52 protein-coding genes, 3 pseudogenes and 1 riboswitch (1 of these 56 only partly in view) are annotated in these 55695 nt (G+C 72.8%); of the genes and pseudogenes, 33 read left to right on the forward strand and 22 right to left on the reverse strand.

Going from position 1 to position 55695, the window contains the following annotated elements:
• A pseudogene (locus AB0K17_RS06080) lies at nt 1-84 on the reverse strand (M23 family peptidase); the annotation flags it as partial.
• A 110-nt stretch (nt 85-194) separates the two neighbouring features.
• On the opposite strand from AB0K17_RS06080, the gene AB0K17_RS06085 reads away from it, so the two are divergent.
• The 10 genes from AB0K17_RS06085 (at nt 195) to AB0K17_RS06130 (ending at nt 10331) form a co-directional block, all read left to right on the forward strand.
• Nucleotides 195-785, forward strand: coding sequence for a CDP-alcohol phosphatidyltransferase family protein (locus AB0K17_RS06085; protein ID WP_365982244.1), 591 nt, complete (start codon nt 195-197; stop codon nt 783-785).
• A 97-nt stretch (nt 786-882) separates the two neighbouring features.
• Nucleotides 883-3378: a mannose-1-phosphate guanyltransferase gene (locus tag AB0K17_RS06090; RefSeq protein ID WP_365970226.1), complete on the forward strand. Its 2496-nt coding sequence runs from the start codon at nt 883-885 to the stop codon at nt 3376-3378.
• A gap of 90 nt (nt 3379-3468) precedes the next feature.
• Nucleotides 3469-4359, forward strand: a complete 891-nt coding sequence (locus tag AB0K17_RS06095) for a DUF881 domain-containing protein (RefSeq protein WP_365982245.1) — start codon at nt 3469-3471, stop codon at nt 4357-4359.
• Entirely contained in the window at nt 4356-4688 is a 333-nt protein-coding gene (locus tag AB0K17_RS06100; RefSeq protein WP_071964751.1) for a small basic family protein, read from the forward strand. The genes AB0K17_RS06095 and AB0K17_RS06100 overlap by 4 nt, the downstream gene beginning before the upstream one ends.
• 9 nt (nt 4689-4697) lie before the next feature.
• Nucleotides 4698-5627 carry a DUF881 domain-containing protein gene (locus tag AB0K17_RS06105; protein WP_365982246.1) on the forward strand — a complete coding sequence of 310 codons (930 nt, stop codon included), beginning with the start codon at nt 4698-4700 and terminating at the stop codon, nt 5625-5627.
• A gap of 130 nt (nt 5628-5757) precedes the next feature.
• A complete protein-coding gene (locus tag AB0K17_RS06110) occupies nt 5758-6603 on the forward strand; it encodes an FHA domain-containing protein (protein WP_365982247.1) in 846 nt (281 codons plus the stop codon).
• A gap of 35 nt (nt 6604-6638) precedes the next feature.
• Nucleotides 6639-7427: a MerR family transcriptional regulator gene (locus AB0K17_RS06115; RefSeq protein WP_365970222.1), complete on the forward strand. Its 789-nt coding sequence runs from the start codon at nt 6639-6641 to the stop codon at nt 7425-7427.
• A 51-nt stretch (nt 7428-7478) separates the two neighbouring features.
• Entirely contained in the window at nt 7479-7952 is a 474-nt protein-coding gene (locus AB0K17_RS06120; RefSeq protein ID WP_365970220.1) for a bifunctional nuclease family protein, read from the forward strand.
• Nucleotides 7953-8129: 177 nt separating this feature from the next.
• On the forward strand, nt 8130-8771 hold the full coding sequence (locus tag AB0K17_RS06125; RefSeq protein ID WP_365982248.1) for a MerR family transcriptional regulator: 642 nt from the start codon (nt 8130-8132) through the stop codon (nt 8769-8771).
• Nucleotides 8772-8837: 66 nt separating this feature from the next.
• The gene (locus AB0K17_RS06130) at nt 8838-10331 is read left to right on the forward strand and encodes a DNA polymerase IV (protein WP_365970218.1); all 1494 of its coding nucleotides are present in this window, start codon (nt 8838-8840) and stop codon (nt 10329-10331) included.
• Nucleotides 10332-10559: 228 nt separating this feature from the next.
• On the opposite strand, the gene AB0K17_RS06135 is transcribed toward AB0K17_RS06130, so the two are convergent.
• Nucleotides 10560-10946, reverse strand: a complete 387-nt coding sequence (locus tag AB0K17_RS06135) for a PRC-barrel domain-containing protein (protein ID WP_365970284.1) — start codon at nt 10944-10946, stop codon at nt 10560-10562.
• A 113-nt stretch (nt 10947-11059) separates the two neighbouring features.
• A riboswitch (glycine riboswitch) is annotated at nt 11060-11159 on the forward strand.
• A 188-nt stretch (nt 11160-11347) separates the two neighbouring features.
• On the opposite strand from AB0K17_RS06135, the gene gcvP reads away from it, so the two are divergent.
• Complete coding sequence (gene gcvP, locus AB0K17_RS06140; RefSeq protein ID WP_365970285.1) at nt 11348-14233, forward strand: aminomethyl-transferring glycine dehydrogenase; 2886 nt, start codon at nt 11348-11350, stop codon at nt 14231-14233.
• An 85-nt stretch (nt 14234-14318) separates the two neighbouring features.
• On the opposite strand, the gene AB0K17_RS06145 is transcribed toward gcvP, so the two are convergent.
• On the reverse strand, nt 14319-14516 hold the full coding sequence (locus AB0K17_RS06145; RefSeq protein ID WP_365968530.1) for a DUF5999 family protein: 198 nt from the start codon (nt 14514-14516) through the stop codon (nt 14319-14321).
• 317 nt (nt 14517-14833) lie between these two features.
• A complete protein-coding gene (locus tag AB0K17_RS06150; protein ID WP_365968534.1) occupies nt 14834-15421 on the reverse strand; it encodes a hypothetical protein in 588 nt (195 codons plus the stop codon).
• Nucleotides 15422-15904: 483 nt separating this feature from the next.
• Between AB0K17_RS06150 and AB0K17_RS06155 the strand changes: the two genes are divergently transcribed.
• From AB0K17_RS06155 to AB0K17_RS06190, 8 genes and pseudogenes are all read left to right on the forward strand, one after another.
• Nucleotides 15905-17407 carry a glutamate-cysteine ligase family protein gene (locus AB0K17_RS06155; RefSeq protein WP_365968529.1) on the forward strand — a complete coding sequence of 501 codons (1503 nt, stop codon included), beginning with the start codon at nt 15905-15907 and terminating at the stop codon, nt 17405-17407.
• 203 nt (nt 17408-17610) lie between these two features.
• On the forward strand, nt 17611-18336 hold the full coding sequence (locus AB0K17_RS06160; RefSeq protein ID WP_365982454.1) for a CPBP family intramembrane glutamic endopeptidase: 726 nt from the start codon (nt 17611-17613) through the stop codon (nt 18334-18336).
• A 42-nt stretch (nt 18337-18378) separates the two neighbouring features.
• Nucleotides 18379-19162 (forward strand): annotated as a pseudogene (locus AB0K17_RS06165) (Tn3 family transposase); the annotation flags it as partial.
• 176 nt (nt 19163-19338) lie between these two features.
• On the forward strand, nt 19339-20577 hold the full coding sequence (locus tag AB0K17_RS06170; protein WP_365982249.1) for a site-specific integrase: 1239 nt from the start codon (nt 19339-19341) through the stop codon (nt 20575-20577).
• A complete protein-coding gene (locus AB0K17_RS06175) occupies nt 20574-23015 on the forward strand; it encodes a site-specific integrase (protein WP_365982250.1) in 2442 nt (813 codons plus the stop codon). Before AB0K17_RS06170 ends, AB0K17_RS06175 begins: the two co-directional genes overlap by 4 nt.
• Before the next feature lie 16 nt (nt 23016-23031).
• Nucleotides 23032-23517: a hypothetical protein gene (locus AB0K17_RS06180; RefSeq protein ID WP_365982251.1), complete on the forward strand. Its 486-nt coding sequence runs from the start codon at nt 23032-23034 to the stop codon at nt 23515-23517.
• Between the two features lie 150 nt (nt 23518-23667).
• Nucleotides 23668-23793, forward strand: a pseudogene (locus AB0K17_RS06185) (Tn3 family transposase); the annotation flags it as partial.
• 169 nt (nt 23794-23962) lie between these two features.
• Nucleotides 23963-24898, forward strand: a complete 936-nt coding sequence (locus AB0K17_RS06190) for a DUF5996 family protein (protein WP_365982252.1) — start codon at nt 23963-23965, stop codon at nt 24896-24898.
• A gap of 33 nt (nt 24899-24931) precedes the next feature.
• Here AB0K17_RS06190 and AB0K17_RS06195 read toward each other — a convergent pair whose 3' ends face one another.
• The gene (locus AB0K17_RS06195; protein WP_365982253.1) at nt 24932-25405 is read right to left on the reverse strand and encodes a VOC family protein; all 474 of its coding nucleotides are present in this window, start codon (nt 25403-25405) and stop codon (nt 24932-24934) included.
• Between the two features lie 87 nt (nt 25406-25492).
• A complete protein-coding gene (locus AB0K17_RS06200; protein ID WP_365982254.1) occupies nt 25493-26311 on the reverse strand; it encodes a PhzF family phenazine biosynthesis protein in 819 nt (272 codons plus the stop codon).
• A 285-nt stretch (nt 26312-26596) separates the two neighbouring features.
• Here AB0K17_RS06200 and AB0K17_RS06205 point away from each other — a divergent pair, with 285 nt between their 5' ends.
• The 3 genes from AB0K17_RS06205 to AB0K17_RS06215 all read left to right on the forward strand — a co-directional run bounded on the left by AB0K17_RS06205 (nt 26597) and on the right by AB0K17_RS06215 (nt 29067).
• Nucleotides 26597-26842: a hypothetical protein gene (locus tag AB0K17_RS06205; RefSeq protein WP_365982255.1), complete on the forward strand. Its 246-nt coding sequence runs from the start codon at nt 26597-26599 to the stop codon at nt 26840-26842.
• Nucleotides 26843-26899: 57 nt separating this feature from the next.
• Nucleotides 26900-27904 (forward strand): EamA family transporter, encoded by a 1005-nt coding sequence (locus AB0K17_RS06210; RefSeq protein WP_365982256.1) that lies wholly within the window; start codon nt 26900-26902, stop codon nt 27902-27904.
• A gap of 203 nt (nt 27905-28107) precedes the next feature.
• Nucleotides 28108-29067: an EamA family transporter gene (locus tag AB0K17_RS06215; protein ID WP_365982258.1), complete on the forward strand. Its 960-nt coding sequence runs from the start codon at nt 28108-28110 to the stop codon at nt 29065-29067.
• Here AB0K17_RS06215 and AB0K17_RS06220 read toward each other — a convergent pair.
• A complete protein-coding gene (locus tag AB0K17_RS06220; protein ID WP_365982259.1) occupies nt 29054-29716 on the reverse strand; it encodes a pyridoxamine 5'-phosphate oxidase family protein in 663 nt (220 codons plus the stop codon). The genes AB0K17_RS06215 and AB0K17_RS06220 overlap by 14 nt on opposite strands.
• Before the next feature lie 35 nt (nt 29717-29751).
• Here AB0K17_RS06220 and AB0K17_RS06225 point away from each other — a divergent pair, with 35 nt between their 5' ends.
• A complete protein-coding gene (locus tag AB0K17_RS06225) occupies nt 29752-31083 on the forward strand; it encodes an aminotransferase class I/II-fold pyridoxal phosphate-dependent enzyme (protein ID WP_365982260.1) in 1332 nt (443 codons plus the stop codon).
• On the opposite strand, the gene AB0K17_RS06230 is transcribed toward AB0K17_RS06225, so the two are convergent.
• Nucleotides 31074-32141 (reverse strand): DMT family transporter, encoded by a 1068-nt coding sequence (locus tag AB0K17_RS06230; protein WP_365982261.1) that lies wholly within the window; start codon nt 32139-32141, stop codon nt 31074-31076. The two genes, AB0K17_RS06225 and AB0K17_RS06230, sit on opposite strands and share 10 nt — an antisense overlap.
• A 74-nt stretch (nt 32142-32215) precedes the next feature.
• On the opposite strand from AB0K17_RS06230, the gene AB0K17_RS06235 reads away from it, so the two are divergent.
• On the forward strand, nt 32216-33163 hold the full coding sequence (locus AB0K17_RS06235; protein WP_365968518.1) for a LysR family transcriptional regulator: 948 nt from the start codon (nt 32216-32218) through the stop codon (nt 33161-33163).
• Between the two features lie 111 nt (nt 33164-33274).
• On the opposite strand, the gene AB0K17_RS06240 is transcribed toward AB0K17_RS06235, so the two are convergent.
• Nucleotides 33275-33739 carry a pyridoxamine 5'-phosphate oxidase family protein gene (locus tag AB0K17_RS06240; RefSeq protein ID WP_365982262.1) on the reverse strand — a complete coding sequence of 155 codons (465 nt, stop codon included), beginning with the start codon at nt 33737-33739 and terminating at the stop codon, nt 33275-33277.
• An 82-nt stretch (nt 33740-33821) separates the two neighbouring features.
• Nucleotides 33822-34286: a Rieske (2Fe-2S) protein gene (locus AB0K17_RS06245; protein WP_365968516.1), complete on the reverse strand. Its 465-nt coding sequence runs from the start codon at nt 34284-34286 to the stop codon at nt 33822-33824.
• Between the two features lie 129 nt (nt 34287-34415).
• Here AB0K17_RS06245 and AB0K17_RS06250 point away from each other — a divergent pair, with 129 nt between their 5' ends.
• The 5 genes from AB0K17_RS06250 (at nt 34416) to AB0K17_RS06270 (ending at nt 38177) form a co-directional block, all read left to right on the forward strand.
• Nucleotides 34416-35240, forward strand: a complete 825-nt coding sequence (locus tag AB0K17_RS06250) for a HipA family kinase (RefSeq protein WP_365968515.1) — start codon at nt 34416-34418, stop codon at nt 35238-35240.
• Nucleotides 35237-35653: a DUF3037 domain-containing protein gene (locus tag AB0K17_RS06255; RefSeq protein ID WP_365968514.1), complete on the forward strand. Its 417-nt coding sequence runs from the start codon at nt 35237-35239 to the stop codon at nt 35651-35653. The genes AB0K17_RS06250 and AB0K17_RS06255 overlap by 4 nt, the downstream gene beginning before the upstream one ends.
• Before the next feature lie 147 nt (nt 35654-35800).
• Entirely contained in the window at nt 35801-36562 is a 762-nt protein-coding gene (gene fabG / locus AB0K17_RS06260) for a 3-oxoacyl-ACP reductase FabG (protein ID WP_365968513.1), read from the forward strand.
• Between the two features lie 65 nt (nt 36563-36627).
• The gene (locus AB0K17_RS06265) at nt 36628-37389 is read left to right on the forward strand and encodes an SDR family oxidoreductase (RefSeq protein ID WP_365982263.1); all 762 of its coding nucleotides are present in this window, start codon (nt 36628-36630) and stop codon (nt 37387-37389) included.
• A gap of 101 nt (nt 37390-37490) precedes the next feature.
• Nucleotides 37491-38177: a uracil-DNA glycosylase gene (locus AB0K17_RS06270; protein ID WP_365968511.1), complete on the forward strand. Its 687-nt coding sequence runs from the start codon at nt 37491-37493 to the stop codon at nt 38175-38177.
• Between the two features lie 46 nt (nt 38178-38223).
• Here AB0K17_RS06270 and AB0K17_RS06275 read toward each other — a convergent pair whose 3' ends face one another.
• The 3 genes from AB0K17_RS06275 to AB0K17_RS06285 form a co-directional block, all read right to left on the reverse strand.
• Nucleotides 38224-38880 carry a hypothetical protein gene (locus tag AB0K17_RS06275; RefSeq protein ID WP_365982264.1) on the reverse strand — a complete coding sequence of 219 codons (657 nt, stop codon included), beginning with the start codon at nt 38878-38880 and terminating at the stop codon, nt 38224-38226.
• Nucleotides 38881-38973: 93 nt separating this feature from the next.
• The gene (locus AB0K17_RS06280; RefSeq protein ID WP_365982455.1) at nt 38974-39486 is read right to left on the reverse strand and encodes a DinB family protein; all 513 of its coding nucleotides are present in this window, start codon (nt 39484-39486) and stop codon (nt 38974-38976) included.
• A 245-nt stretch (nt 39487-39731) separates the two neighbouring features.
• Entirely contained in the window at nt 39732-40370 is a 639-nt protein-coding gene (locus AB0K17_RS06285) for a TetR/AcrR family transcriptional regulator (protein WP_365982265.1), read from the reverse strand.
• A gap of 90 nt (nt 40371-40460) precedes the next feature.
• On the opposite strand from AB0K17_RS06285, the gene AB0K17_RS06290 reads away from it, so the two are divergent.
• Nucleotides 40461-41666: an FAD-dependent monooxygenase gene (locus AB0K17_RS06290; protein ID WP_365982266.1), complete on the forward strand. Its 1206-nt coding sequence runs from the start codon at nt 40461-40463 to the stop codon at nt 41664-41666.
• Between the two features lie 143 nt (nt 41667-41809).
• Here the strand turns inward: AB0K17_RS06290 and lnt are convergent, their stop codons facing one another.
• A complete protein-coding gene (gene lnt / locus AB0K17_RS06295) occupies nt 41810-43360 on the reverse strand; it encodes an apolipoprotein N-acyltransferase (RefSeq protein WP_365982267.1) in 1551 nt (516 codons plus the stop codon).
• 413 nt (nt 43361-43773) lie between these two features.
• Between lnt and AB0K17_RS06300 the strand changes: the two genes are divergently transcribed.
• Nucleotides 43774-44898, forward strand: coding sequence for a terpene synthase family protein (locus AB0K17_RS06300; protein WP_365968506.1), 1125 nt, complete (start codon nt 43774-43776; stop codon nt 44896-44898).
• Here the strand turns inward: AB0K17_RS06300 and AB0K17_RS06305 are convergent.
• Genes AB0K17_RS06305 through AB0K17_RS06325 form a run of 5 tightly spaced genes read right to left on the reverse strand, consistent with a single transcriptional unit; the run spans nt 44781 to nt 49118 of the window.
• Nucleotides 44781-46220 carry a cytochrome P450 gene (locus tag AB0K17_RS06305; RefSeq protein WP_365968505.1) on the reverse strand — a complete coding sequence of 480 codons (1440 nt, stop codon included), beginning with the start codon at nt 46218-46220 and terminating at the stop codon, nt 44781-44783. The genes AB0K17_RS06300 and AB0K17_RS06305 overlap by 118 nt on opposite strands.
• Nucleotides 46217-46840 carry an ATP/GTP-binding protein gene (locus AB0K17_RS06310; protein WP_344433323.1) on the reverse strand — a complete coding sequence of 208 codons (624 nt, stop codon included), beginning with the start codon at nt 46838-46840 and terminating at the stop codon, nt 46217-46219. The genes AB0K17_RS06305 and AB0K17_RS06310 overlap by 4 nt, the downstream gene beginning before the upstream one ends.
• A complete protein-coding gene (locus AB0K17_RS06315; RefSeq protein ID WP_365982268.1) occupies nt 46821-47195 on the reverse strand; it encodes a DUF742 domain-containing protein in 375 nt (124 codons plus the stop codon). The genes AB0K17_RS06310 and AB0K17_RS06315 overlap by 20 nt, the downstream gene beginning before the upstream one ends.
• A complete protein-coding gene (locus AB0K17_RS06320) occupies nt 47192-47578 on the reverse strand; it encodes a roadblock/LC7 domain-containing protein (RefSeq protein ID WP_344433665.1) in 387 nt (128 codons plus the stop codon). The genes AB0K17_RS06315 and AB0K17_RS06320 overlap by 4 nt, the downstream gene beginning before the upstream one ends.
• A 28-nt stretch (nt 47579-47606) precedes the next feature.
• Nucleotides 47607-49118 (reverse strand): ATP-binding protein, encoded by a 1512-nt coding sequence (locus AB0K17_RS06325; RefSeq protein WP_365982269.1) that lies wholly within the window; start codon nt 49116-49118, stop codon nt 47607-47609.
• Between the two features lie 422 nt (nt 49119-49540).
• On the opposite strand from AB0K17_RS06325, the gene AB0K17_RS06330 reads away from it, so the two are divergent.
• The gene (locus tag AB0K17_RS06330; RefSeq protein WP_365982270.1) at nt 49541-52258 is read left to right on the forward strand and encodes an AAA family ATPase; all 2718 of its coding nucleotides are present in this window, start codon (nt 49541-49543) and stop codon (nt 52256-52258) included.
• Between the two features lie 28 nt (nt 52259-52286).
• Here AB0K17_RS06330 and AB0K17_RS06335 read toward each other — a convergent pair whose 3' ends face one another.
• On the reverse strand, nt 52287-53309 hold the full coding sequence (locus AB0K17_RS06335; protein ID WP_365982271.1) for a Ku protein: 1023 nt from the start codon (nt 53307-53309) through the stop codon (nt 52287-52289).
• A 32-nt stretch (nt 53310-53341) separates the two neighbouring features.
• On the opposite strand from AB0K17_RS06335, the gene ligD (AB0K17_RS06340) reads away from it, so the two are divergent.
• Nucleotides 53342-54256 (forward strand): non-homologous end-joining DNA ligase, encoded by a 915-nt coding sequence (gene ligD / locus AB0K17_RS06340; RefSeq protein ID WP_365968500.1) that lies wholly within the window; start codon nt 53342-53344, stop codon nt 54254-54256.
• A gap of 40 nt (nt 54257-54296) precedes the next feature.
• On the opposite strand, the gene ligD (AB0K17_RS06345) is transcribed toward ligD (AB0K17_RS06340), so the two are convergent.
• Entirely contained in the window at nt 54297-55223 is a 927-nt protein-coding gene (gene ligD / locus AB0K17_RS06345) for a non-homologous end-joining DNA ligase (RefSeq protein ID WP_365982456.1), read from the reverse strand.
• A 35-nt stretch (nt 55224-55258) separates the two neighbouring features.
• Nucleotides 55259-55695, reverse strand: partial view of a PHP domain-containing protein gene (locus AB0K17_RS06350; protein ID WP_365982272.1) — the 3' portion only. It continues 577 nt past the right edge of the window; only the last 437 of its 1014 coding nucleotides appear in the window; its start codon lies beyond the right edge, outside the window; its stop codon occupies nt 55259-55261.

Consider the following 55695-nt stretch of genomic DNA (forward strand, 5'->3'; position numbering starts at 1 on the left):
GGTCTCGGCGTGGAAGTCGATGCCGGTGTGGCTGCCGGAGGACCACAGGCCACTGGAGGCCTTGTAGGAGGTCGAGACGTAGGAGCTGTCGAGCGTGTCGGCCCCTTCCACCCCTCCGTCCGGAGGTCGGACGATGGGGGGTAAAGTCGTGGGACATCACATCGTTGGTACATATCCCCACAGGAGGCCCCCGGGTGGAGGTACAGGAGACGCGCGTGCAGACCGACCGCGTCCTCACCATCCCGAACATCCTCAGCATGGCGCGTCTGGTCGGCGTTCCGCTCTTCCTGTGGCTGATTCTCACGAAGCACGACGGCTGGGCGCTGCTCGTGCTGGCGCTCAGCGGCGTCAGTGACTACCTGGACGGAAAGCTCGCCCGGCGCTGGAACCAGATCAGCAGCCTCGGCCGGCTGCTCGACCCGGCCGCCGACCGGCTCTACGTGCTCTCCACCCTCTTCGGTCTGACGTGGCGTGAGATCCTTCCGCTCTGGCTGACCGTGGCGCTGCTGGCGCGGGAAGCGATGCTGCTGGTCATGGTGGGGATCCTCCGGCGCCACGGCTATCCGCCGCCGCAGGTGAACTTCCTGGGCAAGGCGGCGACCTTCAACCTGATGTATGCCTTCCCGTTGCTGCTTCTCAGTGACGGTTCGGGCTGGGTTGCGTCGCTCGCCGCGATTTTCGGATGGGCGTTCGCCGGATGGGGTACAACCCTCTATTGGTGGGCAGGGATCCTCTACGTGGTGCAGGTCCGCCGACTGGTCAAGGCGGACGCCACGGCCGACTGATTGCGCCGCCCCCAGGCGGCCCCTGTCCCGAGCCTTACCAGGCGTGAAGGGCGTGAAGTCGGCATGACCGTCGTCTCGCAAGGAGGACGCTTCCGACATGAAGGCCGTCGTGATGGCCGGCGGTGAAGGCACCCGCCTTCGCCCGATGACCTCGAGCATGCCCAAGCCGCTCCTACCGGTGGCCAACCGGCCGATCATGGAGCATGTGCTCCGTCTGCTCAAACGGCACGGGCTGACCGAGACCGTGGTGACCGTACAGTTCCTCGCCTCGCTGGTGCGCAATTACTTCGGTGACGGCGAGGAACTGGGCATGGAGCTCACCTATGCCAACGAGGAGAAGCCCCTCGGCACGGCGGGCAGCGTCAAGAACGCGGAGGAGGCGCTCAAGGACGACGCCTTCCTCGTCATCTCCGGTGATGCCCTCACCGATTTCGACCTGACGGACCTCATTCGGTTCCACAAGGAAAAGGGCGCGCTGGTGACGGTGTGCCTGACGCGGGTGCCCAATCCGCTGGAGTTCGGCATCACCATTGTCGACGAGGCGGGCCGGGTCGAGCGCTTCCTGGAGAAGCCGACCTGGGGCCAGGTCTTCTCCGACACCGTCAACACCGGCATCTACGTGATGGAGCCGGAGGTCTTCGACTACGTCCAGCCCGATGTCCCGGTGGACTGGTCGGGCGACGTCTTCCCGAAGCTCATGAAGGAGGGCAAGCCCATCTACGGCTATGTCGCCGAGGGCTACTGGGAGGACGTCGGCACGCACGAGAGCTATGTCAAGGCCCAGGCCGACGTGCTCGAAGGGAAGGTCGACGTCGACCTCGACGGCTTCGAGATCTCGCCGGGCGTGTGGGTGGCGGAAGGCGCCGACGTGCATCCGGACGCCGTGCTGCGCGGGCCGCTGTACATCGGCGACTACGCGAAGGTGGAAGCCGGCGCCGAGATTCGCGAGCACACGGTGGTCGGCTCGAACGTCGTGGTGAAGTCGGGCGCCTTCCTGCACAGGGCCGTGGTGCACGACAACGTGTACGTCGGGCAGCAGAGCAATCTGCGCGGCTGTGTCGTGGGAAAGAACACCGACATCATGCGCGCGGCCCGGATCGAGGACGGCGCCGTCATCGGCGACGAGTGCCTCATCGGCGAGGAATCGATTATCCAGGGCAACGTCCGCGTCTATCCCTTCAAGACCATCGAGGCGGGTGCCTTCGTCAACACCTCGGTGATCTGGGAGTCGCGGGGGCAGGCCCATCTCTTCGGCGCCCGGGGCGTCTCCGGCATCCTGAACGTGGAGATCACCCCGGAGGTCGCGGTGCGGCTGGCCGGTGCGTACGCCACGACGCTGAAGAAGGGCGCGACCGTCACCACGGCCCGTGACCACTCCCGGGGCGCGCGGGCACTGAAGCGTGCGGTGATCTCCGCCCTGCAGGCCAGCGCCATCGACGTACGGGACCTGGAGAACGTGCCGTTGCCGGTGGCGCGGCAGCAGACGGCGCGGGGCAGCGCGGGCGGCATCATGATCCGTACGTCGCCGGGCGTGCCGGACTCGGTGGACATCATGTTCCTCGACGAGCGGGGTGCGGATCTGTCGCAGGCCGGCCAGCGCAAGCTGGACCGGGTCTACGCCCGCCAGGAGTACCGCAGGGCCTTCCCCGGGGAGATCGGCGACCTGTCCTTCCCCTCCAGCGTCTACGACTCCTACACCGGCTCGCTGCTGCGGTCGGTCGACACCACCGGGGTCGCCGAGGCTGGTCTGAAGGTGGTCGTGGACGCCTCCAACGGCAGCGCCGGTCTCGTTCTGCCGAGCCTCCTGGGCCGGCTCGGCGTGGACGCGCTGACCATCAATCCGGGCCTGGACGAGGCGCGTCCGACGGAGACCGCGGACGCCCGGCGCTCCGGGCTGGTGCGGCTGGGGGAGATGGTGGCCTCGGCGCGGGCGGCGTTCGGCGTGCGGTTCGACCCGGTGGGCGAGCGGATCTCGCTGGTGGACGAGCGCGGGCGCATCGTGGAGGACGACCGGGCGCTGCTGGTGCTGCTGGACCTGGTCGCCGCCGAGCGGCGCAGCGGCCGGGTCGCGCTGCCGGTGACCACGACCCGTATCGCCGAGCAGGTGGCGGCGTACCACGGCACGCAGGTGGAGTGGACGACGACGTCGCCGGACGACCTGACGAGGGTCGGCCGGCAGGAGTCGACCATCTTCGGCGGTGACGGGCGCGGCGGCTTCATCGTGCCGGAGTTCAGCAGTGTCTTCGACGGCACGGCCGCCTTCGTCCGCCTGATCGGCCTGGTGGCGCGGACGCAGCTCACGCTCAGCCAGATAGACGCGCGCATCCCGCGGGCGCACGTCCTGCGGCGTGACCTGGCCACGCCGTGGGCCGTCAAGGGCCTGGTGATGCGGCGTGTGGTGGAGGCCGCCGGGGATCGTTCGGTGGACACCACCGACGGCGTGCGGGTGGTGGAGGCGGACGGGCGCTGGATCATGGTGCTGCCCGATCCGGCCGAGGCCGTGACCCACCTGTGGGCGGAGGGCCCGGACGACGCCTCCGCGCAGGCCCTGCTCGACGAGTGGTCGACGGTGGTGGAGAGCGCCGGGCGCTGACGCCTCGGCAACCTTCCGGGCGCCGTCTCCCGGGTTCCTGTCCGGCACGCCGGTGGGGCCATTGGGAGACGGCGCCCCCGACGTGCGACGATGTGCGGCATGTCGCAGCAGCCCCCCGTTCGGAGCACCTCGTCGCCGCCTCCGCGCCCCGACGCCTCCATGTCGCTGCTGACCAATGTGACGGACCACGCCCTGGACGACGGTTACGCCGAGGCGGCGGCCCGCCGGACCGCGGGTGGCACGGGCCTGCCCGGCCGGCTGCGCGCCAGGCTGGGGCTGGCCGGGGCCCTGTTGCTGTCCGCCGCCGTGGTCACCCTGGGGGCGGTCCAGGCGCAGATATCGGCACCGACGCTCGCCAAGGAGCGCGAGCAGCTCATCAACCGCATCCAGAGCGAGACGGCGGCCGCCGACAAGCTCCAGGAGAGCGTCGACGCGCTGCGCGACTCGGTGGGCAGCACGCAGCGCGAGGCGCTGCGGAAACAGGGCGGGGACCGGGCCGAGTTGGTCTCGCTGCTGGCCGGTGCCACGCCCGTGCAGGGCCCCGGGGTCAAGATCGTGATCGACGATGCCAAGCAGGCTCGCACCAGTGGGGGCGGGCCGCGGGAGAGCAGCGGGTTCTCCGACACGGGCCGGGTGCGCGACCGTGACATGCAGCGGGTCGTCAACGGGCTGTGGCAGTCCGGGGCGGAGGCCGTCGCCATCAACGGTCAGCGGCTGACCTCGTTGTCGGCGATCAGGGCGGCGGGTGACGCCATACTGGTCGACAACAAACCGCTGGCGCCGCCGTACACGGTGCTGGCGGTCGGGGACGGTCAGCGGCTGAGCACCGCTTTCCAGGACAGTGCCGACGGACAGTACCTGCACGTGCTGCAGCAGAACTACGGGGTCCGCGCGAGCATTTCCGCCCAGGACGAGGTCCGGCTGCCGGCCGCCCCGAGTCTGATCGTACGAACCGCAAAGCCAGGGAAGGGCACATCGTGATCGCCGTATTGGGCCTCATCGTGGGAGTCGTGGTCGGGCTCGTCGTCCGCCCCGTGGTGCCGACGGCGGTCGAGCCCTACCTGCCCATCGCCGTGGTGGCGGCGCTGGACGCGGTGTTCGGCGGCCTGCGGGCGATGCTCGACGGCATCTTCGACGACAAGGTCTTCGTGGTGTCGTTCCTGTCCAACGTCGTGGTGGCGGCGCTGATCGTGTTCCTGGGCGACAAGCTCGGCGTGGGCGCGCAGTTGTCCACCGGCGTCGTGGTCGTCCTCGGCATCCGCATCTTCTCCAACGCCGCCGCCATCCGGCGGCACATCTTCCGGGCGTGAGGCACAGCCATGAGCACTGAGGACACGCCGGACAAGCCGGAGAAGGAAGAAAAGCCCGACAAGCCGGAAAAGCCGGAAGGGCCCGGGAAGCCGGCGGAGCCGACCGCGCCGAAGGCGGAGCCCGGACCGCAGCCCGGACCGGAGCCCGGACCGGGGGTGGATGCGGAGCCGGAGCCGGAGTCCGTACCGCCTGCGGAAGAGCCCGGACGACCTGCTCCGTTGACGGGGCGTCAACGGTTGCTGAGCGGACTGTGGCCGCCGCGGTTGACGCGGGCCCAGCTGACCGTGGCGCTGCTGCTGTGCGTGCTCGGGCTCGGCCTGGCCATCCAGGTGCGCTCCACCAGCGACACCAGCGCCCTGCGCGGGGCCCGGCAGGAGGACCTCGTACGCATCCTGGACGAGCTGGACAACCGCACCAAGCGGCTGGACGACGAGAAGCGGCGGCTGGAGAACCAGAAGGCGCAGCTGGAGAGCAGCTCGAACCAGGCGGCCGAGGCGCGCAAGCAGACCGAGCAGAAGGAGGAGCAGCTCGGGGTGCTGGCGGGCACGGTGTCGGCCGAGGGGCCGGGCATCGAACTCACGGTGAGCGACCCCAAGGGCGCGGTGGAGGCCGACAAGCTGCTGGACGCCATCCAGGAGTTGAGGGCGGCCGGCGCCGAGGCGATCCAGATCAACGACGTGCGCATCGTGGCGGACACGTACTTCTCCGGTTCCGCGGGGAAGGTGGAGATCGATGGCAAGAAGGTCTCGCAGCCCTATAAGTTCAAGGTCATCGGCAAGCCCCAGGACCTCGAGCCGGCACTCAACATCCCTGGTGGTGTGGTGCAGACTCTGGAGAAGGAGCAGGCCGTCGTGACCGTCTCCCGGTCTGAGAAGATCGTTGTGGACGCCTTGCGCCCGGCGAAGCGGCCTGACTACGCTCGGTCGTCATCGCAGTGAGGCGGGCGTTTCGACGGGGCCCGTGGGAGGGGCGGAAGGTTGCGGGGGGTCGGCGCACCGGGCTCGGTGCGCGTGGTGGAAACTGTCTGGTGACCGCGGACGTTGTTCGGATGTCCAGGTCGGACGGTGTGTGCAGCAAGGGTTCGTCCTGCCCCACGGGCGGGTCTGTTTCGGTCAAGGGGAATCGCCCGTGAAGTTGTTTGCGAAGTTGTTCGGCAAGAGCGCACGCCAGGAGGGCGGCACCGCCCGGCATCGCGCGGGGCGTCCCGCGGACGCCGGCGAGGGGACCCAGGAGGGTCGCCCGCTGTTCCGGGACCAGGACGTCCCGGGGGCGCACGGAAGTGACATTCCGGGTGGTCCGGGCGCGTCCTCTGTTGACCCTGCCCAGGCGGGGCGCATAGGTTTCGGGGCACCAGCGACCTCAAGTGCGGGTGGAGGGTTTGCCTTGCCGGTATGTACGAGGTGTGGCCACCGGAACGCCGAAGCCAGCCGGTTCTGCTCCAACTGCGGTGCGCCGCTGCGGCCCGGTGCCGTGGCCGAGCGCGCCTCGGAGACGACCTCGACCATCTCCATCTCCGGTCTGGAGGCGTACGACTCGGAGACCACCGGTCAGACGCCGATCCCGGCCCTCTCGCCCGAGGCCCAGGCCGCGGTCGAGGCGCTGCCGATGGGCTCGGCGCTGCTGGTGGTGCGCCGCGGGCCGAACTCGGGCAGCCGCTTCCTGCTGGACGCCGACGTCACCACCGCCGGCCGCCACCCGCAGAGCGACATCTTCCTCGACGACGTCACGGTCTCCCGCCGGCACGTGGAGTTCCGTCGGCAGCCGGACGGCGGCTTCACCGTCACCGACGTCGGCAGCCTCAACGGCACGTACGTCAACCGTGAGCAGATCGAGTCCGTTCAGCTGTCGAACGGCGACGAGGTGCAGATCGGCAAGTACCGTCTGGTCTTCTTCGGCAGCCAGCGGGGCTACTGACAGCGGGCAGCGGACGACCCGCGAGGGGAAGGGCCATGCTGCGAACACCGTCGGGCGGTACCGGTTCGGCCGGTGCCGCCGGTGCGGAGGGCCGGCTGGTGAGCATCGGCACGGTGCTCAACCTGCTGCGCGAGGAGTTCCCCGAGGTCACCATCTCCAAGATCCGTTTCCTGGAGGCGGAGGGCCTGGTGGAGCCGCAGCGCACCCCCTCGGGCTACCGCAAGTTCAGCACGCAGGACGTGGAGCGCCTCGCCCTCGTGCTGCGCATGCAGCGTGATCACTACCTGCCCCTGAAGGTCATCCGGGAGCACCTGGAGGCCCTGGCCCGCGGCGAGCGGGTCCAGCTGCCCGCCCCCGCCCAGCCGCGCGACGCGCTGGACCTCGCCGGCGATCCGGAGGTCGACGAGGCCACCGTCGCCGGTGCGGCGGCCCCGGGCGGCCCCGAGGGCGCTCCCGCCGCCAGGATCGGCCGTGGGGAGCTGCTGGCGGGTGCCGGAGTCACCGAGGCCGAGCTGGTGGAGTGGGAGTCCTACGGGCTGCTCGTGCCCCACCCGGACGGCGGATTCGACGCCGACGCCGTCACCATCGCCAAGCTCGTCGCCGACCTGGGCCGCTACGGACTGGAGCCGAGGCACCTGCGGTCCGTGAAGGCCGCCGCCGACCGCGAGGCGGGCCTGGTCGAACAGGTGGTCGCACCCCTGCGCAGGCACCGCAACCCCCAGACCAGGGCGCACGCCGAGGCCACGGCCCGGGAGCTGGCCGCCCTGTCCGTACGGCTGCACGCCGCCCTCGTACGGGCCGCGCTGCAGCCCAGGAGCCGGTGACGGCGGGTGCCCGACTACCCAAACCTGCCGACCACGGCCTAGGGTTGCTGTGTGAACGAGCTCGATGTCGTGGGTGTCCGGGTGGAAATGCCCTCAAACCAGCCGATCGTGCTCCTGCGGGAAGTGGGCGGCGACCGGTACCTGCCGATCTGGATCGGCCCCGGCGAGGCGACCGCCATCGCCTTCGCCCAGCAGGGCATGACGCCGGCCCGGCCGCTGACCCATGACCTCTTCAAGGACGTCCTGGAGGCGGTGGGGCAGCAGCTCGCCGAGGTCCGCATCACCGACCTGCGCGAAGGCGTGTTCTACGCGGAGCTGGTCTTCGCCAGCGGGGTGGAGGTCAGCGCCCGGCCGTCCGACGCCATAGCGCTGGCCCTGCGCACCGGAACGCCGATCTACGGCAGCGACGGGGTGCTGGACGACGCGGGAATCGCCATCCCGGACGAGCAGGAGGACGAGGTGGAGAAGTTCCGCGAGTTCCTCGACCAGATCTCGCCCGAGGACTTCGGCAGCAGCAACCAGTAGGCACCGCCGGGGCGCAGCATCTGGGCGGATTGCCGCATTCGAGCAGTTTTCCCGCTGACCGGACACGTGAAACCACTCTCAAGGTGATTATCACTCGGCGTGCCGAGTGTGGCGATCGTTGACGCACCCCGGGCGACTGCCTACCGTCGAGAAGGCAGGTCAAGGACGGAGGTCGGCGTGAGAAGCACGGGCGACGGTACGGCGGTCGGCGGTCCGTATCCGCTGCGTGGGGGAACGGTCGAACCAGTGCCCCGCTATTCAGCCACGACAGCGGTCACCACGCCGCGGGGGAGCGACACCGGCTCCGGCACCTCCCGCGGCACCGACGACATCGGATACCGCGGGCCCACGGCGTGCGCCGCCGCGGGCATCACCTATCGCCAGCTGGACTACTGGGCGCGCACCGGGCTCGTCGAGCCCAGCGTGCGGCCCGCGTACGGCTCGGGCAGCCAGCGGCTCTACAGCTTCCGGGACGTCGTCGTCCTGAAGATCGTCAAACGGCTGCTGGACACCGGGGTCTCGCTGCAGAACATCCGCACCGCGGTGCAGCACCTGCGGGAGCGCGGCGTGGCCGACCTGGCGCAGATGACGCTCATGAGCGACGGCGCCACGGTCTACGAGTGCACCTCGCCCGACGAGGTCGTCGACCTCCTCCAGGGCGGCCAGGGCGTCTTCGGCATCGCCGTCGGCGTCGTCTGGCGCGACGTGGAGAATGCGCTGGCCCAGCTGCACGGGGAGCGCGTGGACACCGGCGAGACCCTCGTCGGCCACCACCCCGGTGACGAGCTGGCCCGGCGCCGCAGCAACCGGGCGGGCTGAGCGACCGGGTGCCACGGGCACCCGGTCCCGGCCCATTGTCAGTGGCATGCGGCAGCATCTACTCCTGTGAGGGGTGCGCCGACGATCCTGCATCTGGACATGGATGCCTTCTACGCCTCGGTGGAGCAGGCGTCCAAACCGAGCCTGCGCGGAAAGCCGGTGGTCGTGGGCGGCATCGGGCCGCGCGGCGTCGTCGCCACCGCCTCCTACGAGGCGCGGGTCTTCGGCGTCCGCTCCGCCATGGCCACCGCCCAGGCGCGCCGGCTGTGCCCCAACGCCGCCTACCTCACCCCGCGCTTCGGCCTCTACCAGGAGGTCAGCCGGACGGTCATGCGGCTGCTGGGCGAGCTGTCGCCGCTGGTCGAGCCGCTCAGCCTGGACGAGGCCTTCGTCGACCTGGAAGCCGGCGGCACCGAGCCGACGTCGGCGGCGGCACGCCGCGTGGGCGAGCGGTTGCGGCGCGACATCCGCGCCGCCACCGGCCTGACCGGCTCCGTCGGGCTCGCCGGCTCCAAGATGCTCGCCAAGATCGCCTCCGAGGAGGCCAAGCCGGACGGGCTCGTGCTCATCGAGCCCGGCACCGAGCTGGAAGTCCTCGGACCCATGTCGGTACGGGCCATCCCCGGCGTCGGGCCCGCCACTGCCGAAACGTTGCGGCGCGCCGGGATCACCACCGTCGCGGAGACCGCCGAGGCGGGCGAGGCCGAGCTCGTCCGCCTCCTGGGCAAGGCCCACGGCGCCGGCCTGTACGCCCTGGCCACCGGCCACGACGACCGGCCCGTCGTCGCCGAGCGCGACGCGAAGTCGGTCTCCGTGGAGGACACCTTCGCCGAGGACCTCACCGACCGCACCCGCGTCCAGTACGAGCTCGCCCGCCTCGCCGAGCGGTGCGTGCAGCGGCTGCGCGCCGCCGGACGCTCCGGGCGCACGGTCGTCATCAAGGTCCGCAGCTACGACTTCTCCACGCTGACCCGCTCCGAGACCCTGCGCGGCCCCACGGACGACGTGGCCGTCGTGCGCGAGGCGGCTGCCAGACTGCTCGACGGGGTCGACACCACCGCCGGCGTGCGCCTGCTCGGCGTCGGCGTCTCCGGGCTCGCCGACTACACCCAGGAGGACCTCTTCGCCCAGGCCGCGAGCGCCACGCAGACGGCGCCGGAGACCGCCGCGGAGGCCGCGCCGCCCACCCCGACCGAGGCGCTGCCCGCCCCGAGGCGCTGGTCGCCCGGCGTGGACGTGCACCACGCCGAGTACGGCGCCGGCTGGGTCCAGGGCAGCGGCCTGGGCCGCGTCACGGTCCGCTTCGAGACCCCCTGGTCCGCGCCGGGCCGGATCCGCACGCTCGACGTGGACGACCCCGCCCTGGAACCGTCCGACCCCCTCCCCCTGATCCGCCCCGCGCCGGACGCCGCAGGCGCCCCCGGCCCCGCACCGGTGCCGCCCGGGCCTCCGCCCGCCGGCCCGGAGCCGGAGGGCCCGGGCACGCGTGGGGCCTCCGGCCCCGAGTCCGGCGGCCCGGGGCCGGCCGAGCCCGAGTCCGGGGGACCGGCGGCGGCCTGAGGCGTGTCCGGCGAGTCTTCGTCATGCGCCACCACGGCGTCCCGAAGGGGCGCGGGGAACTGCGCGACAAGCCACGACGCGCCCGCAGAGGGAGTGCCGTGCTGCACGCCCCGGGGCCGAGTCTCGGCCGCAGACCGCCGGTGGCCGATCGCGCAGTTCCCCGCGCCCCTGACGGGGCGCAGCACGATCCGCCGGACAGGCCCTGGCCCGTAGGCCGGACCCCCGGCCCTACGGACCGGTGGCCGAGCCGTTGGTCGGTGGGCCGGCGTCGGCCGGCCCCGGGGCCGGGCCCCGTTCCGGGTCCGGTAGGGCCAGGCCGTAGTGGCGGTAGAGCTGGAGTTCCTGTTGGGGCGACAGGTGGCGGCCCACGCCGAAGCCCGGGGACTGGCGGATCAGGGCGCGGTCGAAGGGGACGCGCAGGCCGTCCTCCTCGACCGAGCTCACCTCCAGGGGGACGAACGCGTCGCGGCCGAAGAAGCCGGTGCGTACCGCCGCCCACTCCGGTACGCCGGTCACGTCGTCGAGGTACACCTCGTCGACGGTCCCGATGCGCGTGCCGGCCCGGTCGAAGGCCTTGCGGCCGATCAGGCTCCTGGGGTCGATGTCGGTCTGCACGGTTCCTCCCTGGCGTTCCGCGGCCCTCAGACCCACGAAAAGCCACAAAGCAGGAAGGGGCCACTCGGGAGATCCGCCCGGAAAGGCGCGCTGGTAGGCTGACGATTGGCCGCAGAACCCGTGCGGGAGAGTCCTCCGTCGCGAGCAGGCGGGGGCGCCGAAGGAGCAAATCCTCCCCGGAATCTCTCAGGCACCCGGTACCGCACGGAAGAGGTCACTCTGGAAAGCAGGGCGGGCCCAGGTCAGGCACCACGCCGAAGCCCCTCCTCACCGACGGTGAAAGCCGGTCCGCGTCCGTGGCCCGGTGAAGCTCTCAGGTTGAGATGACAGAGGGGGAGGCCGTCCGGGTACCCGCGCCGTGGTACCCCTCGCAGGTCGCAGTGACCAGGAGGCCTCCGCAGATGACAGCCCACCGCAGCTCCCTCTCCGACCTGGAGCGGAGCACCCCCTTCGAGCGCCGGCACATAGGACCGGACGCCGAGGCCCAGGCCAAGATGCTCGCCCAGGTCGGCTACGGCTCCCTCGACGAGCTGACCGCCGCCGCCGTACCGGAAGTGATCAAGAGCGCCGAGGCGCTCGCGCTGCCCGCCGCCCGCAGCGAGGCGGAGGTGCTCGCGGAGCTGCGCGAGCTCGCCGGGCGCAACCAGGTCCTCGCGCCGATGATCGGCCTGGGCTACCACGGCACGTTCACCCCGCCGGTGATCCTGCGCAACGTCATGGAGAACCCCGCCTGGTACACGGCATACACGCCGTACCAGCCGGAGATCTCGCAGGGCCGCCTGGAGGCGCTGCTCAACTTCCAGACCGTCGTCGCCGACCTGACGGGGCTGCCGACCTCCGGCGCCTCGCTCCTGGACGAGGGCACGGCCGCGGCCGAGGCCATGTCGCTGTCCCGGCGCGTGGGCAAGGTCAAGAAGGGCGTCTACCTGGTCGACGCCGACACCCTCCCGCAGACGATCGCCGTCATCGAGACCCGCGCCGAGCCCACCGGTGTGGAGGTCGTGGTCGCCGACCTGTCGGCCGGCATCCCCGCGGAGATCGCCGAGCGCGGCGTCTTCGGCGTGCTGCTGCAGTACCCCGGCGCCTCCGGCGCCGTGCGCGACCTGCGCCCCGTCGTCGAGCAGGCCCATGAGCTCGGCGCGATCGTCACCGTCGCGGCCGACCTGCTCGCCCTGACGCTGCTCACCCCGCCCGGGGAGCTCGGCGCCGACATCGCGGTGGGCACCACCCAGCGCTTCGGCGTGCCCATGGGCTTCGGCGGCCCGCACGCCGGCTACATGGCCGTGCGCGACGCCTACGCCCGCAGCCTGCCCGGCCGCCTCGTCGGCGTCTCCGTCGACGCCGACGGCACCAAGGCCTACCGCCTGGCCCTGCAGACCCGCGAGCAGCACATCCGGCGCGAGAAGGCCACCAGCAACATCTGCACCGCCCAGGTGCTGCTCGCCGTGATGGCCGGCATGTACGCGGTCTACCACGGCCCCGAGGGCCTGGCCGCCATCGCCCGCCGCACCCACCGCTACGCCGCGATCCTCGCCGAGGGCCTGCGCGCCGGCGGCGTCGAGCTGGAGCACGGCGCGTACTTCGACACGCTGACCGCGAAGGTGCCCGGCCGGGCCGCGGCCGTCGTCGAGGCCGCCCGCGAGCGCGGCGTCAACCTGCGCCTGACGGACGCCGACCGGGTCGGCATCGCCTGCGACGAGACCACCACCCGCGAGCAGCTCGCCGCCGTGTGGGCCGCGTTCGGCGTCGACGCCGACGTCGAGCAGCTGGACGCGGTCGTGGCCGACGCCCTGCCCGAGGGCCTGCTGCGCACCGACGAGTACCTCGCGCACCCCGTCTTCCACCAGCACCGCTCCGAGACCGCGATGCTGCGCTACCTGCGCCGCCTCGCCGACCGGGACTACGCGCTGGACCGTGGCATGATCCCGCTGGGCTCGTGCACCATGAAGCTCAACGCGACCACCGAGATGGAGCCGGTCACCTGGCCGGAGTTCGGCGCGCTGCACCCCTTCGCGCCCGTCGAGCAGGCCGCGGGCTACCGCACCCTGATCACCGAGCTCGAGGAGCGCCTGGCCGAGGTCACCGGCTACGACAAGGTCTCCCTCCAGCCCAACGCCGGCTCCCAGGGCGAGCTCGCGGGCCTGCTGGCCGTGCGCGCCTACCACCGCGCCAACGGCGACACGCAGCGCACCGTCTGCCTCATCCCGTCCTCCGCGCACGGCACCAACGCCGCCAGCGCCGTGATGGCCGGCATGAAGGTCGTGGTCGTGCGGACCGCCGACGACGGCGAGATCGACGTCGAGGACCTGCGCGCCAAGATCGAGCAGTACCGCGACGAGCTCTCCGTACTGATGATCACCTACCCGTCCACGCACGGCGTCTTCGAGGAGCACGTCGCCGACATCTGCGCCGCCGTCCACGACGCCGGCGGCCAGGTCTACGTCGACGGCGCCAACCTCAACGCCCTGGTGGGCCTGGCCAAGCCGGGCCGCTTCGGCGGCGACGTCTCGCACCTGAACCTGCACAAGACCTTCTGCATCCCGCACGGCGGCGGCGGTCCCGGCGTCGGCCCGGTGGCGGTGCGCGCCCACCTCGCGCCGTACCTGCCCAACCACCCGCTGCAGCCCACCGCCGGGCCCGAGACCGGCGTGGGGCCGATCTCGGCCGCGCCCTGGGGCTCCGCGGGCATCCTGCCGATCTCCTGGTCGTACGTGCGTCTGATGGGCGGCGAGGGCCTCAAGCGCGCCACCCAGGTCGCGGTGCTGGGCGCCAACTACATCGCCAAGCGCCTGGAGCCGCACTTCCCGGTGCTCTACACCGGCCCGGGCGGTCTGGTCGCCCACGAGTGCATCATCGACCTGCGGCCGCTGACCAAGGCGACCGGCGTGAGCGTCGACGACGTCGCCAAGCGCCTGATCGACTACGGCTTCCACGCGCCGACCATGTCCTTCCCCGTGGCCGGCACGCTGATGATCGAGCCGACCGAGAGCGAGGACCTGGCCGAACTCGACCGGTTCTGCGAGGCGATGATCGCCATCCGCGCCGAGATCGAGAAGGTCGGCTCGGGGGAGTGGGACAAGGACGACAACCCGCTGCGCAACGCCCCCCACACCGCGGCCTGCGTCGCCGGTGCGTGGGAGCACCCGTACAGCCGCGAGGAGGCCGTCTTCCCGGCCGGTGTCGTCGCCGCCGACAAGTACTGGCCGCCGGTGCGCCGCATCGACGGTGCCTACGGCGACCGCAACCTGGTGTGCTCCTGCCCGCCGCTGGAGGAGTACGACGGCTGACGGGGCCTGTGCCCCGTACGCTTCGGGGCCGGTCCGGCGCATGTGCGCCGGACCGGCCCCGGTCCTTTTCCCCCTGCCGGCCGCCTCAGGCGGCGGTCACCACGTCCAGGGCCCGGTGCGGGGCGATGATCTGCCCGTCCGGCAGCAGCTCACCGGTGTCCTCGAAGCAGAGGACGCCGTTGCACAGGAGGCTCCAGCCCTGTTCCGGGTAGGTGGCCACCAGGTGGGCGGCCTCCCGGTCGGCGGAGTCGGCTGACGGGCACGTGGGCTGATGCGGGCACATGGGAGTGATCTTTCGCTCTGAGGTGGCTGTGCTGCGGCTCGATGCGGTTGTCATGCCGCCCCCCGTTTACATCGATCGGTCGGTTCCAGTGTTCCCCCACGGGCCGGATTCCGCAGGGATTTCCGGATGACGCTCCTCTCAGGATGATGACGCATCACCCGAGCGGGCGGTTGCTCCCAACAGGACTGCCCCAACGGGTGGTTCGGGCATGGTCACCGGGGGCTAGTCCGTGAGGGTGAGGGCGGCCGGGCATGCCACGGCGCCCCGCCTCCCCGGCTCACCGGGATGCGGGGCACCGTGGCGGTCCGCTGCGTGCGTCAGGCGGTCGCCTTCAGGGACGCGGCGGGGGCCAGCCGCAGGGCGAGCACGGGCAGCAGATCGGCGGCCCGGTACGGCCGGTGCGGGGCGAAGCCCGGTGGCGCCGGGGCGAGCGGCACCAGCAGGTCGCCCGGGGCGAACAGCTCGGTCGCGGCGTCGGCCGCCGCGTCCGCGTGCAGCCACAGCGTGAGCATGTACAGCTCCGGCACGGACAGCAGCCGCGGCTGGTACGGCGCGGTCAGCTGGCCGGCCTGGCGCAGTGCCACTTCCGTGGCGGCCAGGTACGGCCCTTCGAAGAAGTGGGAGAACGACCAGCCGTCGGCGGTGACGACGGCCTCGCCGGCCGCCACCGTCCGTTCGCCGTCGGTGATGGGGAACCGCCAGCCGGTCAGCCGGGTGCGCGGCGCCCCGCCGCGGGCCGCCGCCCGCACCAGGACGTGGACGGGCAGGGCGGGTTCGGTCGGGAACGGGGCACGGGCGGACCGCAGCGAAGGGGTGCGGGCCTCACGGACCGCGGCGGGGGACGCGAGGGCCGTGCTGACGCTGTGCAGGGCAGGCGCGGGGGCAGGGGGAACGTGCAGCGGCATGGTGGGTCGCCTCTCGCTCAAGGAGACAACGGTGGAGCTGCGGCAGGTGCGAACGACGCCGTCGGCGTTGCGGGTCGGAGGGGGCCGGACCGACTCCAGGGCGCGTGCTCTCCGCCTCTGAGCGGAGTTTATACGACACATGTTCACGCAGTGTTTCGGCTAGCTGTCGCGGGCATTTCCGGCAAGGGGAATTCAGGTCCCATTCACGGGGTGATTTCGGTGAATTTGTCGCCCGCCCGAGCGTCCGACCTCGGCCTCGGCGCCCCGCGCGGTAGGCCGGAACCCGTCGGTCTTTATCACCAGCGCCCGACGTGGCGGGTGGACGCGGCCGTCATGCCGACGGAATGTGCCGGAGTGCGCTCGGTCGGAGCCTACCGGTTGTGCGGCCGCCGCGGGGCGTTATGGATCGTCCCGCCTGGGCATCATCGACCGTGACAAGGCGACCGGTGCCGCGGACGGCCCTGCCTGAGGAAGGACGCTTCAATGGGTGAGAAGGTCGTCGCCGTGGGGTTCGACCTCGCCGACCGGCGACGCCACCGGGACAAGCTCAGGCGGTGCCTCGACGGGCTGGGGAGGCTGTTGGAGGAGAAGCGGTTCGACCGCCCGCGCAATCTCATGGGGCTTGAGATCGAGCTGAATCTCGCGGGTTCCGACGGCATGCCGAGCATGGTGAATGCCGAGGTGCTGGAGCGCATCGCAAGCGGGGATTTCCAAACCGAACTCGGTCAGTTCAACCTGGAAGTGAACATCGTCCCGCACCGCCTCTCCGGGCGCGTTCTCGACCAGCTCGCCGAGGAGCTGCGCACCGGCTTGTCGTACGCCGACCGCCGGGCCCGGGAAGTCGATTCCGGAATTGTGATGATCGGGATTCTGCCCACGCTCACCGACGAGCACCTCGTGCACGGCAACCTCTCCGCCGGTGACCGCTACGTCCTGCTCAACGACCAGGTCGTCGCCGCCCGCGGCGAGGAGTTCACCATCGACATCGCCGGCGTGGAGCGGCTGACCTGCACCGCGCGGTCCATCGCTCCCGAGGCCGCCTGCACGTCGGTCCAGCTCCACCTGCAGGTCACCCCCGGCCGCTTCGCGGCGGTGTGGAACGCCGCCCAGGCGGTCGCGGCCGTGCAGATAGCCGTCGGCGCCAACTCCCCCTTCCTCTTCGGCCGGGAACTGTGGCGCGAGTCGCGGCCGCCGCTGTTCGTGCAGTCCACCGACACCCGCCCGCCCGAGCTGCAGGCCCAGGGGGTGCGCCCGCGCACCTGGTTCGGCGAGCGCTGGATCTCCTCGGCCTACGAGCTGTTCGAGGAGAACGTCCGCTTCTTCCCACCGCTTCTGCCCATCTGCGGCGACGAGGACCCGCTGCGCGTGCTCGACGAGGGCGGCATACCGGCCCTGCAGGAGCTCACCCTGCACAACGGCACCGTCTACCGCTGGAACCGGCCCGTCTACGGCATCGCCGACGGCGTGCCCCACCTGCGCGTGGAGAACCGCGTCCTGCCCGCCGGGCCCACCGTCCCCGACGTGATCGCCAACGCCGCCTTCTACTACGGGCTGATCAGGGCGCTGGCCGAGGAGCCCCGGCCGGTGTGGACGCGCATGCCGTTCGCGGTGGCCGCCGACAACTTCGACGTCGCCTGCCGCCACGGCATCGAGGCCGATCTGCGCTGGCCCCGCGCGGGCCGCGGCGGCGCCCCGGCGCGCGTCGCGGCCGTCCGGCTCGTCCTGGACGAGCTGCTGCCGCTCGCCGCGGCCGGCCTCGACGCCTGGGGCGTCGAGCCCGCCGACCGCGACCACTACCTCGGCATCATCGAAGGCCGCTGCCGGCGCCGGATCAACGGCGCCTCCTGGCAGGCCGCCACCTACCACCGCGCCCGGGAGCGGGGCCTGGACCGCGAGCAGGCACTGGCGGCCACCACCCGGGAGTACTGCGAGCTGATGCGCACCGGCGACCCCGTGCACACCTGGCCGGACGGCGCCGGCTGCTGACCCGCGGCCGCCCCGGTTCGTCCCCGGTGCCCCCGGTCGGGCAAGCTGTGACGACCTGACGGGCACGAGATGGGCAGACGGAGGCGGCAGTGCGGCACAACGCTCCCGACGGCGGCGCGGGCACCGCGTCCGGCACCGCGCCGGGCGGCGCCGGCGGGCAGTGGCCCGGCGAGGCGCCGCCCCGGCCCGTCCTACGGTCCGAGCTGCTGATCGTGCTGGCCCTCTCGCTCGGGGCCAGCGCCGTCGCCGCACTGATCAGCTTCATCGGGGCGGCGACCCGGCCCGGCGGCCTGAAGGACCAGGCCGCCACCCTCAACGCCTCGCACGCGCCCGGCCGTCCATGGCTCGACCTGGCCTGGCAGCTGTTCGGCATCGCCACCGCGCTCGTGCCCGTCCTCCTCGTCGCCCACCTGCTGCTACGCGAGGGCGCCGGGCCGGGCGCCATCGGCCTCGACCGCACCCGGCCCGCCTTCGACCTCACCCGCGGCGCCGGCCTCGCGACGGCGATCGGCGGCACCGGGCTGCTGTTCTACCTCGCCGTCCGGGCAGCCGGCCTGAATCTGACCGTGGTGCCCGAGCACCTGCCCCACGTGTGGTGGCGGATCCCCGTACTGATCCTGTCCGCCGTGCAGAACGCGGTGCTCGAAGAGGTCGTGGTCGTCGGCTACCTGCTGCGCCGGCTCGGGCAGCTGGGCTGGTCACCGGCGGCCGCCCTGGCCACCAGCGCCGTCCTGCGCGGCTCGTACCACCTCTACCAGGGCATCGGCGGCCTCGTCGGCAACATGGTGATGGGCGTCGTCTTCGTCCTGCTGTACCGGCGCTGGCGGCGCGTGGGGCCGCTGGTGGCCGCGCATGCGCTCATCGACGTCGTGGCCTTCGTCGGGTACGCGCTCCTGGCCGGCAAGGTCGACTGGTTGCCCACCGCCTGACGCCGCCCGCTCAGGCCAGCAGCTCGCCGTTCATGCGGCACCACCCGCATGAAGGACCTCACCACGTCCGTGGTCGCGCTGCTGGTGTCGGAGGCGTGCAACATCGGCCTGACCCCGGTGGTCAACCCCGCCGTCGAGGCCCTGACCCGCTCCCGGCTGGTCCACGTCGACCAGTTCTCCCTGCGCGCGGACACGATCGCCGCGGCGAACGCCGCGCTGATCGCCGCCCAGGCCGAGGTGCCCATCGTCCGGTACTGGGGGGATGGGCTGCTGGCGTCGGTGGACTGGCTGCGGTTCGTCGTCCCCGTCCGCACGATCAACGCCGCCCCGTCGCCGAAGTACTTCGGCATGGTGTTCGGCCTGTTCAAGATCCTCGGCTACAACTTCAGCTCGCGCTTCCGTGACCTGGATGACCAGCGGTTCTGGCGGGCGACGATGCCGGGGGTTCAGACGGGGACGTACGGGCCGCTGGAGGACATCACGCGGAACCGGGTGAACTGAACAAGGTGATCACGCACTGGCCGGACATGCTGAGGGCGGCAGGCTCCCTGGTCACCAACCAGGTGCGGGCCTACGACCTGCTGCGGATGTTCGGCCGCGACGGTCGTCCCACCCCGCTGGGGCAGGCGTTCGCCGAGTACGGGCGGATCGCCAAGACGTTGCACCTGCTGGCCGTGGTCGACCCCCGGTGGACGACACCTACCCCCGCCAGATGAACCGGCAGCTGACCGTGCAGGAGTCCCGCCACAAGCTCGCCCGGGACGTGTGCCACGGCAAGCGCGGCACCATCCACCAGGCGTACCGGGACGGGATGGAGGACCTGTTGACCGAACTACCGGGGTGTGAGCCGACGAGCCCCCGGAGATCGACGCACGGTGACGGGACCAAACACCAGGCCGGTCAGCTTGCCTCGGAAGCCGTGCCACACCACCGCCCTGATGTGCTGTCATCACGAGCTGTTGGAGACCACAGCAGCTCGCGGAGGCTCAGGTGCAAGAGGGCATGCAGTTACGGGACGTCACGGCGCTCACGGTGCCGAGGGTCGGCCGGGTCGAGGAGACCGGCGATCCGTCGCTGCCGTACCGGCTGCTCGACCGGGACGGGATCGAGGTGGCGGCAGTCAGCGAGTTCTTGCTCGACATGCTCGCCGACGATGACAGCCCGGCCTCGCTCCGCTCGTACGCATACGAGCTGCTGGCCTGGTTCCGGTTCCTGTGGGCCCTCGACGTGCCGTGGGACCGGGCCGGCCGGGCGGAGGCCCGAGACTTCGCACTGTGGCTGAAGATGGTCAAGAAGCCGCCGCGGCCCCGGCGGCCGGACGCCCCGGCGCCCGGGTCGGTCAATCCCGTGACCGGCAAGCGGTACGCGGGCGAGAACTACGCGGCACGCACCCGGAGGCACGCGCGGGCAGTCGTCCGCAGCTTCTACGAGTACCACCGCGACATGCACGGACGTCCGCTGCTCAACCCGTTCCCGAAGACCAAGCGCGCCGAGGACGAGCACCTCAACGCCCACCACAACCCGATGCACGCCTTCAAACACCCTGCCGGCCGGGCCCCCTACCAGCCGAAGGAGCCACGGCGAACCCCGCGCGGCATCCCCGACCAGGCATTCAACGAACTGTTCGCGGCCCTGCCCTCGCACCGCGACCGCGCGCTGGTCGCCTTCTACATCTCGGCCGGCCCGCGCGCCTCGGAACTCCTCGGCGTCAGCCGGGACCGGGTCAGCCCCGGTGACCAGACGATCGGTGTCATCCGCAAGGGCTCCCGGGCCCTGCAATGGATCCCCGCCTCCAGCGACGCGTTCGTATGGCTGCGGCTCTACCAGCAGCAGAACCGCCCGCAGGCCCTCGACGGGCCGGAGGAGCCGCTGTGGTGGACCCTCCGGCGCCCGATCAGGCCGTTGAGCTACGACGCGGCCCGCATGGTGTTCACCCGGGCCAACGAGACCCTGGGAGCGAACTGGACCCTGCATGACCTGCGGCACAGCGCGGCCAAACGCATGGTGCGCGACCCCAAGCTCTCGCTCACCGACGTCCAATGGGTCCTTGGCCATCTCCACATCAGCACCACGGAGCAGTACCTCGACCCCGCCGAGGACGAGGTCGTCGCGCACGTGTTGGCCCACCACGCCCGGCAAGCTGCGGATCCCGTCAAACCGGTGATGCCCGCTCCGGGCTACCGTTCCGACGTTCTCCAGACGCTGCTCGGCACGGCCGTCCTAGGTGGAGGCCCGGCATGACCACTGCGACCGTGACTGCCCGGCCCTCCGCCCCCGTCCGTCACGCCCCCTTGCCTTCCGGCCAGGAGAAACGCGAAGCGCCGACGACCTGGTGGCACACGGAGGAACCGCGCGAGCAGGTGCTGGAGCGCACACTCGCGCTGCCATTCACCGCCGACAGCGACGCCAACCTACGCACCCGGCAGCGCGGTCTGATCAAGCTGCTGGACTGGCTGGAGGACCAGCCCGGCCGCACCTGGCAGGAGCGCTGGCTGGCCAGTGGAGCCGAAGAAGCCGGCCGGGAGTGGACGCGGCTGCCGATGCGGTGGCTCGCCGAGCATCAGCGGGCGCGCAAGTACGACCGTGCCGATCTGTGCTGCGGCATGATCCCGCTGCTGGGAGGACAAGTCGTACGCCCCGCCTACCAGTGGCTGCTGCGGCAGCGCCCTTCGCAACTGCTGGCGCACATCCGCAGCGTCACCGATCCCGACGGTTTCGCGGCGCTCAGGGACCAGTACACGGCCACCGGCCACGCGGGAGCCAACGACTGCAACAACGCTCTCAACCGCGTCACCTGGATCGTGACCCGCAAGGGCGGCACCGTCCACGACGTCACCATCGGCGACTGCGTCGAGTTGCAGCACGCCATCGGTGAGCATCAGACCAACGGCTACCACGGCAAGCACCTCTTCTACGCGCTCCTCGCGGGCCTCGGCGTCTTCGGCCCCGACGCCCCGGCACGGCTGAAGACGATGATGCTGCCGGGGCAGCTGACACCGGCAGACCTGGTCGACCGGCAGGGCATCACCTGCACCGCGATACGCGACCTCCTGGTCGACTACCTCACCGAGCGCGCGGTGGACGTCGACTACACCACGCTGGAGGACATGGCCCGCACCCTGGCCGGACTGTTCTGGCGTGACCTGGAGAAACACCACCCGGGCATCGACTCGCTGCGGCTGGACGCAGACATCATCACCGCCTGGCGGGAGCGCGTCCGCATGGTCCGTGACCGACACGGCACCCCCATCCGGCCGCGGGTCAACGCGCACACCGTATTCAGCTGGGTCCGCACGTTCTACCAGGATCTCGCCCGCTGGGCCGCCGACGAACCGACGCGCTGGGGCCCGTGGGTGGCACCCTGCCCGGTCCGCGACAGCGACACCGACCATGGCAAGAACCGCGCCCGCCGCAAGGCGGCCATGGATCAGCGCACCCGCACCCTGCTGCCCGCACTCCCGGCCCTGGTCAAAGCCGTCGAGCGCCAGCTCAAGGACGCCCAGACCTGTCTCGCCACCGGGCGGGAGACCCGGGCCGGGGCCCCGTTCACCACTCCGACGGGCGAGACTCTCCTGCGCCGGGCAGGGGTGTCCTCCCGCGTCTACGCCGACGATCCCGCCACCGGCCGGCGCCGGGACCTGACCGTGGAAGAGGAACGCGCCTTCTGGGCCTGGGCCATCGTCGAGGTCCTTCGTCACACCGGCATGCGCATCGAGGAAGCACTCGAACTCACCCACCACAGCTTCGTCGCCTACCAGCTGCCCACCACCAGCGAGATCGTGCCCATGCTCCAGGTCGCCCCGTCCAAGCTCGACCAGGAGCGGCTGCTGCTGGTCTCACCAGAGCTCGGCGAGGTGCTCACTGCGATCATTCATCGCGTCCGGCGCGGGCAGCAGGCCATGCCTCTGGTCTCCGCCTACGACAGTCTGGAACGGCTCTGGAGTGCACCGATGCCGTTCCTCTTCCAGCGCCGCTGCGGCCCGGAGGACCGGGCCATCCCGCGCAACTACATCTACACCTGCCTCAACGACGCCCTCGCCGCGAGCGGGCTGACCGGGCCCGGTAACGAGCAGCTGCGATACACGCCCCACGACTTCCGAAGAATCTTCGTGACCGACGCCCTCCGCTCCGGCCTGCCCCCGCACATTGCCGCCCGCATCTGCGGCCACCGGACGGTCGACACGACCCTCGGCTATGCCGCGATCTATCCCGAGGACGTCATCAACCACCACCGGTCCTTCATCGCCCGCCGCCGGGCGCTGCGACCCGGGGAGGAGTACCGCGAGCCCACCGCACAGGAGTGGCATGACTTCCTCGCCCACTTCGAACTGCGGAAGGTCGCCCTCGGCGTCTGCGCACGCGACTTCGGCACCCCCTGCGTCCATGAACACGCCTGCATCCGCTGCCCTGTCCTGCGGCCCGATCCCGAACAGATGCCCCGCCTGGAGGAGATCCACGCGAACCTGCTCGACCGGCTCCAGGAAGCCAAGGAACAGGGATGGCTCGGCGAGGTCGCCGCGATCGAGGCCAGCCTCGCCGCCGCCGAGCAGAAGCTCGCCGCCATGCGCGACCTCGCGGCCCGGCACACCACCGTCCACCTGGGCATGCCCGATCTCCGTGGCGTCGTCGCGCGCATCGACTCCGAACAGCGAAACGAAGATGCGACGCAGCAGCCCTGAGCACTACAACGAGGGGATGACCGTCTTCCTCTGTTCCAAGTGCGGCACCGCGATCACGCCGGAGCTCACCGAGCTTGCCGCCGTCCCTGACGTCTCAGACGACGAGCGCGACCGGGACAAGAAGACACGCCGGGCACCTTCCACCGTTCCGCGGGGCCACTACGCGATCGATCCCGAGCCCTGGGGATCTCCCTACGTCGTGCAGGACGATCAGGAGGACCCGAAGCCAGCTCAGTCGCGCGGCCCTGTGGTCTGCCGCGAAGAAGGCTTCGTCATCTCAGCCGGCAGCCGACACACAGTGCTGGTGCACCCTGATGACGCCGCCAGCCTTCAGCCACTGCCCAACTGGGAGAACAGCAGTGGGTGCTGCGGACCGACAGGCGACGAGGGACTCAACCGAGCCTGCCCCTGCGGCGCTCCGGTCGCGACCCTCGCGGCCGACTGTTTCGGGCCCTTCGAACTGCACCTCGACCCCGTCCGGACCTACGCGTTCTCCCAGTAAGACCGCGAAGCGCGCGCGGACGACGTGCACGACACGCCCGACGGAACCCGTCCACCCAACTTCTTCACGACTACTTTCCGTGGTGAACGACGGCTCACGGGCGGACCTGCCGCCGAGCTGGGCTAGTTCGGATAAGACCAGCTCGGCTCGCTCGGCCTGGTCCTGAACGCCGTGGTGCTGTGGACCACGAGGTACATCGACGCCGCCGTCGCCCAGCTGCGGGCCGAGGGGCACGAGATCCGTGACGAGGACATCGCCCGGCTGTCGCCGCTATGACGTGGCCCGCCAGTTTCCCGCCGTTGGCCGGAGGACGGCGGGACCTGGGTGGCGGCCCGTGCGGCGGCTGGGCTGGACCGCCCCCTCGGCGGCGTGCGGGATGTCCCCGACGGGGCCATGATGAGACGGCCCGGCCGCCGCGGGAGCGCCGGGCGGGAAGGAGCAGGCGATGGAGCTGTTCCCGCCGGCGCCGCTGCAGGAGTGGCGGGACACGAAGGAGACGCTGCACCACTTCGCGCAGATTGTCGGCAAGATCCGCTTGGCTGCGAGCGCTCGGCGCAACCACTGGTGGAACGTCCCGTTCCATGTCACTGGGCGCGGCATCACCACCCGTCCGATGGGGCAGGCCGACGGGAATCCGATCTTCACGGTCGACTTCGACTTCGTCGACCACCGGCTCGCCGTCATGACGCTGAACGGTCAAGAGCGGTCCTTTCCGCTTCCGGGCCAGTCCGTCGCGTCCTTCTACGACCAGACCCTGGCCGCTCTGGCCGCGCTGGGCGTCCGGGTGAACATCGCTATTCCCAGCCCCTTCGATCTACCCGACGCCGACCGGCCGTTCGCCGAGGACACCGAGCACGCGACCTACGACCCGGTAGCCGCAAACCGCTACTGGCGGGTGCTGAGCCAGGTGGCGTCTGTACTGGAGGAATTCGCCGCAGGGTACTCGGGGAAGGTGAGCCCGGTGCACCACTTCTGGCACACCTTCGACATCGCGCACACCCGGTTCTCCGAGCGTCACATCGAGCAGCCCGAGCAGACCGACCCGGTCACCCGGGAGGCGTACTCCCGGGAGGTGATCAGCTTCGGCTTCTGGTTCGGCGACGACACTTTTGCCGAGCCCGCGTTCTACTCGTACACCGCCCCCGAGCCCGCCGGTCTGACCGAAGCGCCGCTCAGCCCGGCGTCCGCGCAGTGGGTCGCGCGCGGCGACAGCCACCTGGCCGTGCTGCGCTACGACGCGGCCCGCGCCGAGGCCGATCCACGTGCCGCCGTGCTCGCCTTCTACGAAAGCGCCTACCAGGCCGGGGCCGCACGCGCCGGATGGGACATCGCGGCGCTTGCGAGCCCCGGCGGAATCACGGACCCGGTCCGTCGCATCTGACGAATTCGGTCAGCAGTGCAGCGCGGTGCGTGGTCAGGCTGCGGTATCGGTGCGCGCCAGGATGCCCTTGAGCAGGCCCGTGGACTGGCCGACCTCGATGAGGTAGCCATCCGGGTCGCGCATGTAGCAGCGCAGCTCGGCGCGCCGGTCGATGGGCGGGGTGAGGAACTCGGCTCCCTTGGCGCGGGCTGCCGCGTAGAAGCCGTGGATGTCCGCCACCCGTACGTTCAGGAAGCTGGAGGCGGTGTGGCGGTCCTCCGGTGGGCGCAGTATGACGTCGGGTTTGTCATCCGTGGGCCCGCCGCCGGGGTTCATGATGATCCAGCTGTTGGCGACCTTGATGATGCAGGGGTTCTCCTCCATCACCACCTGCCCGCTCAGCACGTCGGCATAGAACGCCCGCGAGCGAGGGACGTCGCCGACCGTGAGAAAGTGCGTCAGCAGCAGACCCTCGGCCGGTGCGGGAAGGTCGTCGGCCGAGGCGCCGGCGGCGATGAAATCGGACATATGGCCAGCGTAGGGCGGGAGCCCCCGCCCGGCATTCCCATCCGGCAGAGCCCGACGGGCACGGCCCGCCGACCGCCGGCGTGACACCTATTCAGCAAACATAACGCCGTCGATGACGGTCACGGCCGAGCCCGTCAGCAGCGTCCGCTCGCCGCGCAGCGCCGTGCGGACCAGGCCGCCACGTGCCGACGCCTGGCGTCCCGTCAGGTCGGCGACGCCCAGCCGGCCGGACCACAGCGGTGCCAGGGCCGTGTGCGCGCTGCCGGTGACCGGGTCCTCGTCGATGCCCACGTTGGGGAAGAAGCAGCGCGAGACGTAGTCGTAGCCGCGTGAGGGGTCCTCGGCCGGCGCCGTGGCGATCACGCCCCGGCGCGCCTGGTGGCCGAGCGCGTGCAGATCGGGGGCCAGGGACAGCACGCTGTGCTCGTCGGGCAGTTCGACCAGCAGGTCGCCCAGGTGCGGTCCGGTGTCATGGGCGCCGAGCGGCACCGTGCCCAGGGCCTCGGCGATGTCCTCGGGCACCTCGACGGGGGTCAGGGGTGCGGTCGGGAAGTCCAGGGTGATCGTGCCGTCCTCGTGCGCCGTCGCGGTGAGCACCCCGCAGCGGGCGGCGAAGCGCACGGTACCGGTGGCCGCGCCCGTGGTGCGCAGGACGTGCGCGGTGGCCAGCGTGGCGTGGCCGCACATGTCGACCTCGGTGGCCGGGGTGAACCAGCGCAGCGCCCAGTCGGCCGGCCCCCCGTCCGGCAGGCGGTGGGCGAAGGCCGTCTCCGCGTGGTTGACCTCGGTCGCCACGCGCTGCATCCACGCGGCGTCCGGGAAGGCGTCGGAGTCCAGCAGCAGGACGCCGGCCGGATTGCCGGTGAAGGGACGGTCGGTGAAGGCGTCGACGATACGAATCCGCATGCCCGGACCGTACGGACAACCGCGGCCCCCGGCCATGGCCAATCGGCGCACAGTGGACCGACTCCGCTTCACCGTTCCCTCTTCACCGTCTCCGCTTCACCGACTCCTCCTGGCCGAGCCCTCCTCAAGGAGGAGGAATGCGTGGGCCGCCCGACCCCCGTCGTACGCGCGGATGGCACTCGCCGGGGACGCTCCGGCGGCCTGTGACGGCCCGGCTGCTCGGCTACCTCGTCCAGCGCATCATCGGCTACGGCCTGCGCTGGAGCGGCCGTCGAGGACTGTCTCGTGCGGCCCGCCGCCGGTGCGCCCGCTCCGCAGCCGGGCTGGTCGCCGGCCGCTGCCGCGGCCGTGCGCCGGGCACGGCACCGGGCGCGCAGGCAGCAGGCCCCGTGCGTGACGGGGCGCGACGTGCCGGCCGCACTGATCGACGACGACGGCTGCCGGGCGGTGTACGTGCTGCGCCGGGCGGGCGTCGCCCTGGACGAGCCGACGGAGCGTCTGCGGGCTGCGGAGGACGCCGTACGCCCCTGAGAGGACGCCAGGACCGCAAGGGGTGACGGTCCTGTCGATCACTGACATGATGCCGCGATGCAAGCGTCTGAGAGAAGAAGCGCCGGCCTGGGCCTCGCCCTGGTCTCCGCGCTGGCGTTCGGGGGTTCGGGAGTCGCGGCCAAGCCGCTCATCGAGGCGGGCCTGAACCCGCTGGAGGTGGTGTGGTTGCGCGTGGCCGGCGCGGCGCTGGTGCTCTCGCCCGTGGCCTGGCGCCATCGCGCCCTGCTCACGCGCCGTCCCGCGCTCCTGGCGGGGTTCGCACTGCTCGCGGTGGCGGGCGTGCAGGCGTGCTACTTCGGTGCGATATCCCGCATCCCGGTCGGGGTCGCCATGCTCATCGAGTACCTCGGCCCGGCGCTCCTGCTGGGCTGGGTGCGGTTCGTGCAGCGGCGGCCGGTGAGCCGGGCGGCCGTGATCGGCGTGGTGCTCGCCGCGGCCGGACTGGCCTGCGTCGTCGAGGTGTGGTCCGGGCTGGCCTTCGACACCCTCGGCCTGCTGCTGGGCCTGGGCTCGGCCTGCTGCCAGGTCGGCTACTTCGTCCTGGCCGACCACGGCGGCGAGGAGGCGGACGGCGGTGCGGACCCGCTGGGCGTCGTGGCCTTCGGACTCCTCGGCGGCGCCGCCCTGCTGACGCTGCTCGCCCGGCCCTGGGCCATGGACTGGACGGTCCTCGCGGGCAGCGCGCGGATGAACGGTACGGACGTGCCGGCCGTGGTGCTTTTGTGCTGGGTGGTCCTGGTGGCGACCGTCGCGGCGTACGTCACCGGTGTGCTCTCCGTACGCCGGCTCTCCCCGCAGGTCGCCGGGGTCGTCGCCTGCCTGGAGGCGGTCGTCGCCACCGTTCTGGCCTGGGTGCTGCTCGGCGAGCACCTCTCGGCCGCGCAGTCCGCGGGCGGCGCCATGGTGGTGCTCGGGGCCTTCGTCGCCCAGACCGCGACGCCCCGCAAGGCCCCGGCGCAGCCGGTGGCCCGGGGGCAGGGCCCGGCCGCCGCGGAGGCCACCGCCGGACGGGAGTTGTCCGGCGACACCGGCAGGGCCTAGGCTCGGCGATCATGCCCATGACTGTTCTGCCGCCTCCCGCCGCGTAGCGCGGGCGGCCGCTCCTCGCACACCGGGCCCGGGACGCAAGGCTCCCGGGCCGGTCGGTGCTGCCCGCAGACGGACTACGTGATCGTTTTCGTCCTCTTCGCGGGAGAACAGTCGTGCACGACTCCTCCGCCCCGGCACGCCCTTCGGCGGTTCCGGTGGCTTCTGCACCCCTTCCCTCCGTCCCCGGCCGGGGGCTGCTCTTCGTGACCGTGGCGGCCGCCACCTGGGGCACGACCGGCGCGACGGCCGCCCTGGTCTTCGCCGGCAGCGGCCTCGGCCCCCTCGCCCTGACCTTCTGGCGCACCGCCGGCGGGCTCGTCCTGCTGCTGACGGTACGGGCCCTGCGCCCGCGCCGCGCCCCGCAACCGCGGGGCGTACGGGAGCCGTGGGGGCGGCGGTTCGCCCGGGTGACGGTCACCGGCCTGGGACTGACCGTCTTCCAGGCCGCCTACTTCGCCGCCGTCGACGGCACCGGCACGGCGGTGGGCACCGTCGTCACTCTCGGGGCCTGCCCCGTCCTGGTCGCCCTGGGCGGCCGGCTGACCTCGGGCGAGCGGCTCGGCGCCGGCGGCCGGACGGCCGTGGCCGGGGCGGTCGCCGGCCTCGCCGTGCTGATGCTGGGCGGTGATGCCGCGGGCGGCGTGCGCCCGGCCGGCGTCGCGTGGGGCCTGGTCTCGGCGGCGGGCTATGCGGTGCTCACCCTGCACTCCCGGCACCTGGGCCGCGCGGGCCGGGGCACCGATCCGCTGACCACCACCGTGACGTCGTTCGCGGTGGGCACGGTGTGCCTGCTGCCGCCGGCCGTCGCCGAGGGCCTGTGGCCCTCGGCGCACCACCTGGGGCGCACACTGTGGCTGCTGGGTTATCTGGTGACGGTGCCGACGGCGCTGGCGTACGGGTTGTTCTTCGCCGGGCTCGCGGTCGTGCGGGCCACCACGGTCGCGGTGATCACCCTGCTGGAGCCGGTGACGGCAGCGGTCATCGCCGTGCTGCTCCTCGGCGAGCGGCTGTCCGCCACCACGGCGCTGGGCACGGCGGTGCTGCTGGGCGCGGTGGCGGCGCTGGCCGTCGCCGAGGCCCGCGGTGGCGCGGGCGCGGCGGTCAGCGGCCGGTGAGGTAGGCCGGCACGGGAGCGCCCGGGTCCTGGTCGGGGGCCGGGACGGGCGCCCCGTACACCGTGGTGACGGGCACGACGCCGCTCCAGTGCGGCAGGGCCGCGTCCGCGGCGTCGTTGGCCGGCGGGGCGTTGCGGATCTTGGCGGAGACCTCGGTCAGGTCCACCCGCAGCACCGCGGTCGCGGCCACCTCCTTGCGGGTGGCGGGCCGGCAGTCCGCCGAGCGCCCCGGCACCGCCTGGTCGACCAGGGCGTCGAGGGCCGTCGTCAGCTCCTCGGCGTCCGTCACGGGCCGGGCGGTGCCCTGGATCACCACCGAACGGTAGTTGAGGGTGTGGTTGAAGGCGGAGCGGGCGAGGACCAGCCCGTCGACGTGCGTGACGGTCACGCAGACCGGCATGCCGGGCTCGTGGGCCTCGCCGGCCGCGCGCAACGGCCGGGAGCCGGTGGAGCCGTGTATGTACAGGCGCTCGCCGACGCGCCCGTAGATGGTGGGCAGGACGACGGGCGCGCCGTCGCGCACGAAGCCGAGGTGGCACACGTAGCCGTCGTCGAGGATCGCGTGGACGGTCGCGCGGTCGTAGGAGGCGCGCTCGCGGTAGCGGGTGGGGGTGGTGCGCTCCGTCTGCTCGTAACCACTGGACGACATTGCGGTCTCCATTGCACTAGTGCATACTGTGTTTTGTGCTAGGAGAGTATCGGATCGAGGGGCGCCGCGCAGCCGACATCTCGGCGAGCGTGGAGCGCGCCGTGGGCGAGGGGAAGCTCCCTCCGGGCGAACTGCTGCCACCCATGCGGGAGTTGGCCGTCGAGCTGGGCGTCAACCCCAACACGGTGGCCGCCGCCTACCGCATGCTGCGCGACCGCGGTGTGATCGAGACCGCGGGCCGGCGCGGCAGCCGGGTGCGCCACCGGCCGGCCAGCGCACCCCGCGACGCCCTGCGCGTCGAGGTGCCCGACGGCGCGCGCGACCTCTCCGGGGGCAGCCCCGACCCCGCCCTGCTGCCGCCGCTCGGTGCGGCGCTGGCCGCCGCGGCCGAGCGCGCCCGCACCGACCCCGTCCTGTACGGCCGGGCCGCGGTGGAGACCGGCTTCGAGCAGGCGGCCCGGGCGGCCCTCGCGCACGACGGCGTCCCGCAGGGCCCGCTCGCCGTCACCTCCGGCTCCCTCGACGGCATCGAGCGCGTGCTCGCTGCCCACCTGCGGCCCGGCGACGCCGTGGCCGTGGAGGACCCGGGCTGGGGCAGCGTCCTCGACCTCGTCCCCGCGCTCGGCATGCGGGCCGTGCCGGTGGCCGTCGACGACGACGGCCCGCTCGCCGACTCCGCCGACCGCGCACTGGCCCAGGGCGCCCGCGCCCTGATCGTCACCTGTCGCGCGCAGAACCCCACGGGCGCCGCCATCGGCGCCGGCCGCGCCCGCGAGCTGCGCGCCGTCCTCGCCCGGCACCCGCACACCCTGCTCGTCGAGGACGACCACGCCCACGGCATCGTCGACCTGCCGCTGCACCCCCTGGCCGGCGCCACCGCCCACTGGGCGCTCGTCCGCTCCGTCGCCAAGGCCTACGGGCCCGACCTGCGGCTCGCTGTGCTCACCGGCGACGCCGTCACCATGGACCGGGTGCGCGGGCGGCAGCGCCTCGGTTCGGGCTGGGTGAGTCACCTGCTGCAGGACGCCGTGCTGCACCTGTGGCGCACCGGGGCGGTGGACGCCGCCGAGGTGGCCGCCTCGTACGGGCGCCGGCGCGAGGCGCTCGTCGCGGCGCTGCGCGCGCGGGGCATCGCGGCCCACGGCCGCAGCGGCATGAACGTCTGGGTGCCCGTGCCCGACGAGACGGCCGTCGTGACGCGGCTGCTGCAGGCCGGCTGGGGCGTGTCACCCGGTGCCCGCTTCCGCCTCGCCTCGCCGCCCGGGATACGCCTGACCGTCTCGCCGCTGACCGTCGCCGACATGGCAAAGGTCGCCGACGCGGTGGCGTCGGCGACCTTCCCCCTGCCTGCCGGGCGCTACGACTGAGCGGCCTCGCCCTTGTCCGCCTCCGCGGCGGAGCGGGCCACCACGTTCCCGCCGCCGGCCCGGCCGCCCGTGCCCTTGCTCTGCGTCAGCCACGCGCCGGCCAGCACGATCAGGGCACCGAGCGGCACGTTCCACGTGAGCCGCTCCCCGAGGACGAGCACTCCGGCCCCGGTCGCGACCACCGGGATCAGATACGTCGTCATGGTCGCCGTCGTCGGCCCCACCTCGGCGACCAGCCCGTACTGCAGCAGGAACGCGAGCCCCGTGCCGAGCGCGCCCAGCGCGAAGACCGCCAGCAGCGGCACCACGGGCAGCGCCGTCGGCAGCGGGCTGACCAGCGGGGCGACGACGGCCAGCTGCACGGCGCCCAGGAACAGCTGCGTGCTCGACATCGCCAGGTGGGAGTCGCCGGTGCCCGACAGCGTGCGCCGGACGTAGACCCAGCCCACCGCATAGCTGGCGGAGGCGATCAGCGCCATCGCGGTGCCCTTGGGGTCCTGGCCGGAGAAGCCCTGCCAGATCCCCAGCACCACCAGCACGCCGACGAAGCCCAGCCCCAGGCCGGCGAAGCGGCGCCGCGTGGGGCGGTCCTCCGAGAGCGCCACCAGGGCGACCACCATGCCCCACAGCGGGGTCGTGGCGTTGCAGATCCCGGCGAGCGTCGAGGGGATGGTCAGCTCGGCGTAGGCGAAGAGCGTGAACGGGAAGGCGTTGCACAGGAAGGCGGCCACGGCCAGGTGCGCCCAGGTGCGCGGCGCCCGCGGCGGCCGGTCGCGCTTGACCAGGAGCACCACGGCGAGCACGGCCGAGCCGAAGAGCATCCGCCCGAACGACACGTACGGCGGCGCGTAGCCGTCGGTGCCGACCTTGATGAACAGGAAGCTGAAGCCCCAGATCACGGAGAGCGCGCCGAAGCGGATGCGCCAGTCGACAGCGGTGCGCCCCCGGCCGGTGGGGGCGGGGGCGCTGGAGGCGTCCGGAGTGGTGGAGGGGGTGGTTGAGGGGGTGGGGGAGGCGGAGGAACCGGTGGGGGTTCCGGGCGGCGCGACGGTGCTCATGACATCAACGATGATGGCAAGCATCTCGTAGGACAAGCGAATTAATCTTCGGGTCTTCGCGTAGCATCGCTTACATGTTGAACCTGGAGCGCCTGCGCACCCTGCACGCCGTCGCCCGCCACGGATCCGTCAGCGGCGCGGCCGAAGGCCTGCACGTGACCACGTCCGCGGTCTCCCAGCAGCTGTCCAAGCTCGAACGGGAGGCCGGGCAGCAACTACTGGTCAAGAGCGGCCGCGGGGTGCGGCTGACGGACGCCGGGCGGCTGCTCGCCGAACACGCCTCGCGCATCCTCTCCCAGGTCGAGCTCGCCCAGTCCGACCTGGAGGCCCAGCGCGGGCACGCCGTCGGGCAGGTGCTGCTCGGCGCCTTCCCCACCGCCGCCCGCGGCCTGTTCCCCGCCGTCCTCGCCGGGCTGCGCACCGAGCACCCCCAGCTGCGCACGCGCCTGGTGGAGATGGAGCAGGACGAGGCCGTGCCCCGCGTGGTCAGCGGCGACATCGACCTCGCCGTCGTCCTCGACTGGTACAACAAGCCGCTGCCCGTGCCCGAGGAACTGATGCGCACCCCGATCCTCGACGACCCCGTCGACCTCGCGGTGCCCGCCGGCCACCCGCTCGCCGACCGGCCCGACGCCGAGCTGGAGGACTTCGCCGACGAGGAGTGGATCTCCTGGCCCCGGGGCGAGTTCTGCCACGACTGGCTGCTGTCCACGCTGCGCGGCAAGGGCATCGAGCCCCGCATCTCGCACATGGCCGACGAACACCCCACCCAGCTCGCCCTCGTCGCGGCCGGGCTCGGCGTCGCCGTCGCCCCCCGGCTGGGCCGCGGCCCGGTGCCGCAGGGCGTGCGCACGGTGCCCGTACGGCACACGATGTGCCGGCACGTCTTCGCCATCTGGCGCGCCGATGCCGACCGCCGGCCCTCCGTGCGGGCCGTCGTCGACGCGCTGCGCGCCGCGGGCAGCCGCCACAGCGGCCACTGCCCGACCGACGCCGCGAACGCCGTGCCGGCCGGCGTCTGACAGCAGGGAACGCCCGGCTCCCACGGCCGGGATCACCCGCACCGGCCGGGTGCGGGCCAAGGGGGAAGGCCCGGCACCCGGTACCGCGCAGGCGCGGCCGGAGGCGGACGGTCAGCCGGGAAGCTTGCGGAAGTCCCACGAGACGACCGCCCGCGGCGTCAGCCGCAGCCAGGCGTGCCGTCCGTCGTGGGGCATCGCGGCGAGGCCGAAGTACTTCGCCGCGAACAAACGCTCCGGCGTCTGCAGTTCCGGGCACGGCTCGCCCGTGCGCGGCGCCTCCCCGACCCGGACGGCGGTGCCCGACAGCTCCGCGCCGCGCAGCTCCCCGTACTCCTGCCCGTCGTCGACCACGACGGCCACGCGTGCGTCCCGGCGCAGGTCCGCCCAGCGCCGGCTGCGGGTCAGGGAGTACAGCCACAGCGCCGAGCCGTCCCAGACGTACCACAGCGGTCCCACGTGCGGCCGCCCGTCCGGGCCGGCCGTCGCCACCCGGCAGGTGCGGCTGCCGGTCAGGAAGGCGTCGAGCTCGGCCGGGGTCATCATCGCCCGGCGTCCGCGCCGCTGGCCGGCCGGCATGGCCCACCTCCGCTCCGGTCGCCGTCCGGCCGTCCGCCGGACGTCCGTCACGAAGAATGGGCTCCTTTCCCGGCCCGCGCAATCACCCCAGCACGAGCGAATCCCCGCTGACCGACACCTTCTGCTCGGCCAGCGGCCGCTGCGCCGGGCCGCCGCGCACGCTGCCGTCGGTCGCCGAGAAGCGGCTGTGGTGGCAGGGGCAGTTGATGATGCCGTCCGCGACGTCCTGCACGAGGCAGCCCTGGTGCGTGCACACCGCGGAGAAGGCCTTGAACTCGCCCTTCGCCGGCTGCGTGACCACCACCTTGCGGTCGGCGAACACCTTTCCGCCGCCCACGGGGACGTCCGCCGCCTTGCCCAGCGCCTCGCCCGCGCCCGCCGGCCGGTCGCCGTCGCCGCCGGTGGCGGCAGCCGAGTCGGAGGAGCCGGAGGAGGACGTACTGCCGCCGCCGCAGGCGGCGAGGACGGCGGCCAGGGAGGCGGCCGAGGCGGCCGCGACGACGCCGCGGCGGGTCGCACCGGCGGGGACGAGGGACGAATGCGTCATGATCGTTTTCCTTCGCTGCTCTCGGGCCCGTGGGGCGCGAGGAGCCGCGCCCCACCGGTTCGACGACGGGTACGGCCGGACGGCCCCGGCTGTTCAACGACGCCATGACGTGCCGAGTAACCTGGGGCGATGCTCCCCGAAGTCACGGCCACCCGTTACGTCGCGCCGCTGCGCGAGGGCGGGTCGCTCCCCGGCATCGTCGAGGCCGACGATCTCGGCACGTACGTCATGAAGTTCACCGGCGCCGGACAGGGCCCCAAGACGCTGGTCGCCGAGGTGGTCTGCGGGCAGCTCGGCCGCCGCCTCGGCCTGCGGATCCCGGACCTGGCGCAGATCCAGCTGGACCCGGTGATCGGCCGCGGCGAGCCCGACCAGGAGGTCCAGGCGCTGCTCAAGGCCAGCGGCGGCCTCAACCTCGGCATGGACTTCCTGCCCGGCGCCCTCGGCTTCGACCCGCTCGCCTTCGAGCCCGACCCCGTCGAGGCCGGGCGCGTGATCTGGTTCGACGCGCTGATCAACAACGTCGACCGCTCCTGGCGCAACCCCAACCTGCTCGTCTGGCATGGGCGGATGTGGCTGATCGACCACGGGGCCACCATGATCTGGCACCACAACTGGCCCCGCGCCCGGGCCGCGGCCGCCAAGCCGTACGACGCCTCCGACCACGTACTGGCGACCTTCCGCCCCGACCTGGCCGGGGCCGCGGCCGAGCTCGCCCCCCAGGTCACCGAGGAGCTGCTGACCGAGGTCGTCGCCGACGTCCCCGACGAGTGGCTGGCCGGCGAGCCGGGCTTCGAGGACCCCGACGCCGTGCGCCGCGCCTACGTCGAGGTGCTGCTGGAGCGCGCACCGGTCGTCGGCGCGGGCATCACCATCGGCGAACGCACCGCCGACCTGCCCTCCCAGGCGCCGGAGTGGGTACGTGTCAGGCTCGACGGAAAGGCCGCGAAGTGACGGGCCGCAGCACCACCGCACGTGACGGCAGCACCGCACGTGAGGTCTTCGAGTACGCGCTGCTGCGCGTCGTGCCGCGCGTGGAGCGCGGCGAGCAGATCAACGCCGGAGTCGTCGTCTACTGCCAGGCCAAGGCGTACGTCGCCGCCCGCGTCCACCTGGACGAGGCCCGGCTGCTGGCCCTGGACCCCACCGCCGACGTCGCGGGCGTGCGCGCCGCGCTGCACGCGGTGGAGGGCGTGTGCGCGGGCGGCGAGCGCGCCGGCCAGGCGGCGTGCGACGACGCCGGCCGGCGCTTCCGCTGGCTGATCGCCCCCCGCAGCACGGTCGTCCAGCCCGGGCCCGTGCACACCGGGCTGACCTGCGACCCGGAGCGGGAGTCCGAGCGCCTGCTCGACCTGCTGGTGAAGTAGCCGGGCCGGCCGGGGCGCGCCCCCGGCCGGATCGGGCGTTGACAGTGCGTGGTGCGGCTTCTAGCGTCTGATCACCGACGCTACTGAGCGGTTGCTCACTCGCGGCTCCGTGGCGGGTGGGCCGCCCCCGACCTGAGGAGTACCCGCATGTCCACCACCGAGCAGCGCGTGGCCCTCGTCACGGGCGCGGCCCGCGGCATCGGCGCCGCCACCGCCGTGCGCCTGGCCGCCGACGGGTACGCCGTCGCCGTGCTCGACCTCGACGAGGCGGCCTGCGCGGACACCGTGGCCCGGATCGCCGGCGCCGGGGGCAGGGCGCTCGCCGTCGGCTGCGACGTCTCCGACGCCGCCGCGGTGGAGGCCGCCGTCGCCCGCGTCGCCCAGGAGCTCGGCCCGCCCGTCGTCCTCGTCAACAACGCCGGCGTGCTGCGCGACAACCTCCTGTTCAAGATGAGCGAGAGCGACTGGGACACGGTGCTGAACGTGCACCTGCGCGGGGCGTTCCTGATGTCGCGCGCCTGCCAGAAGCACATGGTGGACGCCGGCTTCGGCCGCATCGTCAACCTCTCCAGCAGCTCGGCCCTCGGCAACCGCGGCCAGGCCAACTACGCCGCCGCCAAGGCGGGCATGCAGGGCCTGACCAAGACGCTCGCCAAGGAGCTGGGCAAGTTCGGCATCACCGCCAACTCGGTCGCACCCGGCTTCATCGCCACCCACATGACGGCCGCCACGGCCGAGCGCGTCGGCATGGGCTTCGACGACTTCAAGGCCGCGGCCGCGAGCCAGATCCCGGTGCAGCGCGTCGGCGAGCCCGAGGACGTCGCCAACGCCATCGCCTTCTTCGCCGGCGAGCAGGCCGGTTTCGTCTCCGGCCAGGTGCTCTACGTGGCCGGCGGCCCGCTCGACTGACGGGCCTGCCGACCGAAGCACCGCCACACCTACCGACCGACCCGGCCGAGGAACGGAAAAGGACCATGAGCGAACCGCAGCAGGAGGGCACCGGACGCGTCGCCCTCGTCACCGGCGCCAGCCGGGGCATCGGCTACGGCATCGCCGAGGCGCTCGTCGCCCGCGGCGACCGGGTGGTGATCACCGGGCGCAGCGCGGACGCCCTCAAGGAGGCCGTCGAGCGCCTCGGCGCCGGCCGGGCGGTCGGCGTGCAGGGCAAGGCCCACGACGAGGCCCACCAGGCCGCCGCCGTCGAGCGGGCCATGGAGGCCTTCGGCCGGGTGGACTACCTGGTCAACAACGCCGGGACGAACCCCGTCTTCGGGCCGCTGGCCGAGGTCGACCTCGCGGTGGCCCGCAAGGTCTTCGAGACCAACGTCGTCTCGGCGCTCGGCTTCGCCCAGCAGACCTGGAAGGCCTGGCAGAAGGAGCACGGCGGCGCGATCCTCAACATCGCCTCCGTCGCCGGTCTCGCGCCCTCCCCGTTCGTCGGCGCGTACGGCATGAGCAAGGCCGCCATGGTCAACCTCACGCTGCAGCTGGCGCACGAGTTCGCGCCCGGCGTCCGCGTCAACGCCATCGCCCCGGCGGTGGTCAAGACGAAGTTCGCCGCCGCCCTGTACGAGGGGCGGGAGGAGGAGGTGGCGGCCGCCTACCCGCTGCGGCGGCTGGGCGTGCCGCAGGACGTCGCCGGCGCCGCCGCCTTCCTGCTGTCCGACGCGGCGGGCTGGGTGACCGGGCAGACCCTCGTCGTGGACGGCGGTTTGTTCCTCAACGCCGGTTTCTGAAGGCCGCAGGGCGGTCGCCGGAAGGACCGCGCGGACGGCGTTGTCAGTGGCCACCGGTAAGTTCTGGCACGAGAACGGAACGAACCTTCGGAGGTTGCGACGTGACCGTCACCGACGTGCTGCCCGAGTCCTGGCACGCTGTCCTCGGCGAGGAGCTGGAGAAGCCCTACTTCAAGGAGCTCACCGAGTTCGTCGAGGAGGAGCGGACGAAGGCCCCGGTGTACCCGCCCCGCGGGGAGGTCTTCGCCGCCCTGGAGGCCACGCCGTACGACCGGGTCAAGGTCCTCATCCTCGGCCAGGACCCCTACCACGGCCCCGGCCAGGGCCACGGCCTGTGCTTCTCGGTGCGCCCCGGCGTCCGCACGCCGCCCTCCCTGCGCAACATCTACAAGGAGATGTGCGACGAGCTCGGTCACGACGTGCCCGACAACGGCTACCTGATGCCGTGGGCCGAGCAGGGCGTGCTGCTGCTCAACGCGGTGCTGACGGTGCGCGGCGGGGAGCCCAACTCGCACAAGGGCAAGGGCTGGGAGAAGTTCACCGACGCGGTGATCCGCGCGGTGGCCGCCCGCCAGGACCCGGCCGTCTTCGTGCTGTGGGGCAACTACGCGCAGAAGAAGCTGCCCCTGATCGACCAGGAGCGTCACGTCGTGGTCAAGGGCGCCCACCCCTCGCCGCTGTCGGCGAAGAAGTTCATGGGCAGCAAGCCCTTCACCCAGATCAACGAGGCCATCGCGGCCCAGGGCCACGAGCCCATCGACTGGCGGATCCCGGACCTGCAGGTCTGATCGCCCCACCGCACCCCGTCGCACCGCCGCCGGGCGCTCGCGCTGCTCAGCGCCCGTAGACCTGGCGGCAGATGCGCGAGGCGTCGCCTCCCTGCTGCCAGCGGCCGTACGTCTCGCCGAGGGCGCACACCCCGGTGCCGGCGCGGCCGGGCGGGGCCGCGGGCGGCGCCGCCCGCCGCGGTTCCGGCTCGCGCGCCTGGTCGTGCCCCTGGTCGTCCTCGTGCCGCTCCTGCCGGGAGCGCTCCGGCGGGGCGGGAGTACGCGGTGGCCGGGCGGGGGCGGTGAGGAGCGGGGGAGCGGACAGTGTCGGGGGAGGCGCCGCGTCGTCCGAGGGAGCCGGGCCCGTGGAGCCGGCAGAACCACCGGCGGCTGGTGGCCGTGCCGCGCCGCCGCTGTTGTCGCCGTCGCCCCGGCCGCCGAGCGGCTGCGCGACGCGGCCGTCGGCCCCCACCGCGCCGGGTGCCGGCTCGGGCGTCCCGCCGGCCGGGCCGTCCGTGCCCGCCGGGGCCCCGGGGGTGCCGGGCGCCGGTGGGTCGGAGGAGCCGGGCCCGGTGACCGCCAGGGACTCGCGGTCCGGGCCGTGGATCAGCCGGGGCGCGCCGGCCGCGCCGGCCGGGCCCTCCGGGGGGAGGTGGCGGGGGACGGAGACGCAGCCGGCGGCGGCCGCCATGGCCACCGCCACCCATACCGTCGCAGCGGGCACTCGATGCACCCGCCCAACGCTGCTGGCCCGCATGGTGCGTTGGGAATGCCCCGCGCGGGCGAAGGCGGTGCGCGTGGTTGCCTCGCGCGCGGGTCAGTGGCCCGTCGCGCCGTCGATGCGCTCGCGAATCAGGTCCGCGTGCCCGTTGTGCCGCGCGTACTCCTCGATCATGTGCGTGAGGATCCAGCGCAGGGTGAGCGGGGCGGTGTGCGAGCGGTGCCGGCCCAGGCTCGCGTCGTCCAGCGAGCGGGCCGCGGCCCGCTCCCGGGCGACGGAGATCTCCTGCTGCCAGGTGGCGTACGCCTCGTCGCCGGAGTCCTCGGTGGTGACGAGGAAGTCCTTGTCGGGCTCGGCGTCGGTGTAGTAGATCGGCCGGGCGTCCTCGGCGCCCAGGACGCGGCGGAACCAGTGGCGTTCGACCTCGGCCATGTGCCGCATGAGCCCCATCAGCGACATGACGGAGGGTGGCACGGACGCCTCGCGCAGCTGCTCGTCGGTGAGGCCGGCGCACTTGCGGGCGAGGGTCGCCCGGTGGTGGTCGAGCCACCCTTCGAGCATCTCGCGCTCCCCGGCATGGGTCGACGGCTTGGGGCGTTCCGACGTGATGGTGATCATGTCGTCCATGATGGACGGCAACGGGGGCGGCCCGCCAGGGAATTGAGGCCGGTGGCCAAGGCCTGTCCGGCGCCTCTTCGTCGCCCGGCACCACGGCGCCCCGTAGGGGCGCGGGGAACTGCGCGATCAGCCACCGGTGGCCTGCAGTCGGTGCAGCACGGCCCCCTGCCTGCGGGCGCGTCGTGGCTTGTCGCGCCCACGCGGCGGCAGCCGCAGGCCGATACCGCCCCGCGCCCCTACGGGGTGCCGCCCTGAGGTGCGGGCCGCAACGCGCCGCGCAGCAGCTCGGTCACCCCCCGGCGCAGCTCCGCCCGGCCGGGCGCCTCGGCGTGGTACGAACCGGCGGCGCAGGCGAACATCATGCCCTCGCACCACGCCACGAGCGACAGCGCGTGCCGCTCGGGCTCGGTGGAGCCCGCCGCCGCCATCAGGGCCACCACCGGCTCGCGGAACCGCTTCCTGCCGGTGGCGTCGTAGATCGCGCGCAACTCCGGGCGGCGCGCGGCCTCCAAGGCCAGCTCGTAGCGGGCCAGCAGCAGTTCGCGCGGCCCGGTCAGCGAGCGGTGCAGCGCGAGGGCGATCGCCTCGGCCAGGGCGTCGAGCCCGGCTGCCGGATCCGGCATCTCCCGCGGCGTGAGCACCTCTTCCTCCCGCTCGCCCAGCCGGCGCACCGCCGCCTCCAGCAGGGCGGCCCGGGTGCGGGCGAGGTTGGAGGTCGAGCCCGGCGGCAGTCCGGCGGCCTCGTCGACGGCGCGGTGGGTCAGCCCGCGCATCCCCCGTTCGGCGAGGAGGAGCAGAGCCGTGTCGGCGATCAGCTGGGCGCGGGTGGGGGCGGGAGGGGTGTGCCGGGTGGTGCCGGACTTCTCGGAACGCACGGCTCCAATCTACCGGCCACCTATCGGGGCTCACTACACCTGTAGTAACGTCGTTCAACGAAACTACATCTGTAGTGACCGGAGGTTCCCGTGCCCGTCCCCGCGTCCGCACCCCGCGCCGTCGTCATCGGCGGCGGGATCGGCGGCCTGACCGCCGCTGCCGCCCTGCACCACGACGGCTGGGCCGTCACCGTCCTCGAACGCGCCGCCGCCCTGGAGCCCGTCGGCGCCGGCATCGCCCTCGCCCCCAACGCCCAGCGCGCCCTGGACACCTTCGGCGCCGGCGACGAGGTCAGGGCCCTGTCCGCCTGGCAGTCCGACGGCGGACTGCGCCTGCCCGGCGGCCGCTGGATCTCCCGTACCGACGGCGAGGCCGCCGCCCGGCGCTTCGGCGGCCCCGTCGCCCTCGTCCATCGCGCCGACCTCGCCGGCCTGCTCGCCGCCCGGCTCCCCGACGGCGCCGTGCGTACCGGCGCCCCCGCCGCCCTCGCCGACCCCGGCGACGCCGGCCGGCCCGCCCGCGTCACCGCGCCCGGCGGCGACCTCGAAGCCGAACTCGTCGTCGCCGCCGACGGCATCCACTCCGCCACCCGGGCCGTCCTCTTCCCCGGCCACCCCGCGCCCCGCTACACCGGAGCAACCGTCTGGCGGTTCGTGGTGCCCGCCCCGAGCGCCCCCTTCACCCCGCACGAGACGTGGGGACGGGGCCGCATATGGGGCACCGTCCCCCTCTCCGGCGGGCGCGTCTACGCCTACGCCCAGGCCGTCGCGCCCCGCCGGGCCGTCTCGCCGGGCGGCGAACCGGCGCAGCTGCGCCGCCTCTTCGGCGACTGGCACCGCCCCGTACCCGACCTGCTCGACGCCGTCGACCCCGCGGCGATCCTGCGCAACGACGTCCACGCCATGACCGCCCCACTCCCGGCCCACCACCACGGCCGCGTCGCCGTCATCGGCGACGCCGCCCACGCCATGCCGCCCAACATCGGCCAGGGCGGCTGCCAGGCCGTCGAGGACGCCGTCGTCCTCGCCCATGTCCTCGCCGGCGCCGGCGAGGACGTGCCGGCGGCCCTGGAGGACTACACCCGCCTCCGCCTGCCGCGCACGACAGCGGTCGTCCGGCGCGCGGAGCGCGTGGCTCGCCTCACCCGCCTCTCCTCGCCCCTGGCCTGCGCCCTGCGCACGGCCGCCGTGACCACGGCCGACCGCCTCGGCCCCCGCATGGTCCTGCGCGGTCTCGACGGCATTGCCGACTGGCACCCGCCGGCCCGGCCGCCCCTGCCGACGCCGGTCGCATGACGGTGCGGCCCGACCCCGTCCGGCCCGTCCGGCGTTCGAGGACGCCGGGCGAAGCCCGGTCCGCGGGCGCGGGGCCCCCGGAAGCGCAGGCGCGAGGGGGCCGCAGGCCCCGCCCGGAAACGGCGCAGGGGCAGGGCCGGGGCTCAGCCGCCCGCACGGCCCCGCATCGCCGCCCAGCGGAAGAACTCCGCCGCGCAGTAGACCGCGAGCACCGCGAGCGCACCGTAGACCGCCCAGTCCCCGGCCCGGGCGTACGGGCTCTCGCCCCTCGCCAGCGGCACGTCGTAGACGGCGGCCGCGCTGCGGTCCGTGCCCAGCCGCTCGCCGATGATCCGGCCGCGCGGGTCGGCCACCGTGCTCACTCCGGTGAGCGTCGCGTGGACCACGGGCCGCCACGTCTCGGCGGCCCGCAGCGCGGCCAGGGAGGCGTGCTGGGCCGGCGCCCAGCTGTCCTGGAAGGTGGACGTGGCCGACTGCGCCACCAGCACCTGCGCCCCGTCCCGCGTCAACTGCCGGGTCATGTCGGGGAACGCCGACTCGAAGCACACCAGCGGGCCGAGCCGCAGGCCGCTGCCGCGGGTGTCGGGCAGCCGCATGACGACCTGCTTCTCCCCGCGCATCCGGTCCTCGCCCGCCGCCTTGCCCACCGAGGTGGCCCAGCCCAGCACCGAGCGGGCCGGGACGTACTCGCCGAAGGGCACCAGCCGCATCTTGTCGTAGCGGTCGCCGGTGGGGCCGTCGGGGCCCACGAGCACCGAACTCTTGAAGATGCCGGGCTTGTCCGAGCGGCGGGCGTCCACGTTGACCAGCAGGTCCGCGCCGACCGTGCGGGAGAGTGCGGCGAGGCGTGCGCTCAGGTCCGGCCGCCGCCCCAGGTCCTGGCCCACACTGCTCTCGCCCCACACCACCAGGTCCAGCCGCTGCCCGGCCAGCCTGCGGGTGAGGTCCTCCTGCACGTCGAAACGGTGCTGCACGCTGCCGCTCCCGTCGACGATCCCGGGCTGGACGACGGCGATGCGCGCGGTGCCGGTGAGGGCGGGCACCGGAGCGCACAGCCACACCGCGCACACCAGCACCGCGCACCCGGTCAGGCCCGTCGCCGCGGCGGCCCGGCCGCGGGGCGTGCACAGCAGTGCCGCCAGCGCGGTGTTGACGGCCACCAGCACCAGGCCGACGAGCCACACCCCGCCCACGGACGCCAGGCGCAGGGCGGGGGCGACCTGCCACTGGCTGGCGCCCAGCAGGCCCCAGGGGCCGCCCAAGTACTCCCAGGAGCGGACGAGTTCGACCAGCAGCCAGCCGCACGGCACCACGAGCAGCGCCGCCGCCACCCGGCCGGGCCCGGGCTCGCCGCCCAGCAGCCGGTGGACGGCCAGCCCCCACGGCAGCCACAACAGGCCCAGCAGGGCGGCCAGTACGAGAATGAAGACGTGCAGGCTCGGCAGCAGCCAGTGGTGCACCGCGAGCAGGAAGCCGGCCCCGCCCAGCCAGCCCTCCAGCGCCGCCCGCCGGGCGCTCGCGGCGGAGCGGAGCAGCAGCAGCCACGGCACGAGGGCCGCCCAGGCCAGCCACCACAGGGCGGGGGTCGGGAAGGCCAGGGCCGGCAGCGCCCCCGCCGCCAGGGCCGCAAGGGCCCGCCACCACGGCATGGCGAGGAACCGGGCCGGTCGCTCCGCCCACGACCGCAGCGTCATGACGTCTCTCCCTCGTGCGCCCCCGTCACCAGTGTGGGGGATGCCCGGTGGCCTGTCCGCGTCACCACGCGGGGGCGAGATCCGGCCATGCGCGGGACGACTCCGCTTATGACGGATCATGGGGAGAAATCCTCGACAACGGTGTGCAATATTCAACCGTTCCTACTCCCCTGGAAAATGCGTTTGGCTTGATGCGATCGAAAACGATCCGAACCGATCCTTGCGCTCCGCACGGGGACCCCGTGCGCCGGTGGCGCATGCGGGTTATCCGCCCCCCGACGTGGGCAGGTACCGCGCAAAAGCGGACAGGAACGCTGCAGTCGGCCTGGGGAGGCGGCGTGACACGCGTACGGGATCGGATCAAGGTCCAGCCCCTGGAGAACGTTCCTTTCTACTGCCCGATACCGCCGGCCATGCATCCGCGGGTTCGCGAGCTCGACCACCTCTCCGTGGAGTGGATGCTGCAGAAACAGCTGGACACGTCGCGGCAGCAACGCAAGCGACTGAGCCAGTGCGACTTCGGCGGGCTCACGGCCAAGACCATGCCCTACGGACAGATGGGCCCCCTCAGCGTCGTGGCGAAGATGCACTCCGTGCTCTTCTCCCTCGACGACGCCCTGTGCGACGAGTCGCGGGCCACCGCCCACGACCTCGCCCACGCGACCTCGCGCATCATGCGCGTCCTGGAGGCGCCCTCGCCCGCGTGGCCCGACGACTCGCCGCACGCGGCCGCGCTGCGCGCGATCCGCACCGAGCTCGCCGACTACGCCAGCCCCCGGCAACTGCGCCGCTGGACCGAGGGCATGCGCATCTACCTGTCGGGCCTGGTGTGGGAGGCGGCCTGTCGCAGGGACCGGGTGCTGCCCACCTTGAACGACTACGCCGCGATGTGGATGCGCGCGATAGGCATGGCGCCCTCGACGGCGCTCATGGACATCGCGGGCGGCTACGACCTGCCCGACCAGGAGCTCGACCGGCCCGAGGTCAGAGCTCTCACCGAGATGACCTGGACTCTCGTCGCATGGGACAACGACTTCTATTCGCGCAACAAGGAGATCCACCGTGCCGGTGACCATCTCAATTTGATCGACGTCCTCGCCCACGAGCGGGGTACGTCGCCCGCCAGGGTGCAGGCCGAGGCCATGGCGATGCGCGACCGCGTCATGACCTGCTTCCTGCGCCTGCGCGAACAGGTCTGGCGCCGCGCCGGGGTGGAGCTGCGCTGCTACCTGGTCGCGCTCGGCCAGTTCGTCCGGGGCCACCTGGACTGGGCGGCCTCCTGCTCCCGGTACGCCGACCCCCGTACGGTGGACCTCTCCGCCTGGTGGGCGACGCGGCCCTCGGACGACAGCACGGCACCGTTGCCCGTCCCGTCGATCGCCTGGTGGTGGGACCTGCTGGAGCAGGACGACTACGACGACTACGACCGTCGCAGCCAGTTCGTGAGCGACCTCCACCAGGAGGACCGCCCCGCGGACGGCGCCGGTGCCCGCGACGGCGCCGGGATGACCACCGACTGTGCGGGGCTTCCCGTCTGAACGTCCGCGTCCGGCCCGGCGGTCAGCTCGGGCCGGCGCGGCCGGTGCGCGGTGAACCGCACCGGCAGCGACGTCAGGTGGCGTGACATCAGGGACGAGCGATAGGTCAGCTCGGACTCCTCGACGGCGAGCGTGAGGTCGGGCAGTCGCAGCAGCAGGGCGTCGATGCCCGTGCCCGCGATGGCCCGGCCCACGTCCTGACCGGGGCACTCGTGCGCGCCGCCACTGAAGGCCAGGTGGGCGCGGTTGCCGTGGATGGGCGCGTCCAGGTCGGGGCGCACGGCCGTGTCCATGTTGGCCGCGGCCAGGCCCAGCACCAGCGCGTCGCCCGCCTTGATCGGCTGGCCCGCGAGCTCGGTGTCCTGGGTCGCCCAGCGGCCCAGGATGGTGATGAACGGCGGCTCGTCCCAGAGCACCTGCTCGACCGCGTCCGGCAGCGTCATGTGGCCGCCCGCCAGCGACGCCCGGAAGCGCACGTCGGTGAGCACCATCTTCAGCGTGTTGGCGATGAGGTTCGCGGTCGTCTCGAACGCGGCGATCAGCACCAGGCGCAGGTGCTGCTGCACCTCGTCGTCCGACAGGCCGGAGGGGTGCTCAAGCATCCAGGTGGTGAAGTCGGCACCGGGCTGCACGCGCTTGCGCGCCACCAGCTTGCGCAGGGTCTCCTGCACGAACTCGTTGCTCGCGACGGCCGTCTCCGTGCCCTTGATCATGTCGCGGGCGGCGCTCACCAACCGGGGGCCGTACTCCTCGGGCATGCCCAGCAGCTGCGTCATCGCCATCATCGGCAGGTGCTCGGCGAACTGGCCCACGAGATCGGCCGTGCCCGCCGCGCAGAAGTGGTCGACCAGCTGGTTCGCGCACTCCGTCACATGCCGGCGGATGCCGCGCTTGTCGAAGCGTGCGATGCCGTCGTTGACGGCGCCGCGCCAGCGCTCGTGCTGCTGGCCGTCGGCGAAGACGCACACCGGCTGCCAGGTGGAGATCGGCGCCAGCGGGTGGTCGGGGGTGAGCCTGCCCTCGCGCATGTCCCGCCAGTGCCGCGAGTCCCGGGAGAAGCGGGAGGGGGTGCGCGTGACGTCCAGGTTCTCCCGGTAGCCCAGCACCAGCCAGGCGGGCAGGTCGCCGTGCAGCAGCACCGGGGCCACCGGGCCGTGCTCGGTGCGCAGCTGCTCGTACAGGCCGTACGGATCGGCCTCGGCCTGCGGGCCGTACAGCCGCGTCACCCCGCCGGGGCCCCGGTCGCCCAGGGCATGGGCCGGGCACTGCGGCGGGGGAGCGGTCAGGGAGTCGGTGCTGGCGTGTTCGGGGGGGTTGGTCACTGTGTCTCCGCGGAAACGGTGGTCAGGGTGTAGAGGTAGCGCATGAGCGCCATGAGCGTGTCGCGGCAGGAGGAGCGGTCGCGGGCGTCGCAGTCGACCATGGGCACGGTCTCGTCCAGGTCCATGGCCACCCGCAGCTCGGACATGGGGTACCTCGGGGCGCCGGGAAAGGCGTTGACGGCGACGACGAACGGCACGCCCCGCTCCTCCAGGCGGCCGATGACGTCGTAGCTGACCTCCATCCGGCGGGTGTCGAGCAGCACCACGGCACCCAGGGCGCCCTCGAAGAGCCCGTTCCACAGGAACCAGAACCGCTCCTGGCCGGGCGTGCCGAAGAGGTAGAGCACCAACTGGTCGTTGATGCTGATGCGACCGAAGTCCATGGCGACCGTGGTCTCGGTCTTGTGCTCGATGCCCGCCAGGTCGTCCACGCCGACCCCGGCCTGGGTCATCGTCTCCTCGGTGGTCAGCGGCCGGATCTCACTGACCGAACCGACCAGGGTCGTCTTGCCGACCCCGAAGCCTCCGACGATCACGACCTTCACGGCCGCGGTGGCGGTGGCAGGAAGGATGTCCTCGCTGCGCGGCCCGGCGTAGCCGTCAGAGCTTTTGTAGTCCATGCATCACCGCCTCAAGGAGACTGACGTCGGGCAGCGCCGCCGCCGGGATCGGGGGCCGGGCCTCCACCCGGCCGCGGGAGAGCAGCTCGGTGAGCACGGGTGTCAGCGTGCTCACCGGGAGCTCGAGGTACGCGGATATCTCCGCCACGGACAGCGGGTAGTCGCACATGCGCACCACGGCGGCGTGCTCCGGCTGCAGACCCGGGTCGGGCTCGCTGCGGGAGACGACCAGCGTCACCAGGTCCAGGTGCGGGGCGGGGGACTTGGCCTCGGCCTCGCCGCCCAGGATGTAGAGCCGGTCGGGGTTGCCGGGCGGCTCGGCACCGGGCTGCCGGGAGTTCTCCGGTTCGCTCATGTCACCGACCCGCTGACCCGGGGCGGACTGGTCAGGTGGGAGCCGATGCGCGCCACCAGGTCGCGCATCTTCATGCCCATCAGCCCGGCGTCCACGTCGTCGTCGGCCAGCACGGCCAGGTAGGCCCCCGCGCCGGCGGCCATCAGGTAGAAGAACCCGCCGTCGACCTCGATCACCACCAGCCGCATCTCGCCGTCCCCGTGCGGGAACTCCGAGGCGATGGCGGTCGAGAGGCTCTGCAGGCCGGCACAGGCGGCGGCGAGCCGGTCGGCCACCTCCGCCTCCGTGCCGTACTGGGCCATGCGCAGGCCGTCCGACGACAGCACGATCACGTGGCGGGTCTGGGGGACGCTGGTGGCCAGGTCCTTGAGCATCCAGTCCATGTTGAACCGCGGCTGCTGCGTCACTTGGCTACTCTTCCTTGTCTGACGGGATGTCACTGGTCGGCTGCCCGTCCTGCTCCGGCAGCTCTCCGTTGATGCCGCTGGTGAAGGCGGCCAGCCACAGTCCCGGCTGGCGCGGCGGCTCCTCCGCGGCGGGTGGCGCGGGAGCGCGGCCCTCGGCGGCCCGTGCCCGCTGCCGCTCGGCGGCCGCGCCCCGGCCGAAGGGCAGCGGGGCCGGACCGCGCCGGCGACGGCGCTGGGGGAGGCCGTTGTCGGCCTGGGGCGGGGGAATGGGGTTGTCCATGATGGGCGAGGACGTCGGCTGCACCGGGATGCCGCCCGGACGGCGCTTCTTCTTCGCCGGCGGAAGCTTGGGGGCTCGGGCGATGTCGCCGCCGGGGAACCGGCTGGCGGTGATCAGCTCCGGCGGGATGACCAGCACCGCGCGGACGCCGCCGTAGGCCGAGGGCCGCAGGGAGACCCGGAAGTCGTAGTCGTCGGCCAGCCGGCTGACCACGGCCAGGCCCAGCCGCGGGGACTCGCCGAGGTCGTCGAGGTCCAGGCCGCCCTCCTTGGACAGCACCCGGTCGGTACGGCGGCGGGCCTCGTCGGTCAGGCCGACGCCGGCGTCCTCGATCTCGATCGCGATGCCGGACTGGATGTCCACGGCGGTCAGGTGCACCCGGGTCTGCGGGGGCGAGTAGCGGGTGGCGTTGTCGAGCAGCTCGGCCAGCGCGTGGATGACGGGCTCGACGGCCGGTCCCACGACGGCGACGTCCGCCACCGAGTGCAGGTCGACACGCTTGTACTCCAGGATCCGGGACATCGCCCCGCGCAGCACGTTGTACAGCGGGATCTCGGAGCGCCACTGCCGGCCGGGGCGCGAGCCGCCGAGGACGGCGATGCTGTCCGCGAGACGGCCGGTCAGGGCGTTGCCGTGGTCCAGGTGCAGCAGGTCCCCGAAGACGTCGGGATTGGTGCCGTGCTTGTGCTCCATCTCCCGGATGTCGTACGCCTGCTGGTGCACGATGGCCTGCATCCGGCGGGCGATGTTGACGAACGCCCGGTGCGCGGCGTCGCGCAGGGCCTCCTCCGCCTGCACCGCCTCGATCACGGAGCGGATCACGGCCCGGTGCGCGGAGGCGAAGGACGGCTCCAGGTCGTGGGAGGGGATCGTCACCCTGACCACCTGGTCGGTGGGGGCGCCCCGGCGCATCAGCTTCAGCGCCTCGGGCAGGACCTCACGGGCGAACCGCCAGGTCTCGGCCTCGTGCTGGTCCAGCCGGTGCTGCAGTTCGGCGTCGCGGTCGGCCTGCCGGCGACGCAGTGCGGTGATCACCCGCCCGCGCCGGGCCGCCTCGGCGGCGGCCAGGGCCACGGCCACTGTGGCGGCGGCCCCGCACCAGGCCACGGGCGCCCGGGCCGCCGGCGTCACGGACAGGACCGCCGCGACCGAGCACACGGCCAGGACCAGGGGGGAGATCAGCCATATCAGTGCCGACGCGGGCCGCCTGGGAGCCGACGAGCCAGAACCAACCATCGAGATCCTCGGGAAACACTTGGTACGGAACGTGGAAAGACTTCGGACGGAATTGCGGACAGCTTGGTGCAGTGCACGGCGGGGAGTGCGTACGGGAGCAGAACGGCGCTCCCGGGGCGGTGCCACAGCACTCGGCCACGGCGGGCCGAAAGTCAAGACGGCTCGCTGCGCGACATGGAGCGTAGCCGGTCCCGTGGTGCTCCGGCGCGAAGTTGTCATATTCGCAGATCGGCCTGACGGGGAATTCGTGGCCCGTCATAATGGCCCGCACAGGGATATGCGAATGCGTTTCCGAACGCGCTGAATGGGCGTTCGGGAGGCGGGGGCGATCACGCTCACGGGTGGTCCTCCGGCGAACCCTGCCCCCGTGCCCGTCGACGGGGCTAGGCTCGGCCCACCACATCCTCCGGGGAGACATCGTCATGTCGGGGCATCAGCGTGAACCGAACCCATCTGCCGCCCTGTTCGAGCGGGAGCGCGAGCTCGCCGTCGTCGAGCAGGCGGTGCACGGCCTGTGCGGCCGAGGTCCTCACGGCAAGGACCGGGAGCCCGGCCGGGACGGCGGGCTGCTGCTCTTCAGCGGCGAGGCGGGCCTGGGCAAGACGGCCCTGCTCAACGAGGCCCGGCGCATGGCCGCCGAATGCGCCTGCTGCACCGTTCTGTTCGGCCGCGGCAGCAAGTCGGCCGAGCAGGTCCCCTTCAATGTCGTCCGCCAGCTGCTGCAGCCCACGCTCGCGGCGATGACGCCCGCCGCCCGGCAGGAGATGCTGGGCGGCTGGTACGACATCGCCGGGCCCGCCCTGGGCATCGTGCCGCCCATCGAGCGGCAGGCCGACCCGCAGGGCGTGCGCGACGGCCTGGACTGGGTGATCACCCAGCTCGCCCAGGGCGGCCGGCGGCTCGTCGTCGTCATCGACGACGCCCACTGGTGCGACCCCGAATCCCTCGGCTGGCTCACCTCCTTCGCCGTGCGGCTGGGAGAACTGCCCCTGCTGCTGGTGCTGGCCTACCGGCCCGAGGAACTGCCCTCCCACACCCCGGCCTTCCGCACACTGGTCGAGGCCAGGGGCGTCCGCCCCGTCGAGCTGCGGGCCCTGACCCCCGAGGCCGTGGCCGGGCTGGTGCGCGAAGCCCTCGGGCAGAAGGCCGACGACCCCTTCTGCCGCGAGGTGTGGGCCGTCACCGGTGGAAACCCCTACGACACGGTCGAGCTGATAGCCAAGGCACAGGACCGCGACATGAACCCGGTGGAGGAGTCGGCCGTGCTGCTGCGCGACCTCGGCGCCGCCGCCCGCGGCAAGGGCCTGGTCGCCCGGCTCGAACAGATGGGTCCCTCCGCCACCCGCTTCGCCTGGGCCGCGGCCGTCCTGGGCACGGAGATCGACGCCAAGCTGGTCACCGGGCTGGCGGGCATGGGCCCCTCGGAGGCGGCCGTCGCCGCCGACCGGCTGCGCGAGGCCCGCATCCTGACCGGTTCCAGCACCCTGGAGTTCGCCCACCCGCTGATCGCCACCGCCGTCTACCGGGCCATCCCGGCCGCGACCCGCACCGCCATGCACGGACAGGCCGCGTGGCTGTCCGCCGACGCCGGCCAGGGCGTGGCCGTCTCCGCCCGCCACCTGCTCGAAGTGCACCCCGACCAGGACCCCGACGTGGTCAGCCAGCTGCGCGCCGCGGCCCGGGAGCACCTCGCGGTCGGCGCACCGGACGCCGCCCGCCGCTGTCTGGAGCGCGCCCTGCAGGAGCCGCCGCCCGAGGAGGAGAAGGCCACCCTGCTGTACGAGCTGGGCTGCGCCACGCTGCTCACCTCGCCCAAGACCACCGTCAACCACCTGCGCAACGCCCTGGAACTGCCCGGGCTCAGCGAGGAACTGCGCGTGGACGCCACCTACCGGCTCTCCCAGGCGTACGCGCACAACAACCAGCTGCGCGAGGCCGCCGACGTGGTGGCCGACCAGGCCTCCCGCACCCCGTCGGGCCCCGGGAGGATGCGCCTGCAGGCCGCCCACTACATGTGGAAGGGCATCCAGATCGAGGAGGAGGACGCCCAGGGCCGCTCCCAGCGCATCGCCGAGCTCGCCTGCCGGCTGGAGGGCCGGGACAACGCCGAGCGCGCTCTGCTGGTGCTGCGCGGCTTCGACGGCATGATCCGCGCCGAGAACGCCCTGCAGGTCACCGAGTTCATCGACCGCGCGCTGGTCGAGGGCCGCCTCGCCGACGGCATGGGCTGGACCAACACCGAGTGGGGCTTCGAGATCCCCAGCGTCGTGGGCATCACCTATGCCTACTGCGACCGGCTCGACGAGGCCCAGGAGCTGTTCGACGAGGCCGTGCGCGCCTTCGAGATCTCCGGCTGGAGCGGCGCCCACCTGGCCTTCGCCCACGACTTCCGCGGCCTGGTGCTGCGCCGCCGCGGCGACCTCGTGGCGGCGGAGGAGGCGCTGCGCAAGGGTCTGGGCCTGGCCGACCGGCTCGGCCCGGGGCTGCCCATCCAGTGGGACGGCACCTGCATGCTCATCGACACCCTCCTGGCCCGAGGCAAGGTCGACGAGGCGCAGGAAGTGGCCGAGAAGAACTCCTTCTGCCCGCCCTACTCACCGGCCATCGTCCTGCCCGACGCCGCCTGTCTGGCGGGCCGGCTGCTGCTGGCGCGGGGCAGGACCAAGGAGGCCGTCGCCGAACTGGAGGCGGCCGGGCGCAGGCTGGAGGAGCGCGGCAGGCACAACACCCTGTGGGCGCCGTGGGCGTTCGACCTGGCCGAGGCGCTCGCGCAGGACGAGCCCGAGCGCGCCCGGGCCCTGTCGGACCAGGCGCTGCAGCACGCCAACCGGTTCGGCACGGAGACCGCCGTCGGTGAGGCGCTGCGCAGGTCGGCCGTCCTGGACGCGCCGACGGAGCGCCTGGCCAAACTTGCCAGAGCCGTGCAGCACCTGCGCCGGGCGCCCTGCCGCTACGAGTTCGCCGCGGCCCTGGTCGACCACGGTCTGGCGCTGCGGGAGTCCGGGCGGCACGACGAAGCGGCCGAACGGCTGCGCGAGGGGCTGACGGTGGCCGAGCAGTGCGGTGCGGACGGCCTCGTCGCCACCGCCCGTACGGCCCTCGGCGAGGACGCCCCGGAGGGTGCCGGGCCCACCGGCTGAGCACGCGCCCGCGGAGCGGGCCGGTGCGTCACGAGGCGCGCCGGCCCGCTTTTCTCGCCGTGGATTTGGCGGGGGTGGCTGTGGCGGTCTTCGGCGTGCTGCTCGCGGCCGATTTCCGTGCGGTCGTCGTTTTGGCCGTGGTCTTCTTGGCCGCGGTCTTTTTCGTTCCCTTGCTCGATTCCGCGGTCGTGCGGGATCGACTTCGATCGCTTGTTTTCGCGGCGGTCTTTTTCGTTGACTTTTTGGCCCCCTCCTTCGCCCCCTCCTCCTTCGTCACCTTCCTGCCCGCCGTATCGATGGACGCCTGCAGCGCGGCCATCAGGTCGATGACGTTGTCGGGCGCCGCCGTGACCTTCTTCTTCGGCACCGGCCGGTGGTCCAGGTGCGCGTCGATGAGCTCGCGCAGCGCCACCTCGTACTCGTCCTCCAGGCCCGAGAGGTCGAAGTCCTCCGACAGGGTGTCCATCAGGCTCGTCGCCATCTTCAGCTCCTGCGGCCGCACGGTGACCGAGTCCGGCGGGGCCAGGCCCTGGGTCTCGCGCACCTCGTCGGGCCAGTACATGGTGTGCAGCGTCATCACGTCCTCGTGGACGCGCAGCACCGCCAGCGACTCCCGGGTGCGCAGCGCGATCTTGGTGACGGCCACCCGCTCCGTCTGCTTCAGCGTCTCCCGCAGCAGGACGTACGGCTTGTGGGCGGCCGGACTGTCGGGGGCGAGGTAGTAGGAGCCGGCCAGGTGCACCGGGTCGATCCGGTCGGCGTCGACGAAGGCCAGCACGTCGATGAGCTTCTTGCTGGGCACGGGCAGCTTCGTCAGCTCGTCCTGGGTGATCATGGCCGTGTGGCCCTCGTCGTCCTCGAAGCCCTTGGCGACGTGCTCGTAGTCGACCTCCTTGCCACAGGCGTCGCACACGCGCTTCATGTGGATCCGGCCGCCGTCGGCGTCGTGGACCATGTGCAGCCGGACCCCGTGCTCCTGGATGGCGGCGTAGAGCCGTACGGGAACGGAGACCAGGCCGAACCCGATGGCGCCCTTCCACATCGTCCGCATAGTTTCCACCCTTCGCGGGGAATTCCTACCTTATGCCCGCTTCCTCGGACAGGCAGGAGCGGCAGGTGGTGGAGATCGAGGGACACCGGCTGTCGCTCTCCCACCTCGACCGGCTGCTGTTCCCCGAGTCGGGGCACACCAAGGCGCAGGTGCTCCGCTACTACGCCGGGATCGCCCCCGCGCTGCTGCCCCACGCCGAGGGGCGCGCGGCCTCCTTCGTCCGCGCCCCCGAGGGCCCCGGCGGACAGAGCTGGGTCGCCAAGAATCCGCCTAACGGCTCGCCCGCCTGGGTGCCCCGGGCCCCCGTCCGGCACCGCGAGGGCACCACCGAGCAGGTGATGGTCGACACCACCGCCGCCCTGATCGCCATGGTCAACCTCGGCGCGTACGAGGTGCACGTGCCGCAGTGGCGCGCCGCGGCCGGGCCCGACGCCCACGACCGCCTCGTCCTCGACCTCGACCCCGGCCCCGGGGTGGACCTGGTCGTGTGCTGCCGCGTCGCCCAGCGGCTGCGCCAGCTCCTCGCCGACGACGGGCTCACCGCCCACCCGGTCGTCTCCGGCGCCAAGGGGCTCCACCTGTACGCCCCCATCGAGCCGGCCCCCGGGCGGGCCGCCGGCCACTACGCCAAGGCGCTGGCCACGCGCCTGATGAAGGAGCACCCGGGGCTGATCGTGGTGTCCATGGTGCGGGCCGAACGGCGGGGCAAGGTCCTCGTCGACTGGTCGCAGAACGCCTCCGCGAAGACGACGGCCGCGCCGTACACGGTGCGGGTGCTGCCGGGCCGGCCGGGGGTGGCGGCGCCGGTGACGTGGGAGGAGGTGGCGGCCTGCGAGGATCCCGCGGACCTGGCGTTCACGCCGGAGGAGGTGCTGGAGCGCTTCACGGCGGACGGGGACCTGCTGGCCGGGCTCGCCGCGAGTGAGGAGCGCGCGCCGCTTCCCTAGAGGCTCCTGGACAGCCCCTGGAGGCTCCGGGACAGGCGGATCACGGGGCCAGATCCGTCAGGTCCGGTCGGAGTCGGTGCCACGTCGGCTGCCGCAGCAGCCCCGTCGCCGTCCACCCCGTGAACGTCACTTCCGCCACCAGCCGCGGTTCGACGAAGTGCGCGCCGCGCACGTCCACCGGCCCGGTGAAGGGCGACGTCGGGCGCGCCAGCACCGCCAGGTAGCGGGCCAGGTCGCGGCGTTCGTACTCGGAGAGCCCGGAGCCCACCGCCCCCGTGTAGCGCAGCCCCGCCGCCTCCCACTGCCCCGTCAGCACCGCCCCCGGCAGGCCCGTCAGGGCGCCCCGGCCCTCCGTCCAGCCGCCGATGACCGCGTCCAGGGTGACGACGTGCTTGGTCTTGCGCCAGTCGGGTGAGCGCAGCCCCGGCGTGTACGGCGACGACAGCCGCTTGGCGAGGACGCCCTCGAAGCCGCTGCCGAGCGTGGCCTCCCAGGCCCGCTGTCCGTGGCCCTCCAGATGGGCCGGCGCCGACCAGTTCGCTCCGGCGAGGCCGAGCCCGGCCAGGGCGGCCCGTCGTTCCCGGTAGCCCAGGGCCAGCAGTGAGGCGCCGTCGAGGTGCATGACGTCGAAGAGCATGAGGTGCACGGGATGGCGCAGGGCGAGCTCCGCAGCACGCCGCGGGTTGAGCACGCCCATGCGCCGCTGGAGCAGGCCGAAGTCGGGACGACCGGCCTCGTCCAGGACCACCACCTCGCCGTCGAGCACCGCGCTGCGGCCGGTCAGCTGCTCGCCGAGGCCCTGGAGTTCGGGGTAGGTGCGGGTGGCGTCGTTGCCGGCCCGGGTGATCAGGCGCAGTGTGCCGTCGCCGGGCACTTCGACGATGCAGCGGATGCCGTCCCACTTGACCTCGAAGCCCCAGGCGGTGTCCTCGCCGGGGCCGGGCAGCGGCCCGGGGGTGGCGAGCATGGGCCGGATCCGGGGGAGTTCGGCGGGCGTCGGGGTCACGTGGAGCCGGTCCAGTCCAGCAGGCGGTCCATCGGCCAGGTGGTGATGATGCGGTCGGCGGGGATCCCGCACTCCTCGGCCCGCGCGCAGCCGTGGATCTGCCAGTCGAGCTGGCCGGGGGCGTGGGCGTCGCTGTCGATGGAGAACAGCACGCCGGCGTCGAGGGCCCGGCGCAGCAGCCGCCGGGGCGGATCCAGTCGTTCGGGCCGGGAGTTGATCTCGACGGCGGTGCCGAAGCGGGCGCAGGCGGCGAAGACCATGTCGGCGTCGAACTGCGACTCCGGCCGTCCCCGGCCGCCGTGCAGCCGGCCGGTGCAGTGGCCGAGGACGTCCACCAGCGGGCTGGCGACGGCGGCGACCAGGCGCCGGGTCATGCTCTCGGCGTCCATCCGCAGCTTGGAGTGGACGGAGGCGACCACCACGTCCAGTTGTT

It is taken from the genome of Streptomyces sp. NPDC049585 (assembly GCF_040675615.1).
Lineage (GTDB): Bacteria > Actinomycetota > Actinomycetes > Streptomycetales > Streptomycetaceae > Streptomyces > Streptomyces luteosporeus.

Coding starts and splice junctions, on each gene's coding strand:
- AB0K17_RS06090 (WP_365970226.1), top strand. CDS start 883: ATGAAGGCCGTCGTGATGGCCGGCGGTGAAGGCACCCGCCTTCGCCCG.
- AB0K17_RS06095 (WP_365982245.1), top strand. CDS start 3,469: ATGTGCGGCATGTCGCAGCAGCCCCCCGTTCGGAGCACCTCGTCGCCG.
- AB0K17_RS06105 (WP_365982246.1), top strand. CDS start 4,698: ATGAGCACTGAGGACACGCCGGACAAGCCGGAGAAGGAAGAAAAGCCC.
- AB0K17_RS06115 (WP_365970222.1), top strand. CDS start 6,639: ATGCTGCGAACACCGTCGGGCGGTACCGGTTCGGCCGGTGCCGCCGGT.
- gcvP (WP_365970285.1), top strand. CDS start 11,348: ATGACAGCCCACCGCAGCTCCCTCTCCGACCTGGAGCGGAGCACCCCC.
- AB0K17_RS06145 (WP_365968530.1), bottom strand. CDS start 14,516: ATGTGCCCGCATCAGCCCACGTGCCCGTCAGCCGACTCCGCCGACCGG.
- AB0K17_RS06150 (WP_365968534.1), bottom strand. CDS start 15,421: ATGCCGCTGCACGTTCCCCCTGCCCCCGCGCCTGCCCTGCACAGCGTC.
- AB0K17_RS06155 (WP_365968529.1), top strand. CDS start 15,905: ATGGGTGAGAAGGTCGTCGCCGTGGGGTTCGACCTCGCCGACCGGCGA.
- AB0K17_RS06170 (WP_365982249.1), top strand. CDS start 19,339: ATGCAGTTACGGGACGTCACGGCGCTCACGGTGCCGAGGGTCGGCCGG.
- AB0K17_RS06175 (WP_365982250.1), top strand. CDS start 20,574: ATGACCACTGCGACCGTGACTGCCCGGCCCTCCGCCCCCGTCCGTCAC.
- AB0K17_RS06180 (WP_365982251.1), top strand. CDS start 23,032: ATGACCGTCTTCCTCTGTTCCAAGTGCGGCACCGCGATCACGCCGGAG.
- AB0K17_RS06190 (WP_365982252.1), top strand. CDS start 23,963: ATGGAGCTGTTCCCGCCGGCGCCGCTGCAGGAGTGGCGGGACACGAAG.
- AB0K17_RS06195 (WP_365982253.1), bottom strand. CDS start 25,405: ATGTCCGATTTCATCGCCGCCGGCGCCTCGGCCGACGACCTTCCCGCA.
- AB0K17_RS06200 (WP_365982254.1), bottom strand. CDS start 26,311: ATGCGGATTCGTATCGTCGACGCCTTCACCGACCGTCCCTTCACCGGC.
- AB0K17_RS06210 (WP_365982256.1), top strand. CDS start 26,900: ATGCAAGCGTCTGAGAGAAGAAGCGCCGGCCTGGGCCTCGCCCTGGTC.
- AB0K17_RS06220 (WP_365982259.1), bottom strand. CDS start 29,716: ATGTCGTCCAGTGGTTACGAGCAGACGGAGCGCACCACCCCCACCCGC.
- AB0K17_RS06230 (WP_365982261.1), bottom strand. CDS start 32,141: ATGAGCACCGTCGCGCCGCCCGGAACCCCCACCGGTTCCTCCGCCTCC.
- AB0K17_RS06235 (WP_365968518.1), top strand. CDS start 32,216: ATGTTGAACCTGGAGCGCCTGCGCACCCTGCACGCCGTCGCCCGCCAC.
- AB0K17_RS06240 (WP_365982262.1), bottom strand. CDS start 33,739: ATGCCGGCCGGCCAGCGGCGCGGACGCCGGGCGATGATGACCCCGGCC.
- AB0K17_RS06245 (WP_365968516.1), bottom strand. CDS start 34,286: ATGACGCATTCGTCCCTCGTCCCCGCCGGTGCGACCCGCCGCGGCGTC.
- AB0K17_RS06250 (WP_365968515.1), top strand. CDS start 34,416: ATGCTCCCCGAAGTCACGGCCACCCGTTACGTCGCGCCGCTGCGCGAG.
- fabG (WP_365968513.1), top strand. CDS start 35,801: ATGTCCACCACCGAGCAGCGCGTGGCCCTCGTCACGGGCGCGGCCCGC.
- AB0K17_RS06265 (WP_365982263.1), top strand. CDS start 36,628: ATGAGCGAACCGCAGCAGGAGGGCACCGGACGCGTCGCCCTCGTCACC.
- lnt (WP_365982267.1), bottom strand. CDS start 43,360: ATGACGCTGCGGTCGTGGGCGGAGCGACCGGCCCGGTTCCTCGCCATG.
- AB0K17_RS06300 (WP_365968506.1), top strand. CDS start 43,774: ATGCATCCGCGGGTTCGCGAGCTCGACCACCTCTCCGTGGAGTGGATG.
- AB0K17_RS06310 (WP_344433323.1), bottom strand. CDS start 46,840: ATGGACTACAAAAGCTCTGACGGCTACGCCGGGCCGCGCAGCGAGGAC.
- AB0K17_RS06315 (WP_365982268.1), bottom strand. CDS start 47,195: ATGAGCGAACCGGAGAACTCCCGGCAGCCCGGTGCCGAGCCGCCCGGC.
- AB0K17_RS06320 (WP_344433665.1), bottom strand. CDS start 47,578: ATGGACTGGATGCTCAAGGACCTGGCCACCAGCGTCCCCCAGACCCGC.
- AB0K17_RS06325 (WP_365982269.1), bottom strand. CDS start 49,118: ATGGTTGGTTCTGGCTCGTCGGCTCCCAGGCGGCCCGCGTCGGCACTG.
- AB0K17_RS06330 (WP_365982270.1), top strand. CDS start 49,541: ATGTCGGGGCATCAGCGTGAACCGAACCCATCTGCCGCCCTGTTCGAG.
- AB0K17_RS06335 (WP_365982271.1), bottom strand. CDS start 53,309: ATGCGGACGATGTGGAAGGGCGCCATCGGGTTCGGCCTGGTCTCCGTT.
- ligD (WP_365968500.1), top strand. CDS start 53,342: ATGCCCGCTTCCTCGGACAGGCAGGAGCGGCAGGTGGTGGAGATCGAG.
- ligD (WP_365982456.1), bottom strand. CDS start 55,223: ATGCTCGCCACCCCCGGGCCGCTGCCCGGCCCCGGCGAGGACACCGCC.